This window comes from Apibacter sp. ESL0404, assembly GCF_019469245.1.
GTDB lineage: Bacteria > Bacteroidota > Bacteroidia > Flavobacteriales > Weeksellaceae > Apibacter.
Genome location: NZ_CP048267.1, coordinates 2,249,182 through 2,297,075, shown reverse-complemented (window position 1 = coordinate 2,297,075; position 47,894 = coordinate 2,249,182). Strand labels below are relative to the sequence as shown.

27 protein-coding genes (1 of these 27 running past the window's edge) are annotated in these 47,894 nt (G+C 32.9%); 24 read left to right on the top strand and 3 right to left on the bottom strand.

The genetic code is table 11. The features are described 5' to 3' along the window. Positions 1 to 44: 44 nt before the first annotated feature. From GYM72_RS09840 to GYM72_RS09780, 13 genes are all read left to right on the top strand, one after another. Positions 45 to 1,235 carry an endonuclease gene (locus GYM72_RS09840; protein ID WP_220264276.1) on the top strand — a complete coding sequence of 397 codons (1,191 nt, stop codon included), beginning with the start codon at positions 45 to 47 and terminating at the stop codon, positions 1,233 to 1,235. 262 nt (positions 1,236 to 1,497) lie between these two features. After that, positions 1,498 to 5,685 carry a type II CRISPR RNA-guided endonuclease Cas9 gene (gene cas9, locus GYM72_RS09835; protein WP_220264275.1) on the top strand — a complete coding sequence of 1,396 codons (4,188 nt, stop codon included), beginning with the start codon at positions 1,498 to 1,500 and terminating at the stop codon, positions 5,683 to 5,685. Between the two features lie 379 nt (positions 5,686 to 6,064). Continuing rightward, positions 6,065 to 10,258 carry a PAAR-like protein gene (locus GYM72_RS09830; RefSeq protein ID WP_220264274.1) on the top strand — a complete coding sequence of 1,398 codons (4,194 nt, stop codon included), beginning with the start codon at positions 6,065 to 6,067 and terminating at the stop codon, positions 10,256 to 10,258. A gap of 10 nt (positions 10,259 to 10,268) precedes the next feature. Then, positions 10,269 to 11,537 carry a hypothetical protein gene (locus tag GYM72_RS09825; RefSeq protein ID WP_220264273.1) on the top strand — a complete coding sequence of 423 codons (1,269 nt, stop codon included), beginning with the start codon at positions 10,269 to 10,271 and terminating at the stop codon, positions 11,535 to 11,537. A gap of 343 nt (positions 11,538 to 11,880) precedes the next feature. Continuing rightward, entirely contained in the window at positions 11,881 to 12,939 is a 1,059-nt protein-coding gene (locus tag GYM72_RS09820; protein WP_220264272.1) for a peptidoglycan amidohydrolase family protein, read from the top strand. 17 nt (positions 12,940 to 12,956) lie between these two features. Further along, entirely contained in the window at positions 12,957 to 14,222 is a 1,266-nt protein-coding gene (locus GYM72_RS09815; protein ID WP_220264271.1) for a hypothetical protein, read from the top strand. 66 nt (positions 14,223 to 14,288) lie between these two features. Next, positions 14,289 to 15,509 (top strand): hypothetical protein, encoded by a 1,221-nt coding sequence (locus GYM72_RS09810; RefSeq protein ID WP_220264270.1) that lies wholly within the window; start codon positions 14,289 to 14,291, stop codon positions 15,507 to 15,509. Between the two features lie 9 nt (positions 15,510 to 15,518). After that, positions 15,519 to 16,817: a hypothetical protein gene (locus tag GYM72_RS09805; RefSeq protein ID WP_220264269.1), complete on the top strand. Its 1,299-nt coding sequence runs from the start codon at positions 15,519 to 15,521 to the stop codon at positions 16,815 to 16,817. A 900-nt stretch (positions 16,818 to 17,717) separates the two neighbouring features. Continuing rightward, the gene (tgt, locus tag GYM72_RS09800) at positions 17,718 to 18,848 is read left to right on the top strand and encodes a tRNA guanosine(34) transglycosylase Tgt (RefSeq protein WP_220264268.1); all 1,131 of its coding nucleotides are present in this window, start codon (positions 17,718 to 17,720) and stop codon (positions 18,846 to 18,848) included. Beyond that, on the top strand, positions 18,845 to 19,945 hold the full coding sequence (locus GYM72_RS09795) for an LptF/LptG family permease (RefSeq protein ID WP_160557815.1): 1,101 nt from the start codon (positions 18,845 to 18,847) through the stop codon (positions 19,943 to 19,945). The genes tgt and GYM72_RS09795 overlap by 4 nt, the downstream gene beginning before the upstream one ends. Before the next feature lie 21 nt (positions 19,946 to 19,966). Next, positions 19,967 to 20,164 (top strand): hypothetical protein, encoded by a 198-nt coding sequence (locus tag GYM72_RS09790; protein WP_160557801.1) that lies wholly within the window; start codon positions 19,967 to 19,969, stop codon positions 20,162 to 20,164. A 5-nt stretch (positions 20,165 to 20,169) separates the two neighbouring features. After that, positions 20,170 to 20,832, top strand: coding sequence for a tRNA (adenosine(37)-N6)-threonylcarbamoyltransferase complex dimerization subunit type 1 TsaB (tsaB, locus tag GYM72_RS09785; protein WP_160557814.1), 663 nt, complete (start codon positions 20,170 to 20,172; stop codon positions 20,830 to 20,832). A gap of 506 nt (positions 20,833 to 21,338) precedes the next feature. Next, entirely contained in the window at positions 21,339 to 28,838 is a 7,500-nt protein-coding gene (locus tag GYM72_RS09780; RefSeq protein ID WP_220264267.1) for an MBG domain-containing protein, read from the top strand. A 38-nt stretch (positions 28,839 to 28,876) separates the two neighbouring features. Here GYM72_RS09780 and lpxB read toward each other — a convergent pair whose 3' ends face one another. Both lpxB and GYM72_RS09770 read right to left on the bottom strand, forming a co-directional pair. Further along, positions 28,877 to 29,995 (bottom strand): lipid-A-disaccharide synthase, encoded by a 1,119-nt coding sequence (lpxB, locus tag GYM72_RS09775; RefSeq protein WP_220264266.1) that lies wholly within the window; start codon positions 29,993 to 29,995, stop codon positions 28,877 to 28,879. Between the two features lie 201 nt (positions 29,996 to 30,196). Beyond that, entirely contained in the window at positions 30,197 to 30,976 is a 780-nt protein-coding gene (locus tag GYM72_RS09770) for an alpha/beta fold hydrolase (RefSeq protein ID WP_220264265.1), read from the bottom strand. Between the two features lie 172 nt (positions 30,977 to 31,148). Here GYM72_RS09770 and cycA point away from each other — a divergent pair, with 172 nt between their 5' ends. From cycA to glpC, 5 genes are all read left to right on the top strand, one after another. Continuing rightward, complete coding sequence (gene cycA, locus GYM72_RS09765) at positions 31,149 to 32,540, top strand: D-serine/D-alanine/glycine transporter (RefSeq protein ID WP_220264264.1); 1,392 nt, start codon at positions 31,149 to 31,151, stop codon at positions 32,538 to 32,540. A gap of 220 nt (positions 32,541 to 32,760) precedes the next feature. Continuing rightward, a complete protein-coding gene (menB, locus tag GYM72_RS09760; protein ID WP_220264263.1) occupies positions 32,761 to 33,579 on the top strand; it encodes a 1,4-dihydroxy-2-naphthoyl-CoA synthase in 819 nt (272 codons plus the stop codon). A gap of 592 nt (positions 33,580 to 34,171) precedes the next feature. Then, a complete protein-coding gene (gene glpA, locus GYM72_RS09755) occupies positions 34,172 to 35,833 on the top strand; it encodes an anaerobic glycerol-3-phosphate dehydrogenase subunit A (RefSeq protein WP_220264262.1) in 1,662 nt (553 codons plus the stop codon). Beyond that, positions 35,823 to 37,103: a glycerol-3-phosphate dehydrogenase subunit GlpB gene (gene glpB, locus GYM72_RS09750; protein WP_220264261.1), complete on the top strand. Its 1,281-nt coding sequence runs from the start codon at positions 35,823 to 35,825 to the stop codon at positions 37,101 to 37,103. The genes glpA and glpB overlap by 11 nt, the downstream gene beginning before the upstream one ends. Beyond that, on the top strand, positions 37,084 to 38,298 hold the full coding sequence (glpC, locus tag GYM72_RS09745; RefSeq protein ID WP_160542974.1) for an anaerobic glycerol-3-phosphate dehydrogenase subunit GlpC: 1,215 nt from the start codon (positions 37,084 to 37,086) through the stop codon (positions 38,296 to 38,298). Before glpB ends, glpC begins: the two co-directional genes overlap by 20 nt. Positions 38,299 to 38,364: 66 nt before the next feature. Here glpC and GYM72_RS09740 read toward each other — a convergent pair whose 3' ends face one another. After that, positions 38,365 to 39,132: a DeoR/GlpR family DNA-binding transcription regulator gene (locus tag GYM72_RS09740; protein ID WP_105296437.1), complete on the bottom strand. Its 768-nt coding sequence runs from the start codon at positions 39,130 to 39,132 to the stop codon at positions 38,365 to 38,367. 289 nt (positions 39,133 to 39,421) lie between these two features. Here GYM72_RS09740 and GYM72_RS09735 point away from each other — a divergent pair, with 289 nt between their 5' ends. The 6 genes from GYM72_RS09735 to glpK all read left to right on the top strand — a co-directional run. After that, positions 39,422 to 40,996 carry a glycerol-3-phosphate dehydrogenase/oxidase gene (locus GYM72_RS09735; RefSeq protein WP_160557792.1) on the top strand — a complete coding sequence of 525 codons (1,575 nt, stop codon included), beginning with the start codon at positions 39,422 to 39,424 and terminating at the stop codon, positions 40,994 to 40,996. Positions 40,997 to 41,057: 61 nt separating this feature from the next. Beyond that, positions 41,058 to 42,416, top strand: coding sequence for a phosphoglycerate transporter protein PgtP (gene pgtP, locus GYM72_RS09730; RefSeq protein WP_160542972.1), 1,359 nt, complete (start codon positions 41,058 to 41,060; stop codon positions 42,414 to 42,416). Positions 42,417 to 42,746: 330 nt separating this feature from the next. Then, complete coding sequence (locus GYM72_RS09725; protein ID WP_220264260.1) at positions 42,747 to 43,973, top strand: glycerophosphodiester phosphodiesterase family protein; 1,227 nt, start codon at positions 42,747 to 42,749, stop codon at positions 43,971 to 43,973. A 313-nt stretch (positions 43,974 to 44,286) separates the two neighbouring features. Then, positions 44,287 to 45,150 (top strand): hypothetical protein, encoded by an 864-nt coding sequence (locus GYM72_RS09720; RefSeq protein WP_160542970.1) that lies wholly within the window; start codon positions 44,287 to 44,289, stop codon positions 45,148 to 45,150. 121 nt (positions 45,151 to 45,271) lie between these two features. Beyond that, on the top strand, positions 45,272 to 46,579 hold the full coding sequence (locus GYM72_RS09715) for a hypothetical protein (protein WP_220264259.1): 1,308 nt from the start codon (positions 45,272 to 45,274) through the stop codon (positions 46,577 to 46,579). A gap of 128 nt (positions 46,580 to 46,707) precedes the next feature. Continuing rightward, positions 46,708 to 47,894 carry the 5' portion of a glycerol kinase GlpK gene (glpK, locus tag GYM72_RS09710; protein WP_105296443.1) on the top strand. It continues 319 nt past the right edge of the window, so the window shows 1,187 of its 1,506 coding nt (coding positions 1–1,187); the start codon lies at positions 46,708 to 46,710; the stop codon falls past the right edge of the window.

Genomic DNA, 47,894 nt, shown 5'->3' with positions numbered 1-47,894 from the left:
ATAATTATTTATTTTTAGTTTTGTTAATATAAAAAAACGGATCTATGCGTATATTATTAAAAAATATATTTGTTTTTATTTTTTTATTAATGATTTATACCCCTTGTGAAGCACAAATACGATATAAATCAGCAACTGTCATGTTTTATAACGTAGAAAATCTCTATGACACCATTCCATCTGCTGATCTTATTAACGGCACCCTGGATCCTAATGATCCAAAGTATCAAATAAGCGTATCCGAAGATGAAGCTTTACAATCCGGATATGAGGTGTACCGAGGTGAACTATCCTTCAATAAACTAAAAGGAAAAAAGGTAGTCAGAAAGCATATTTTAACCGATGAATTCCATTACAAAGGTTCCAAACGCTGGGATACAAAAAAATATAAAGAAAAAATCAATAACATCAGCCGAGTTATATCCGAAACCGGAAAAACCGAAACTCAATCTATGCCGGTAATCATTGGTTTATGTGAAATTGAAAATGAGCATGTATTGAATGATCTATGCGAAGCCATCAATAAAAGAGGAGGAAATTATGAATTTATTCATCTCAATTCTTTCGATGAAAGAGGCATTGACGTTGGCTTATTATATAACAAAACAAGGTTTATCCCCCAAAATAAACAAAAGCTGTTAATAAATTTACCCAGACAAGAAGGTTATAAAAATTATACACGCGATATACTACTGGTAGAAGGTCTGTTAGAAGGTGAAAAAATGTATTTCTTCGTCAACCATTGGCCTTCCCGACGAGGAGGTGAACAAAGAAGTCTTCCCAAAAGGATGGCGGCTGCCAAAGTCTTAAAACAAGCAATGGACAGCCTCATAAGCATCAACTCAAAGGCAAAAATAGTAGCTATGGGTGATTTTAATGATGATTGTACCAGCCCCAGCATTAAAAAAGGGTTAAATACGGTATCTAAAAAAGAAAACGTGACAACCGGTTCTTATTATAATCCCGCAGAGAACTTATTTAAAAAAGGATTAGGAACTATTGCCTATCAAGATTCATTTAGCTTTTTCGATCAACAAATTATGTCTCCTGCCCTTGTTACAGATCAGGAAGGTTATCACTTTTATAGAATGAATGTGTTTGCGCCTTTTTATTTAATTACACAAGAAGGTCCTTACAAAGGCTATCCCTACCGTACTTTTTCTAATAATAATTATACGGGGGGATATAGTGACCATTTTCCGGTTTATACTATTCTTATTAAAGAAATTAAATGAGTGTAATTTAATATAAATTATCCTTATAAAATACCATCTACTATAACAGCTTAAACTTACCAACATACCAATAAAAAAAGCGAGATAATTCCCGCCTTTAATGTTTTCACAACGGAATAATCCTTATTGTGAATTGCTTTCAAATTTTATTTGCTTCAAAGATAATCAATAAATCAAACTAATTCATCATAAATATACATTTTTTTTATTTCTAATTAGTTTATACTTTTATTGAATAATTACTAAAACCAAATAGATCATTATGTCTTTTAAGAAAATTCTTGGCCTGAACGTAGGAGTATCTTCAATTGGCTGGGCTGTTGTCCGTGAAAATGAAGAAAATCCAAATTTAAATACTATTTCCAAATTAGGGGTGCGGGTAATTCCTATAACCAAAGATGAAAAGAATAATTTTGAGAAAGGATTGTCTGTTACACCCAATGCAGAAAGATCTTCAGTAAGAAGCGCTAGAAGAAACCTTCAACGTTTTAAGCTGAGAAGAAATAACTTAATCGCATTACTACTTCAAAACCAAATTATTTCATCCAACTCTTCCTTGACAGAAAAAGGTAAATTTACCTCTTTCGAAACCTTAAAAAATCGAGCAAAAGCAACAAAAGAAAGAATAGAACTGGAAGAATTAGCCAGGGTTTTACTTCATATAAACAAAAAGAGAGGATATAAAAGCAGTCGAAAAGTAAAAAACAATGAAGATGGGAAGACAATAGACGGAATGGAGATTGCTAAGCTTTTATATGAAAAAAAGTTAACTCCCGGGCAATATATTTACCAACTTATAAAAAAAGGGAAAAAGCAAATTCCTGACTTTTACCGTTCCGATTTAGAAAAGGAATGGTCCGCATTATGGGATTTTCAAAAAAAATATTATCCCGATATTTTGACCGAAGATTTTAAAAAAGAACTGGAAGGAAAAGGACAAAGAGCAACTGCCGCTTTATTTCTAAAAAAATATGGAATCAGAATCGCCATAAATAAAGGGAAAAGAGATGAAAAAAAGTTACAAGCCTTTAAATGGAGAGACCAAGCAGTCTCGGAAAAAATAACTCTTGAAGAAATAGCCTATGTTTTGGCTGAAATAAATAACCATATTGCTAATTCCAGCGGATATTTAGGCGCAATTAGTGATCGCAGTAAAGAGCTATATTTTAATCAACAGACAATAGGCGAAAATCTTTTTTCCCAAGTAGCAAAAAATATTCACACCAAATTAAAAAATCAAGTATTTTTGAGACAAGACTATCTTGATGAGTTTGAGCAAATATGGGAAACTCAAGCGCAATTCCACCCTCAACTTACTCCTGAGCTAAAAAAAAAGATTCGAGATTCCGTTATCTTTTACCAACGTAAACTTCGTTCCCAAAAAAGATTAATTAATCTTTGTGAATTTGAAAACAAAGAAATTGAAATAAAGAAAAACGGAAAAAAGAAAAAGAAAAAAATCGGTTTAAAGGTTGCCCCTAAGTCCTCCCCTCTTTTCCAACAGTTCAAAATATGGCAAAGCCTTGGTAATGTACTTATCAAAAGGGAAGGAAATGATCGTCCGTTGACGTTAAAAGAAAAAGAATTACTATTTACAGAACTGAATATTAAAGGAAACCTATCCGGACCAAAGGCTTTATCCCTATTAGAATTGCCCTCTAAAGAAACTAAAATCAATTTTACAATCCTGGAAGGAAATCGAACTCAAGAACAGCTTTACCGAATTTATCTTAAAATTTTAGATATAGAAGGATATAATGTTTTTGAACTTTTGGACATACCGGAAGACCAAGAAGAGTTAAAACCGGGAGACAGTAAAATCCCTGCCGCCGAAATCAAAGAAATAGTAAAATCTGTCTTTGAAACATGTTCTATTTCTACTTCTATATTAGATTTTGACCCGTTGCTTCCGAATCCTGAATTTGAAAATCAAAGCGCATATCAGCTCTGGCATTTAGTATATTCTTATGAAGGAGACAATTCTACTTCGGGAAATGATAAATTGTTGGAACTGTTAACTACTAAATTCGGATTTAAAAAGGAGTATGCACAACTCTTTGCTTCTATCTCATATGATTCAGAATATGGTAATTTAAGTAGTAAGGCAATGCGAAAAATTTACCCCTATTGTAAAGAAAATACTTTTAGTGAGGCATGCCTATTGGCGGGATATAAACATTCTAAACATTCCCTGCCCCGTGAAGAGAGTAATAATCGCAAATTAAGAGATCAACTCGAAATTTTACCTAAAAATTCTTTGAGAAGCCCTGTAGTGGAAAAAGTCATAAACCAATTAATTAATCTGGTAAATTCATTAATGGATGAGTATGGTGCATTTGATGAAGTACGCCTTGAACTAGCAAAAGAGCTCAAAAAAAATGCTAAAGAGCGAGAAAAAATTTCAAAAAATAGGGATGCTGCTAAAATTCGATATCAAAAATATTCAGAAATACTAAAAAAAGAATTTAATATTTCGAACCCCTCAAAGAACGATATAACTCGCTATCGATTATATTTAGAATTGGAAGCGAACGGTTTTAACGATTTATATACTGACACTCCTATAAATAAAGATTATCTTTTTACAAACAACTATGATGTTGATCATATCATCCCGCAATCCAAAGTATTTGATGACAGCTTTTCCAATAAAGTACTGGTACCCAGACAAGCAAACCTTGAAAAAAGTAATTTAACTGCTTTCGATTACCTATCTAATCAAGGAAAAGAGAAAGAAGAACACTTTCAATATGTAATTTCAGAATTATATAAGAAAGGAGCTATTTCCGAAACCAAATATAAAAACTTACGTAAAAAAGGCTCCGAAATAGGAGAAAGTTTTATCAACAGAGAGTTGCAAGATACACCATATATTGCCGGAAAAATTAAGGAACTCCTTTTTGAAATTGCTCCCGATGTGGTTACTACTTGCAGTGATATTACTTCTAAATTACGTAAAGATTGGAACTTAACTGATCTTATGAAAGAATTGAATATTGAAAAATTCCGTAACGCCGGACTTACAAAGTTGGTTGAAAATTCAAGAGGTGAAAAAAAAGAAATGATCATCGATTGGGACAAAGGAAATGACCATCGTCATCAAGCTCTCGATGCTTTACTTGTTGCTTTTACATCCCGAAATCATATTCAATATTTAAATCATATGAATGCTCGGGACGATGAAAAACATAAACGACATGCAGTTATTCTTGCTATTGAAAAGAAGATCAAATATGATAAAATCAATGAAAATGGAAGCAGCTCCTCTCGATTTACTTTTCCAACTCAAAATTTTCGACAAGAAGTCGAAAAGCAATTAAAAGAAATATTGGTTTCATACAAAACTAAAAATACGGTAACCACTGTAAACTTAAATAAACCTAAGAAAAAAGGGGGATATTCGCCCAAGCTTGAACTTACGCCAAGAGGCCCTTTACATAAAGAAACCATTTATGGGATGTCAAAAATTTCCCGGACTAAAGAAATAATGATTTCTTCAAAATGTAACTATGAGACGGTATCAATGGTTCAAAATCCTATATACAAAAATGCTTTATTAAAACGATTGAATGATCATTTCAATGATCCTAAAAAAGCTTTTTCCGGTAAAAATTCCGTAATTAAAAAACCAATTTTTTTGAATGCTTATTCAACCGATACCATTCCTGAAAAAGTTACCATCCAATGGTTTGAAAAAGTTTATACTATAAGAAAAGCTATTACCCCCGAAAATTTTAAAAATGAAAAAACTATTGAAAAAGTATTGGATCCCACTACCCAAAACATACTAAGAAATCGATTAAAAGAAGCCCATGGAAATGCTAAAGAAGCCTTTTCAGATTTGGAAAAAAAACCCATCTGGCTAAACCAAGAAAAAGGAATCTGCATTAAAACAGCAACTATAATCGGAGTTAGTAATGTGGAATCGCTACATACTAAAAAAGACCATTTCGGAAACGAACTTTTAGATTTAAACGGCAAACCTATTCCGGTAGACTTTGTGAGTACGGGAAATAACCATCATGTAGCTATTTATGAAGATGCAGAAGGAAACCTACAGGAAAAAATAGTCAGTTTTTTTGAAGCGGTCGAAAAAGTAAATCAAGGACTTCCCGTAATTGATAAATTCTATAATGAAAACCTGGGTTGGAAATTTCTTTTTACCATAAAACAAAACGAGATGTTTTTATTTCCTTCAGAAGATTTCAATCCGAATGATCTAGATATCAACGATGAAAAAAACTTAAATCTAATTTCCCAACATCTATTCAGAGTCCAAAAATTAGCTTCTAAAGACTATTATTTTAGACATCATTTGGAAACCGGCATTGAATTTAATGATGCAAATTTAAAAAGAATAATCTGGAGGAGGGAAAGACCTAGTGGGGTTAGAAATATCGTTAAAGTTCGTTTGAATCATATGGGGAAAATTGTTCATATCGGTGAATAAAAACAACACCCCAACACTGTAATTCCATAAACCACAAACAGATAGCCTGTAGTTATTTTCAAAGAAACCCTGAAACCAACCCATAACTTTGTTCAGACAACCCAACAGCATCTTTGTGATGATCAACAAGTTAAAGTAAAAATAACCGTAGAAGTTATAAATTCTGATAAAAAAATCTTTATCTTAGCCGAATAATTTTCACAAAGCCTAACTTATGAATATAACGTCTCGTTGTTTCGTGTATAGTTTATTTAGTGTAAATCGGAAACTCATTCCTATGGAATTTTTCCGCTTGTAAACCCGTAAAAATAAAAAAGTAAAGAGAATTTTTTTTAATTCCTTTACTCCCACTAACTCAACCTTAAAAAAAACTAACTCCATGCCCGATAAAAAACCCGATCATTTAGCCTTAGTAGTAGAAGGAGCTTGCGTAAGCTGCAACCGAGGAAGCCTTCCCGAATGTATTTTAAAAGTAAAGCATAAGGATGATGACAAATACCTGGCCAACCAAAAGAAAATAGCCACTTGGCTGGAAGATGACCAAGACCACATGAATTTTGGATTGTGTAACCGAAGCAGCCCCCAGCCGGCCTGCACCCCGCAAATTTCATGGAAAGATTATTATCAAAACGCCGAATTCGGCAAACAAAAACCACTGACGGAAGCTTCCTACGGGGAGTGTAAGTATAAGGGGAAAATCACCATTAAAAACCACGGCCAAAAGGTCAAACTCTCGGCTAAAATTTTTAAAAAACACCTCAGGGAATCGTATGATCTCTTTATGATAAGTCCGAAGGTTGCGGCTTCATTAGGAAATACCATTCCCTCGGTAAGCAAAATAGATTTGGTTTCTTCTAGCGTTCCCAAGCAAACGATTCCCCCCCACCGAGAAGTGTGCTTTGAAATAGGCGGAGCGGTTAAAACAATAACCCTTCAGGCCTCGGTAAGGGAAAAAGACGATGCAAGTCTGGTCAATTGGGCCTACTACAAAGGAGATACTCAAAAAGACCGAATAAAAACCTATCTGGAATACGGAAGCACACACCAAGTAAACCTGGAAGAGCTACCTGAAGGCAAGACCACCATCTTCGGATACGGAAAGGTTCCCATAGGAGATTCTACCAAAATAATCATCCATCGCAAAGCAAACAAACTCGAGGAAATTGTTGTCAACGCAAAGCAGGTTTCCAAAGAGAAAATCGTGGAACTTCCCAAAAATACCCCCGCCTATTTTACCCCTCGCTATACCTTTCCCGATTCGGAAAAAACCAAGTTTTTTATGTTGCAAGGCATGCGATGGCGCATCAAAGATTTGAACGGAACGATCTTATATACCAATGCTCCGGGATTTTCTGCCGCTCATAAAAACAGCCCTTTGGGAGCGCAAATTCTCTCGGGAAGCCTGATGGCTTCTTTTCGCAACAGCGGCTCTTATGTTATAGAGTTGGAAGACCATAATTATGTTCCGATGGGAATGTTGCCTAATCGGCGCATGTTGACCGTAAAAATAAAAAACCGATCGGCAGAAAATATAGTAAACCTGGGAAGCGACAAGATACGAAAAGACGGCATTTTTCATCTGAAAGTCTCGAAAATCAAGTATAATTACGAAGGAATGATCGGATTAGGGAATCGGGTTTTTTGGATTGTTCAAAAAGACGGGGGGAAAGTCATACGGTTAGGACTTAAAGAAGAGTTAAAGATCAGTGTTGCAGCGCTTATCGAAGAATTCAAAAAACAAGGGCAGCCTGTAACCGACCTTTACGGGATTTATAAATTTCGAGCCTTCGGGGAAGATAAAGACTCGGCAGCTGTTTTGGGAAAAGGTCCGGATACGGCATGGATTGAAGTGGGCAAGAACCGTTTGGAAAGCATCAGCGGTCCTGAAAAAATACCCGTGGGAGCAGAAGCTGTCTATAAGATCCAAGCCTTGATGCCTCTGCAAGCGGGAGAAACGCCGCAATGGACCTGTCCGCATTCTGTCGAGTTGAAATGGAGTCTGTCCTCCGACCGTCAACAAGCGGTTTTACGAATGGACAGGAAAGATAAAGTTACTTTTTCGGCCCAACTGCAGGGAGAGGAAGTAAGTCGCCGTTCGGCAGAAAAAACCGTACAAGCGGAAGAGGTTTTTCTGGAAAGAGCCTTGTGGTGTTACAAAAACGGAACCAGAAGGACCGAGACGGGCTGGGAGGAAGAAAATTATTTCTACCTTAGTTTAAAAGGATTGGACAGCGTTGGAATCAAAGTAACGATTTGGGCAGAACATCCCAACTTTGAACCGTTGGAAACCTTCCGCCGACAAGAATGTTTGATAAAAGAACTGGATGCCGCCTTGGATGAAAAAGGAAGTTGTCAACTTTCCTTTATTGTGGACCGGGAAAGTAAAGAAAAGATACAAACCATCAATCCCGACCCTAAAGTACAGACCCAACTTTTTTTTACGGTGGAATTTACCTCAAAAGAACCGTTGGATCTTTCTCGCATATCCTTGATTCATACGGCAGACGGTCAAGAGGTGGAAACGGTGCATATAGACGGGAAAACGTTATATTTGGTATTGGATCGCAGAGAATATTTGAAAGTCCCTGCTCCTGCGCGCATTACTTCTTTGTGTTTTTCTAATGAGGCAGCGGATGATGTTCAGATAAAGACTACTGAGTACGGCATAAAGCATACGGTTTGGGTACATACCGTGGGTATGGCTAAGGAAAAACTGACGGTGATTGTGTATAAAAAATTGGGGGCGGATGATTGGGCGGATTCTTATAACGAAAAGCAAAAGTCCTTTATGGTGGCAACACAGGCAAAGAGATATGAGGCAGAAGTGGTGGGGACCGACGGCTTACTGTCGCTGGATTTTACCCCGGAGAGGGACCCGAACGTTCCGAGCCCTCAGGTGTTCTATATCGCCGTTTTTAAGGAGGAAAAGGATGCGAACGATGCAACGGTTTGGGTGGAATTGGAATCTCAGCTGAAGACGGTAAACAGGGATTCGTATGAAAAGGTTTTTAATGAGGAGTATTCGCAGGTGGGCATTGCCATGCCCACTTTGGAGGAAGGGCAAACTCCTACCGCGGAACAATTAAAAAAGGTGGAATCTGGTTTTTTCCGTTTTTTTAATCCGCTCTATGTTTCTGATCTGGGAAATCTTGAAGATTTATCTTCTGTTTCTTTGGTTACTGTGGCCAGGGGGAAGAATTTGATGAAAAAACGTAATTGTTATTGTCATCGAGATTTTACCGAAGAAGAAATGGAACAATTGCTGATCCATATGAACGGGAATACGAAACTGTGGACCGACGGATTGATTAATGACAACAGCGTAAAAAGTTTAACTAGGGAATTAAACCAAATGTTTCGCAGATATGGTATTAATACTTGCATACAAAAAATTACTTTTTTGGCTCAAGTAAATGCAGAGACGGGATTTTTTAAATTATCGCAAGAAAAACCGAGTAAATATAAATCCAGTACTTCCTTTTATAAAGGGAGAGGATTGATTCAACTTACCGGTAATTTAAATAAGGATGGAACTGCTTACGATGATCCCGGACCTTATAAAAAGTATGGAAAATATTTAGCAGACAATGGTTATCTGAAAAAAGAAGAGGAAGGAATATTTATCAGCGATCCTGATTTGATATCCAAAGATTTACATTATGCCATAGACAGTGCCGGTTGGGAATGGGAGGTTTTTAAAAGGGTTTCAAAATGGGAAGATAAAGACTATGATTCGGCTAAAATAAAAGAAGTTAAGGCATGGAAAAGGGAGCGTTTTAGTAAGGGATTAGATCAAAGTTTAAATCGATTGGCTTTGGTTATGGAAGAAAGCGGAGAGGAGGAAAATTATTTTTGGTTACAATCTAAAATACTTAACGGTTACTCGCCAGGTCATAAAGATAAACCCGATCCGCATGGTTGGGAAAAGCGTAAAGAAGGACTTAGAAAGTTAAAAACATGGTTTAAGTACGACAAAGCTGTTTGTAGAGGGGGCAAAGAGTTGGAGCTGGAAGAAGAAGGAGTATTAGCTAAGATGAAAAGACTAGTTGACAATCATTATGAATATAAACAAGAAACAGACCAATACAGAACAGAAGTCAGTGAAGCCGGGTTGAAATTTATGGATTGTTCAGAGTTAGTAAGCAGATATCTGTATGAATTAGAAATAGGCATAAATAAAGCTAAAAATGAACCAATCTATATGACCACATCAGGAATGACCAGTGAAAAAGAATTTAGGAAGCTGTTAGGTAACAATAATATAGACTTAGTAGGCAAAGAAGAAAGTTTTAAGCCACAAAGGGGAGATATATTTGTATGGAGAAGTCCCTCCAAAGGAGGTCATACAGGAATAGTCTATAAATATGATCCACAAAAAGATTTAGTTACAATTTTAGAGGCTATAGGAAAGTTTGGAAGTGCAGATGAATCACAAAATACAGTTGCTAATGGAGGATTTCCCGGAAATAAGCAAACGCGTACATCCGTTTATAAGCGCACCAGTAAAGCCCTGGTAAATCATGAAGGATGGATTGGATATTTCAGACCTAAAAATTATACAAAAAAATTATAAAAACCTAAAAATGATCAAACAAATATTAATATTACAATTTTGTCTATTTACCTTTTTGGCAAGTTGTCAGGAAAAAAAACAAGTAAACCAAGAACAAAAACAAATAATAGACCAAGAAAACAAAGAAGAAAAAGAAGAAAAGCAAATGCAAATAATAGATACAATGCAAAACTTAGATATGACTTCGATGAAAAAGATGCTCAATGAAGCTTATTATTGTATAGACACAGAAACACCAATATATGATAGCCATGTTAATTGGATTAATTCAGAAATTTTAAAGTCTTTACTTAGCAACGGATATAAAATGCCGACCAGAGAAGAATTTCAGGCAAAGATTCAAAAAGTATTCGGAGTAAATATGAAGATAAATCAACCTTGCAGAATGAATAAAATAGGAGATGAATTTATCTTTTTATATGGCAGTCAATATATGAAAGATGAAAAAAGTGGAGAAAATAAAGGTATCTCAAGATCTGAATATTTTCCTTCAGATTATACAGGTAATATTGTTTTAATGTTGAAAAATAGTTATATGAGCTTTCTGATATCACCAGTTAGGGTTGTAGAATTTCCAATAGATAGTGCTTCATATAAAGTAAAAATACCTCAATATGTAATTTCTCGTAACAAATACATCCTTAATGACGATAAAAGCCAGTTTCCATGGCTGGTTACGCAAGATGAATTTTTTATGCGCAGTTTAGTAACAGACTTTGGTTATACGGAAGATAAAAAACTATTACAATGGGTGATTGAAAACACCCATCTTCCATTTTTTTATACTTATGCAAAAAAAAATGATTTACAAGAATTGGGAAAATTATTATGGACTAAAGATTGTAATGGAGAAATACGAGTTCATCAAAATACCTTAGATATTCTAAAAGAAATGTCCACCCCAAATGAAAATTTATATATCATGTATGTAGCAGAATATTTATCAAATTATTTGGTATCCTCAGCAATTAAAGAAGAAAAATTGACAATAGAACAAAAAGCCAAAATAGCTGCTCAATTGTTGTATTGGGGAGAGCAATATAAATACGATAAACATTACGATTATAATCAAATGTTTATGGGGCATTTCTGGCATATTATTGATAATGGCACTTATGAAAAGGAATTTAAAAAGAATAATTATTACGGTTTACCCAAATTTAAAGAGTGGTATGAAGCAGCGAAAAAAGAAGAAAATATATTTGAAGGTTATGAAGATTATTTAAATGATGAACCACAACCATTAGATTATGAATTTAAAGCGAGACCAATAAAATAATTATTTTTTAAATAAAATTTAAAATAAAGACAACTTTAACTAAGACACTTGTGCTCGAAAAGCACATTTTTTTGCACAATCTCGGGAAGAATCGGGCTTAGATTTAAAAGGAGCCCTAGAAGGAGAAAGTTTAAATTATGCTGCGCAAGATTTACCCAAACATTTCATTAACTTCAGCAGCACAGGAAAATTAGAGGGGCCTCCTAATGAATTAGCCTATCAATATGGAAGGACGGCTCAGCACCCGGCCAATCAAAGAAAAATAGCAGAAATAGCTTACGGCAATCGTAAGGAATTAGGAAATAAAGGAGGAGAAGACGGCTGGAGATTTAAAGGTCGGGGATTGCTTCAGATAACCGGAAGAGAAAATTACGGTAAAATTCAAAAGCAAATAGATCAACAAGCGCCCGATAGTGGTTTTAATGTATTTACCTCCGCAATTAATGAAAAAGGCTATACCCCGTATCAGGCAGCCCTAACGGGAATGGCCGACTGGTATAAAGATAAAATGTATTTGCAGGCAGATGAAACTGGGAATCTTTCCGATGATAAGGTAGTGGATCTGATAATAAATATATTAAATAATAATACAGACTCACGTCCTAAAAGAAAAGTATGGTACAGAGGAGGAAAAGAAGGGAAATTATCCGTAGCCGTTGAAAACTCAACTAAAGTCCTATTTAAGGTAGCAGAATGTGAAAGGGTAGACAAGCCGTTAGACTATATTGATGGCGATTTAAAGATACAACAGGGAATAGACTGGTTATTAACCAAAGCCATAAGCCAGGAAGAAGCAAAAGCAGGAAAACCGTATAAAGTAAGATATGCCAACGATCAAAACCGAGTAGAAGAATCGGGAGAAAATACGATGGATTGTTCGGAATTAGTGTGCCGATATTTACAAAAAATAGAATGGAGTAAAAAGGTAATGGCAGGAAATACAAGGATACTGCACGACTTTGGGGAAACCTATTCGGAATATTTACTGAAACATGATGATATAAATTACAAACCTCAAAAGGGAGATATATTTATATGGAAAAATAAAAGCGGAGGAATGGGTCATACCGGAGTAATTATCGATTACGAAGAAAAAAAGATAAAAAAGAAAAATGAAGAAGGAAAAGATGTTGAAGAAACCCTGGAAATAGTTACCACCATTGAGGCGATCAGTTCTTCTAAAACACCCTATGGGATGGATAAAACTTTAGATATGAAGGGAGTTATTAAACTCAAATGGTTAAGAAATTCTTACCATTTAATCGGTCATCCTCTAAAAAATGGTAAAGGGCATGAGGTCTCACCTTGCCGTTTTTATACTCCTAAAGTTCATTTTAGTAAGGCAGATAAAAAAATACGGTGGAAAGATCAAGGGTACACCTTTGAAATAAATAAAAAATAATAAAAAAATAAAGAATTATGAGAAAGATATTAATCTCATGTATACAAGTATTGGTTTTATTTTCTTGTCAAGGCCAAGAAAATAAAACGGCAATACAACTTAATAATGAAAATAAAGAAGCAACAACAAAACCTATTGAAAAATCGACAGAAAATAAGCCCGTTATGAATAATGATATAGATTTAAAAAAAATAGCCGAGCATATTGAACTACAAAAACGGGTTTTTGTCATGGATCATATTCCGGATAATGAGTATGTTGCCACCCGGGAAGATTTAGACTTGCAACAACCCTTAATTGAAAAAATGCTGTTAAACAGCGGATATAAATTTCCGGAGTATGCCGAATTCAAAGAACGTGTAAAATATCTTTTTGGAATCGATCTGGATAAAAGTAAAGAAACGATAGTTACCTTATATCCACTTCGTTTTGCCAATCATAGGGGGGTAGCTTATACGGATGAGGAGATAAAAGGTAATGTCAGTAAAACCATGACTTTTGATCAGTATAAATACACGTTTGCATACTATGAATGGAACTTATTTATTGATAAAGAAAGAAAAATAATAACCCCCATGGTTTTTTTGGAGGATTTAATAAAAATAAATAGTATCGATAAAAAAGAGTATGCGATTAAACAAAACTTGAAAGTAATAACCTTAAATAAATACTTAATGTATGGAGATAAAGCCGGTTTGATATATTTACTTTCAAGGGAAAAAGAATTGGCCCATGACTTATTATTAAATTTCAATTATGATAAGGAAGATAAAATTAATAAAAGTGTTTTAGATAGTTTGTATAATCGATGTAATCCAAGAAGTTATGAGTTTGGGCAAGAGGTTAGAAGTTTAATTTTTGTAGATAATTTTAAAACGGATGATAAATTATATATCAGAGAAGGAATATTAAAAACGATAGAACATATAACTAATGAGAATGAAGGCACCTATGCGATAGAATTAATTGACAGCACATTATATCTATTAAGAGAATTAGATAAAAGTGATTTAACAAAAGCGCAAAAAGGATATAGTTATAAAAAAATAGGGTATTTAGCCAATACCTGTGATCCGCTATTTAGGAAATATCATTTATCAAGAACTGTAAGGTGGGGAAACGGAAATATCTTAGGTGCATATCACGCCTCATTAATAGATGATTTGGAACCTTGGTATGATTTAAAAAACACCTTTATAGAAAACAACTACTATAATTTACCCCATTTAGAAGAAATGGTAGAATATGCAGAAGAATTTACTGATAAGGAGACTCCGGAATAATTTAAGCAAGGTACACGTAAAGGTTCAGATATAATATAAATATTGGTATTCAAAAAGATTACTTTTTTGGCTCAAGTAAATGCAGAGACGGGATTTTTTAAATTATCGCAAGAAAAACAGAGTAAATATAAATCCGGTACTTCCTTTTATAAAGGGAGAGGATTGATACAACTTACCGGTAATTTAAATAAGGATGGAACTGCTTACGATGATCCCGGACCTTATGAAGATTATGGAAAATATTTAGCAGACCATGGTTATCTGGAAAAAGGAAAGGAAGGAATATTTATCACCAATCCTGATTTGATATCCAAAGATCTACATTATGCCATAGACATTGCCGGTTGGGAATGGGAGGTTTTTAAAAGGGTTTCAAAATGGGAAGATAAAGACTATGATTCGGCTAAAATAAGAGAAGTTAAGGCATGGAAAAGGGAGCGTTTTAGTAAAGGATTAGATCAAAGTTTAAACCGATTGGCTTTGGTTATGGAAGAAAGCGGAGAAGAGGAAAATTATTTTTGGTTGCAATCTAAAATACTTAACGGATATTCGCCAGATCATAAAGATAAACCCGATCCGCATGGTTGGGAAAAGCGTAAAGAAGGGCTTATAAAGTTAAAAGCATGGTTTAAGTACGACAAAGCTGTTTGCAAAGGAGAGAAAGAGTTGAAACTAGATACAGGAAATAGGGCGCCATGGATGTTATTTGCTGAAGAAGAACTTAAAAAGTATGGAGGTATAAGACAAAATAGAACTCCTTTAAAAGAAAGAGTAATTGAATATTTTAGAACTTCTAAAGATACCTGGGATAATGAAAAAGGGTATTGGTGCGGAGCATTTGTTAGATGGTGTTTTGCACAAACAACAGATTATAATTATGTGTTTGATTCATATGATTCAGTAACGGCGTTTAATTGGCTTTCATCAGAGCATAAAACAAATAAAGGGATACATAGTAAAAGATCTAATGATGTTGAAGCAATCCTTAACATAAAAGATATATTTGTTGGTGCTATAATTATTTTTAGTTATAGCCACGTAGCTTTTGTATTAGGACAGTCAGAAGATGAAAAATTAATTTATTATTTGGGTGGAAATCAATCTGATAAAACTGCTGATGATGGTCCTGGAAAAAGAACAATTTGCATCGGCAAAATTTCCAAGTCTAAAATGAATAGTGAATTTTGGTTATCTAAGCCTAAAAACTATACTCCGACAAATGAAGATAAACAATTGCCAAAACTAAATGTTTCTGCTTATACATTAGATTATACAAGTACTCGTTAAATATTATATATGAAAAAAATAACAATTATTCTATCTCTAATCATATTGCCAAACTGTAAAGGTCAAGATAGTAAATTAAGCGAAAGAATATCCGAAAATTTAAAAACTCAAAAAAATATGTTAACTGTAGAAAATATTTTGAAAGATCAATTAGAGTCAGGCTCATCAGGCTTATATGAGGAAACAGCTGATGGAGAAACATATAATTATAAAAATAAAGATTTAGAAGTGACAATTCCTATATTAAAGGAAAAATTAGAAATTTCAGGATTTAGATTTCTTAATAATGAAGATTTTAATTCGAGAATTAAAGTATTATTTGGAAGAATAATAAATTCTAACTCAGATTCAAAATATTTATATTTATCTCCAATAGATAAATGTGAAAGAGTAATCAATTTTTATAGAAATAAAAATACTGCTAGTGCAAATCTACCATCATATTATATAATAAAGAATATAAATTTTATAACAGATTTGTATGCACTACCAGAATTAATAAATTATCAAAAAGAATATCCAAATTTAGCTAAAATTGAAGATTCAATTAAAATTCATATAGTTAAAGATGGTAACAATGTAAAATTGAATCTTTGGAAAAATGAAAAAGACTTAGCAAAAAGAAGGTTTATAAATCAACAATTATTAATTTCCCGAAACAAATACTTATTTAATGACGATAAAAGTCAGTTTCCATGGCTGGTTATGCATGATGAATTTTTTATGCGCAGTTTGGTAACTGAATTTGGTTATACTGAGGATAAAAAACTATTGAAATGGGTGATTGAAAATACGGATTTACCACTATTTTCAAAGTTTGCCGAAACAAAACATTTGAAAGAATTGGGAAAACTATTATGGACCAAGGATTGTAATGGAGAAATACGAGTACATCAAAATACCTTGGATTTACTCAAAGAATTATCTACCCCACATGACGATTTATATATTCTGTATGTAGCAGAGTATTTATCAAATTATATGGCATCCTTTGCAATTAAAGAAGAAAATTTGACAATAGAACAAAAAGCAAAAATTGCTGCTTATTTATTGTATTGGGGAGAGCAATATAAATACGATAAACATTATGATTATAATCAAATGTTTATGACCCGATTCTATTACTATCATTTTGAAAGAGAGGCTTACGAAAAAGAATTTAAAAAGAATAATTATTACGGTTTACCTAAATTTAAAGAATGGTATGAGGCAGCGAAGAAAGAAAAAGATTATTTTAATGGAGGAGAAGGAATGGAAGATGATCCAAACCCTTATGATTACAGGCGTATTGCAGAACCAATAAAATAATAATCCCTTTTTAAATAAAATTTAAAATAAAGACAACTTTAACTTAGACACTTGTGCTCGAAAAGCACATTTTTTTGCACAATCTCGCGAAGAATCGGGCTTAGATTTAAAAGGAGCCTTAGAAGGTGAAAGTTTAAATTATGCTGCGGAAATTGTCATTATACTTTAAATAGTTCATACTGGGCTTGCAAAGTTTTTAAATGAGTTCCAAAATGAAAAAAATAATTTTATTGATTTGAAACTACTAAAATAAGTTAAACAATAAAAAAAAACAGGATTGACTCCTTTAACATAAATGTAAACCGAATCTGATGGATGGATTAATAGCTTAATTGAAAGTTAAATTAGGGTACTATTCAATCAGTTTTGAAAACAATACAAAACAAAAAAATAAAATACCCATTTAAAAGTCAATACTATATTTCTATATCTAATAAAATTTGAAATCAATTCACAACATTACATATTTTCCAACCCTTATGGGCACTTGTGATTTGATTTATACCATTATGATTTAAATTACCTAAAAGCGATTCACAACATCCTTACATCAAGTTGTTCACTAGTTGTTATTATGAAAACTCGGTATATCTAATAAAATTTGAAGCAATTCACAACACTAAGTATACTTCATCGTAATAATTAAAGTTGTGAATGATCACTAAAACATCATATTAAAAAAGCATTATCAGCATGACATCATCACTCTTTTAAAGACAAAATGATTACAATTTTGCAAATATATAAAAATTACCATTCTTTATCCAAGAATACTCTATTTAATTAAATATCAAACCCAACATTTAAAAAGCAAAATAGTCGAAATTAATGGGTTACCTTAAATGTTAAAAAACATCCTTTTTTAGAATATTTTTTAAATCAGTTTATATATTTGCATTTATGTTTTTTAGTAGTAACGTTAAGGATAAAAATTCTAAAGCAAGAGCAGGTATTTTGCAAACCGATCACGGAAAAATAGAAACCCCTATTTTTATGCCGGTTGGAACGGTTGGAACAGTAAAATCAGTACATCAAAGAGAACTTAAAGAAGATATTAATGCCCAAATCATTTTAGGAAATACTTATCATCTATATTTAAGACCGGGCACCGATATATTATACAAGGCCGGTGGGTTACATAAATTTATCCATTGGGATCGTCCTATCCTTACAGATAGTGGCGGTTATCAAGTATTTTCTCTTTCTCAAACTCGGAAAATCCAAGAAGAGGGAGTAAAATTTAAATCGCACATTGATGGATCGTATCATTTTTTTACACCTGAAAAATCTATGGAAATCCAACGATATATCGGAGGGGATATCTTTATGGCGTTTGATGAATGTACCCCCTATCCTTGCGATTATTCCTATGCTAAAAATTCATTGGAAATTACACATAAATGGCTTAAACGTTGTGTGAAATGGTGTGATGAAAATCCGGAATTTTATAATTACAAACAACATTTATTCCCTATTGTACAAGGAAGTACCTTCGATGATTTACGCAAATTTTCTGCAGAATTTATTTCCTCTGTCAATGCGGATGGTAATGCTATTGGGGGGTTAAGCGTTGGAGAACCGGAAGAAGAAATGTATCGTATCACCGATTTGGTAACTGATATTTTGCCTCTTGAAAAACCGAGATATTTAATGGGTGTGGGTACTCCATGGAATATTTTGGAATCCATTTCTTTAGGTATTGATATGATGGACTGTGTAATGCCTACTCGAAATGCCCGAAACGGTATGCTATTTACCTGGGATGGCGTTATTAATATTAAAAACAAAAAATGGGCGGATGATTTTTCCGAACTGGACCCTAAAGGTACTGCTTTTGTTGACCATGATTACTCCAAAGCCTATCTAAGGCATTTGTTTTCTGCTAATGAATTTTTAGGAAAACAAATTGCTTCTGTACATAATCTTGCGTTTTATTTAGACTTGGTTAAAACCGCTCGTAAACATATTATAGAAGGTGATTTTACAAGTTGGAAAAAATCGGTCATTCCGCAGCTAAGAAACAGATTATGATTACTATTTTAGACCGGTATATTATTCGAAACTTTCTGGGAACCTTGTTTTTCATGCTGCTTCTTTTAATTGCTGTTTTTGTAATTATTGATATTCAAAGTCATTATCAGGAATTCAGCGAAAACGGATTTTCCGTATTGGATACCTTAAAATTATATTATCCGTTTTATGTTATTTGGGCAGTAAATGTTTTTGCATCCATACTGGTTTTTATTTCTGTAATTTATTTTACGTCTCGAATGGCAAATAATACGGAAATTGTTGCCATAACCAGCTCAGGGACCAGTTTTTTCAGATTTTCACGACCCTATTTTATCGTGGGAATCATGATAGCGTTAGGTTCTTTCATGACCAATCATTTTCTTCTTCCTTGGGCAAACATTAAAAAGAATGAGTTTAATGTAAAAATTCTTACCGGAAACAAAAAAGATGCTTATATGGCCAATCAAAATATATCTGCACAAATTTCTCCTACAGAATATATTTTCGTTAACAGCTATAATCGTCAAATGAAGAGAGGAACGGGATTTTTATATCAGAAATTTAATGAAAAAAGAATATTGCTGCATGAATTACGTTCTGCTGAAATTTATTGGTCTGAAGAAGACAATACCTATGTCTTAGGCAACTATTACGAAAAGGAGATGTCTTCTAATGGAAATATAGTATCTTTAAAAAACGGAAGTACGTTAAAAAAACATTTTAATTTTACTCCTGATGAATTACTGCCTGAAGCATTTGTAGCAGAAACTATGAATACTCCTGAATTAAGAGAGTTTATAAAAAAAGAAAAGATGAGAGGTGCTAATAATGTAAATATCTATCTTAATGAGCTTCATCAAAGAACCAGCTCATCTGTAGCTGTAGTTATTCTTACCTTCCTTGCCCTATCTCTTTCTTCAACCAAAAAAAGAGGCGGATTAGGAATAAATTTGGCGATTGGTATATCCTGTGCTTTTTTATATATATTTTCTTTCCAAGCCTTACAAGTATTCTCTTCCAAAGGAATTTTACCTTCTTGGTTTGCAGTATGGCTCCCTAATATTATTTTTGGTATAATTACTTTAGTCTTGTATGTAAAACGCGCATACGCATAAATAAGTTAAACTACTATTACGATGAAAAAAAAGATTGCAAATTTTATAGCATTTATAATTGGTATTTATTTTATTATCCGTTCGTTTTTCTGGTATAACCGCTCGCAAGGTGATCCCTCACAAAATAATTTTTTTGCGATCGTTTATTTTTGCATTGGAATAGTTGCCATTATCATTCAATTAGTTGTAAATTACCGTAACAAAAAGAAAAAACAGTAATGGCAATCAATATTCTTCATATAGAAACCTCTTCAAAAAACTGTTCGGTAGCGATTGGAACTGACGGTAAAATAAATTCATATTGTGAAGAAATATCCCAAGATTATAAACATAGCGAAAATCTTCATTTATTTATTCAATGGGCTCTTGAAGGCGCAGAATTAGCACTTTCTGATATCCACGCCGTCTCTGTAGGAAAAGGACCCGGATCTTATACGGGTTTACGTATAGGATTAGCATCAGCCAAAGGATTTTGTTTTGGAAATGATATCCCTCTAATCTCCATAAACTCTTTATATATTTTAGCCGTTCCCTATTTAAATTCCGAGTACGATTATATTATCCCTGTTATTGACGCGAGAAGAATGGAAATTTACACGTCTGTCTTAAATAAAAAAGGAGAATATCTAATTGAGACTCATGCTCATATTTTAAATGAAAAATCTTTTGAACAAATAAGTTCAAAGAAAGTACTCTTTGTTGGAGATGCTGTTGAAAAAACTGAAAATTTCTTGAAAGAAACTTCATTCCCTTTGGAAAACGCTACCTTTATTAATGCTTATCCTCAAGCAAAAAATATGGTTGATCTCTCCTATAAAAAATTCCAACAAACCACATTTGAAGATGTTGCCTATTTCGACCCTCTGTATTTAAAAGATTGGAAATAGTTTTCTCAAATTAACAGTCCAAACTAAATCTTTATACTTTTCAAGTCAAGTTGATAGCAATAACTTATCTAATTACATTTACTCTATACTAATGTAGCCCGATATTTATAAAATGTTTTTTTATTTATAAAATAATTTCTACAATAGCATTACAAATTATTTTTTTATAATATTTTTTTTAAAGTATAGTAATTATTATAATAATTACTATATACTTAATTTACTATCATTAACAATAATACACTTAATTTTAATTAAATTAATTATTTAAAACAAGTTTTTATATTAAATTTCTAATAAATTTCCTAATATTAATACATAATATTTGTATTTTTGTATAGTTGTGTGTGTGTAATTAGTTTTAGTTTATGTTATTTAAATAGTTCTTATTATCAATTTATTATATTTATTTTTAAATTCTATTTAAATATTCTTTATTAATCAGATTACTTCATTCACTTTGATAATTTAATTAATTATTTAATTTTTTGATCAAAAGTTGATATATGAAACATCTATATTTTGTTCTTATTTTATTGCAAACTATAGGCATTGGATTCCTTTATTCACAAGAAAAAAATCCAATACTTACAGAATCTTCTCAAACACTTAAAGACAGAACCTACCAACATTTAATTATGTATGGACAAAGTTTGTCGACAGGAGCTCAATCGTATCCCGCTCTATCTACCGAAAATATTGAGGGAAACTATATGATAGGAGATCAAGTCTGGATCGAGCAGGGAAATACCCATTTCACAGAATTTAATCCGTTGAAAGCTTCCACTGCCATAATGTACCAAAATTATCCTAAAAACAGAGCATCCATCACGTTGGCGGAAACTCCTTTAGTTGGCCTGGTAAACCATTTACAATTAAAACAGCCTAAATCAGGGATTAAATACCTGGCTTCTTCCGATGGAGAAAATGGAAAAAGCATTGAAGCTTTATCTAAAAAAGGGGTTTTACAAAAAAATTATTATAATGATTATTTTTTAAAATCAATTGAATCTGCTGCAAATATTGCCCGATCAAATGGTTACAAAATGGTCACTCCGGCAATTTTTTGGCTTCAGGGAGAATACAATTATTTTACTCTTCATGATGATAATACTAGAGGTGCTACTCTTGACAAAAATGTCTATAAAAAGCTTATGGTTGAACTAAAAAATGATATGCAGAAAGATATCATGAATGCTTATGGGCAAACTAAAAAACCGGTTTTTATTACCTATCAAGTAGGATCATTACGAAATGATGATAATCTCAATATTGGACTTGCTCAATTAGAATTATCAAATACATATGATGACATTATAAATGCCGGCCCAATTTATCATTTGCCGCATAGAGGAATTCATATGGATGCCAACGGATACAGATGGTATGGTGAAATGTTGGCAAAAGTGTATTATAAAACCCAAGTACTAGGCGAAGATTTTAAACCTTTACAGCCTAAACAAATCTATCGTATATCGTCGAATTCAGTGGGGATTATATTTCATGTACCTCAACCCCCTCTTGTTTTTGATACCAATCTTGTGCAAGCACTTCCCAATTATGGATTTAAAATAAAGAATAACGGGGTGGAACAAAATATATCTGAGGTAAAAATCGATTCGAATAATAATACGATAATTATTTCTTGTACAAATGCTATTACCGGAAATGTAGAGGTCATATACGGACAGCAAAATATATATCTTAATAAAAAATTATTGATTAAAGCCGGAAATCTAAGGGATAGTGATAACTATCCTGCTTTTTTTACTTATGTAGATTTGGATGCTAAAAAGGATGGTGAATATATCTATCCAAGAGAAAAATCAGAAAAAACCCTAAGACCGGACAATGAACCTAAAGACAAGGACGGAAGTTTTTTACATGGCAAACCTTATCCGTTATATAATTTTAGTGTAGCTTTCAGTTATACTCTGGATGCTAATAAAACTTCAATCCTTATGCCCGGTTTCAGACCCAAACATGACATTTTATATGTTAAAAAAGGTAGTAATGGAGACGGGAGTTCATGGGAAAACGCTTTGGGGGAATTAGCTGATGCTTTAAAAATTGCTGAAGAACAAAATATAGATAATGAGATACTAATTAAGCAAATACGGGTTGCTAATGGTTCTTATTCTCCTTTATATATTGCAGGTGATGGTGGTAATGCTAATGATCGTTCTTTTGTACTACCGAAAAATGTAGAAATTTATGGTGGATTTGCAGGAACAGAAACATCTGTTAATCAAAGAGATTGGAAAAATAATAGTACTATACTCCAAGGTGATAATGTATACCATGTTGTAATTTCATCAGGAGATGCCGGAAAAACAGTTCTTGATGGTTTTACTATTAAAGGAGGAAATGCAAGTGTACGTAGCAATAATTGTATAAGAAAATATAAAGTTCCTTGTCACATAACAGTTAATAATAGTTGGATTTATACTGGATATGGTGGAGGTATTTATCTTTCTAATTCATCGCCCAAATTAAAAAACTTGATAATATCGGATAATAATGCCGTAGATGCCGGAGCAGGTATAACAATTGACGTATCTAACTCTTTCTTAAACAATATAACTATTACAAATAATAAATTAATTGGTAATAATGCCATAGGGGGAAGCGGTGTCTATACTCTTAAGTCATCTCCTTTTTTACAGGATGTATCCATTACTAATAACAATATAGAAACTACAAATGTTAAAGCAAAAGGTGCCGGAGTATATAATTTAAATTCAGAAAAACCTAGATTAAATAATGTAATAATTTCCGATAATGCTATTATTAATTATAAATATAAAAATGCGATTGGTAAAGGAGGCGGTATTTATATTGAAAACTCAAACTTACTGTTAACAAATTCTCTAGTCGTTAGAAATAAATCCGGCGAAGGAGGAGGTATTTATATCGAACGTTCAAATGAATCTGAATTTACAAATGTTACCATTTCAGATAATGAAGTTTCGGCTAATAAAGGCAGTGGTTTATATTGTAATGATGCAAACCCTACAATTTACAATAGTATAATTTGGGGTAACAAACCCAATACAACCTCTAATGAAGAAGGTCTAAAACCTATTTTTAACTATAGCTTAATTCAGTATAATTTTTCCACTGATAATTTTAATTTAAGCGGTCAAACTGATCCTTTATTCGAAGACGGATATAAATTAAATCCAAACAGCCCGGTTATAAATAAGGGTAATAATGAATATATAATATCGACGAATAAAGACTTAGACAACAGCCCTCGAATTGTTAACAAAACCGTAGATATAGGTGCTTATGAATATCAAAATGAAGCTTCATGTAACAGCTTTAAAGATATTACCATTAATGACACAGAAGTAACTTATGATGGAAAAACTAAAGAATTTTTTTTAAATGAACTTCCAAGTCATATAAGTGCAGAAATCAAATATAAAGGTATCGGAAATACTTCTTATAATGAAAGTTCTGACGCACCTATTGATGCCGGAACTTATTTAGTGATCGTTCAATTAAAAAATAATTCTGAATCAACCGATTGCGAAATAACTCTTACAGCAAATTTGACAATTAAAAAAGCTATAACTGAAATTGTCTCGGATGATTTATATACCTACACTTACGATGGAAAAGAAAAGAAAGTATTCGCTTCCCATAATCATACTGATTCTTCAATTACCTATGAACCTCAACAAGAATATGTAAATGTCGGAGGGTATACCATAACAGCAAAATCTGCTGAAACAAAAAATTACCTTGCCGCAAAAAAAGATATTATATTAGTTATAGAAAAGGCAAACTTTACTAATATATCATTACCTGAAATGAGTGTTACTTATGATGGTTTAGAAAAATCTATGGAGGTTACCGGAACTGTACCGGCAGAAACCGATATAGTGTATGAATACGAAGGCATTAATGCAACATCCTACCCTAAACAAAAAAATAAACCTGTAAATAGTGGTACTTACCTTGTAACGGCAACAGTAAGTAACCCTAATTATAATACCCTGTTGATACAAGGTAAATTACTAATTAATAAGGCAAATTTTAACGGTATTAAACTTAATGAGAAAGTAACTACTTACAATGGTGATAAACATAATAATGTTATCACTGTTTCAGATAAACTTCCCAACAATACCGAAATAAAATATGAATACGAAGGAGTTAAACATACTTCATATCCTAAAAATACAGAAGAACCGATCAATTCCGGTACATACCAGGTGACAGCCACTATAACAAACAGTAATTATAATACACTGATTCTAAACAACAACCTTATAATAAACAAAGCTGAAGCAATTATTAAAGCTGAAGACGAACAAAGTTTTATTTATGATGGTAATGAAAAAAATATAAGTGCCACTCTTAATCATTCGGAAAGCCAACTTCAATATTTACCTAAAAATAAATACATTAATGCAGGAGACTATGAAATAAACATTGAAGCTCCGGAATCAGATAATTACCAAAAGGCCAGCAAGAAAGTAATATTAAAAATTAAAAGGGCAAAAACTGTAATTACAGCCCAAAGCATACAAATATATACATATGACGGCAAGGAAAAAACTGTTACCGGTTCTATTAATCATAAGGAAACCACCATTGATTCTCATCCCCAAAAAGGATATATTAATGCCGGAGAATATTCAATAACATTAAAAACAAAACAAACCAAAAATTATGAAGCAGCATCATTAGATGTAAAATTAATTATTGAAAAAGCACAATCCATAATTTCTGCCGAGGATATACAAACCTTTTTCTATAATGGTAAACAAAGAAACATTTCTGCAACTTTAAACCATAACGAGGTAGATTTAACCTTTAGCCCTCAAAAAGGCTTTACTGAATCAGGTTCTTATGATATTGTTATAAATGCACCCGCTTCAACAAATTATGAATCCGTTTCAAAGAAAGTTAAACTTATAATTAAAAAAGCGGAGGCTTTAATCACCGCTAACGAAATTCAAACATATACTTTTGATGGAACAGTAAAAAATGTAGTTGCTCAATTAAACCATGACGAAGCCATACTAACCTATTCTCCACAAAGAGGATATACAGATGTAGGTTCCTATAAAATTATTGTTAGTGCTCCTTCTACCTCTAATTATGAAGCTGTTACAAAATCCATTACTTTAAATATTAATAAAGCTGTTTCTTATCCGTCAACGATTAAATTAGAAAGTAAAACATTTACTTATGATGGTAATCCACATAGTTTATTTGTTGAAGGTTATCCAGAAGGCACACAAATTAATTATGAAAATAATGATAAAATTAAAAGTGGAACATATACAGTTACCGCCACTTTAATACATAAAAATTATAAAGACACTCAATTATTATCTCAATTAATTATTAATAAAGCTCCTTCAATTATATCCGCTGAAGATTTACAAAATTTCACTTATGATGGTAATGAAAAAGTGGTAACGGCTTCTCTAAATCATAATGAGACATCCTTATCTTATTTTCCACAACAAGGATACAGTCAGGCGGGTAAATATACAATTACCGCTAAAGCTGCAGAGTCTAATAATTATAAACATTCTTCAAAACAAATCGTTTTAAACATTGAAAAAGCTAATGCTGAAATTTCGGCCGATGAAGTACAAACATTTACTTATGATGGAAATTTAAAAAAGATATCAGCTACACTTAATCATAATGAAACCGAATTAACCTTTTCACCGGTAAACGGATTTACAAATGCCGGAGAATATACAATTACCATTTCCGCTAAAGCAACTAATAATTATAAATCTGTTACTAAAACTGTAATTTTAAGAATTGAAAAAGCAGAGGCTTCCATTATTGCTGATGATACGCAAATATTTACATATGATGGTTCTGTTAAAAATGTAAAGGCTATTTTAAATCATAAAGAAGCTCATGTAACATATAGTCCTAAACAAGGATATACTGAGGTAGGATCCTATGCTATTACAGCTAATGCTCCTGAAACATCTAATTATAAAAAAGTTTCTAAGGAAATTACACTGAAAATTAATTATCCTAATAAATTCCCGGCTTCTGTGAAGTTTGAAAATAAATCTTTCACATACAACGGAGAACCTCATAGATTAGTAATTTCCGGAATACCGGAATCTACCCAAGTTACTTATAAAAATAATGAACATGTAAAGGCGGGCTCATACTTAATTACAGCGATATTAACTCATCCTAATTATGGTAAAGCAGAGTATACCGCTACCTTAACCATTGATAAGGCTAAGGCAAGTATCTCCGCTGATGATGTACAATCATTTATCTATGATGGTTTAGTTAAGAATGTGACAGCTACCCTTAATCATACGGAAACTGATTTAATTTATTCACAAGGTTATATTAATGCCGGGGAATATACTATAACAGTGAGTGCGCCTGAATCTGATAATTATAAGGAAGTTTCTAGAATAATTACTTTAAAAATTGAAAAAGCTACTACAATAATTTCAGCCGAAGAGATACAAATTTCCACCTATGATGGAACTGTTAAAAAAGTTAATGCTTACCTAAATCACAACAAAACAGCAATCAATTTTGTCCCAAATGAAGGCGGCTATATCAATGCAGGAACTTATAAAATAACCATTGAAGCTCCAGCCACCCAAAATTATAAGGCAGCATCCAAAACTGTAACATTAAAAATTAATAAGGCTGATGCTGAAATTATGGCTCCTGAATTCCAAACATATGATTATGATGGATCCGTGAAAAAAATCACTGCAAGACTTAATCATGACGAAGCGGTAATTTCCTATGCACCTCAACAAGGATATACAGATATAGGAATTTATTTAATTACGGCCAGTGCTCCTGAAACAACTAATTACAATAAAGTTTCAAAAGATATTAAATTAAAAATTGTCGCAACTAATTCATTCCCGGCTTCTGTCTTATTGAAAAGTAAATCGTTTATATATGATGGCAAACCACATAGTTTATCGGTTACAGGTATACCGGAATCAACTCAAGTTTCTTATGAAAACAATGGTCATACAAATGCCGGTTCTTACTTAGTTAAAGCTAAATTAAATCACCCTAATTATGGTTCTGCGGAATATACGGCTACTCTCACCATCGATAAAGCTCCGTCCATTATTTCCGGTTCTGATACGCAAACATTAACTTATGATGGTTCTGTAAAAAATGTGACAGCTACCCTAAACCATACAGAATCAAATTTAATTTATAGTCCACAAGAAATTAGAAATGCAGGAGAATATGTTATTACCGTTTTTGCTCCGGGGTCCAAAAATTACAAAGAGGCATCTAAACAAATAACTCTAATAATTAAAAAGGCAGTGGCAAACATTTCTGCTGATGAAACTCAAAAATTTACTTATGACGGTTCTGCTAAAAATGTAACAGCGACCTTGAATCATACGGAAACTAATTTAATTTATACGCCACAGAGCTTTATTAATGCAGGTATACATAAAGTAATTGTAAGCGCTCCTGAAACTCAAAATTATTTGGAAGTATCTAAGCAAATATTTTTAATAATTGAAAAGGCTAAGTCTGTTATTTCTGCTGATGACATACAAACTTTCATTTATGATGGTTCGGTGAAAAATGTCCAAGCCAATTTAAATCATAAAGAAACTAATTTAATTTATTCCCCTCAACAAGGATATATTGAAGAAGGTTCTTATGATATTACCATTACCGCTAATGAAAGTTCAAATTATTTATCTTCTTCTAAAAATGTAAAACTAGTTATAAATAAGAATTCCCTGAGAGTAGATGATATTACAATTGAAGATGAAGAAATCAAAATAGCACCGAATCCGGTTTCAACTACTTTAAAAATAGTTTTCTCAAAACCACTGACTAAAAAAGAAGTAATAAGCATTTATGATCTAATGGGTAGATTAATTATGGAAACCACCATTGCTCCGGGAGAAAAAATTAAAGAAGTCGATTTTAACGGTTATTATTCCGGTGTTTATATTATAAAATATAAAAACAAAGTATTTAAAATCGTTAAAGAGTAAAATAATTTTCAAATAACTACAAAAAAAGGATTCCTAAATTAGGAATCCTTTTTTAATTCTTCAACTATCAGTTTTGCCGTTCGAGAGGAAGCTCCGGAGTCTCCCAGCTTATGCCTAAGCTCTAAATAATTCTTTTTAATGTTTACTGCATTTTCCGACTCCAATATTTTAGTTAATTCACTCTTTAAATTATTGTAATTTAAATCATCTTGGATAAGCTCGGTTACTACTTTTCGATCCATGATTAAATTAACTAAAGAAATATACTGTATATGCTTTATTAATCTTTTGGCTATTTCATAAGAAATTCTACTGCCTTTATAACAAACCACTTCAGGCACGTTCAGTAAAGCAGTTTCCAGGGTAGCTGTTCCGGAGGTAACTAAAGCAGCTTGAGATATCCTTAATAAATTATATGTTTGATTGAAAACAATCTTTACATGTGAATTCAAAAATTGTTGATAAAACTCTATTTCAATAGAGGGTGCACCTGCAATGACAAACTCATAAGATAAAAAATCTTTTTCCACCGATAACATTTGAGATAACATTTTTTTAATCTCTTGTTTTCTACTACCCGGTAGTAATGCTATTATGGGCTTATCCGAGAGACCTTGCTCTTTTCTGAACTTATTTTGATCTAGTTCCGGTAATGAATTTAAAGCATCTAATAAAGGATGCCCCACAAAATCCACCGGATAATTATATTTAGCATAAAAATCTTTCTCAAAAGGAAGAATTACAAACATTCGATCAATATATTTTTTAATAATCTTTACCCTCCCGGATTTCCAGGCCCATAATTGAGGAGATATATAATAAAATGTTTTTATCCCTAATTTTTTCACACTTTTACAAATGCGAAGATTGAATCCGGGATAATCAATAAAGATCACACAATCCGGTTTATATGCTGTTATATCTTTTTTACACAAGTTAATATTACCCAGTATAGTACCTAAATTAGCCACTACTTCAAGAAAGCCCATAAAAGATAAATCCTTATAATGTTTAACCATTATTCCCCCTTGGGCTTGCATTAAGTCTCCTCCCCAGAAACGAAATTCTGCGTTTTGATCCTCTTTTTTAATTTCTTTCATGAGGTTAGAACCATGTAAATCTCCTGAGGCCTCTCCCGCAATTATGTAGTATTTCATATTTTATTTAAAATTTAAGGTAGAAAATGTTCGAACCTTCCTGCTTACTCTTGTAAAGATACGTTCTTCCCCTTTACAATAATCAATCTGTCTCCAACGTATTTTAAATTTCTCTTATACTAATTTTTAAAATCCTTTGATTAGAATGTACGTGTAAAAAATTTCTTCTTATAACTTAAACGCGGATAAAATCTTTATAAATTAAGACTGAAGAAAAGTGCTTACAGTTTCATAAAAAACTGTAGGATTATCTACTTGAACCCAATGCCCTGCATGGGGGATAACTACTGTTTTTTCATTTGGAAATTGTTGACGTATCGAAAACTCATCTTCCTTCAAAATATAATTAGACTTTTCTCCGGCAATAAATAAAGTAGGACCTTCATATTTTCCAAAAGAAATTGTATTATTAATTAACTGATTGTATTTTTCTTTTAAGGTTTTTAAATTAAAACGAAAGTCGAAACGGTTATCTTCCGTTCTGTAAACATTTTTCATTAAAAACATCAGTATTCCGGCATCACTTATATGCTGAGATAACATGTTTTCAACATCTTTTTTTTCATTTACCTTTGAAAAATCAACGCTTTCCAATGCCTTGAAAATTTGTTGATGATGTGGAGGATACGCTTTAGGAGCCATATCAACAACTATTAATTTTTCAACAAGATCAGGGTGTTTAACAGCGCATTCCATGACAGCCTTTCCCCCTAAAGAATGCCCTAGTAAAATGGCTTTATCTAATGAATAATGTTTCATATAATTAACAATATCATCAGACATGGTTGTGTAGCTCATCTCATCCGAATGAAAACTCCTTCCGTGATTTCGTAAATCGATAAGATGTACTTCATTGGTTTCAGAAAATTTTTTTCCTAAAGTCCCCCAATTGTCCAACATTCCAAATAAACCGTGAAAAATCAATAAGGGCATTTTTCCGGGATTATAAAATATTTTTGAATTTAAGACACGATTTTCCATTGAATTATCTTTTTTACAAAAATATGGATATTCTTAAATATACTTATTTTTTAAATAGAAACACAAATAGGATTTAATTTATATGTGAAACTTCATAAAAAAATGTAATTTTATACTATATTTTATCAACAAAACAATCAATTATTACATAACCAAGAAAAAAATTGAATACATGAATAATTCCAACAATCAGTTAAAAAGGAGTTTAACTAACAGACACATACAGCTCATTGCAATTGGAGGAGCTATCGGAACGGGATTATTTATGGGATCGGGAAAAACCATAAACTTGGCCGGTCCATCAATTTTATTGGTGTATACCATTATAGGTTTTATTTTGTTCTTTGTCATGAGAGCCATGGGCGAATTGCTCCTTTCCAATCTTAACTATAAATCTTTTGTCGATTTTACTACCGATTTATTAGGCCCTATGGCAGGTTTTTTTATGGGATGGACTTATTGGTTTTGCTGGATAGTTACCGGAAGTGCTGATTTAATCGCTATTTCCGGATACGTAGAATATCTTTTTCCGAATATGGTTGCGCCCTGGATTCCGGCCTTAGCTTGTATAATATTATTCTTATGTTTAAATCTATTAACTGTTAAGCTTTTTGGAGAAGCAGAATTTTGGTTTGCCATAATTAAAATTATTGCCATAATTTCCCTTATTGCAATCGGTATACTATTCATAATTAATCATTTCAAATCTCCATCCGGAGTAACTACCTCGCTTTCCAATATATGGAACGATGGCGGATTTTTCCCTACCGGTTTTACCGGATTTGTTGCGGGATTTCAAATCGCCGCTTTTGCATTTGTTGGAGTAGAATTGGTAGGAACGACAGCTGCTGAGACTAAAGATCCGGAAAAAACTCTTCCCAGAGCCATTAATGCCATTCCTGTTCGAGTTATTCTATTTTATGTACTTTCTTTAGCCGTAATCATGTCGGTAATGCCTTGGAGAACTATAGACCCCGACAAAAGTCCTTTTGTTGTTTTATTTTCTTTTGCCGGAATAACTGCTGCATTCAGTATAACTTATTTTGTAGTACTTACTTCCGCTGCTTCTTCTGCTAACAGCGGAATATTTTCAACCAGTAGAATGTTATACGGTCTTTCGTTAAGTAAAAAAGCACCTGTTTATTTCCGAAAACTTTCCAAAGCTTCTGTTCCTTCCTATGGGTTAACGTTCTCCTGCATCTGTTTGCTCCCTGCCGTACTAATCCTTTGCTATGGAAACGAAAATATAATGTATGCCTTTACATTGGTAACTACAGTAGCTACCGTACTTTTTATTTTTATTTGGTCTATGATCCTCATATCCTATATTTCATTCCGAAAGAGAAAACCCGAACTTCACCGAAAATCAAATTATAAAGTTCCCGGAGGTCTTTTATCCATTTATTTATCCTTATTGTTTTTCTTATTTCTCATTGTAGCTTTTTGGTTTAAAGAAGACACAAGACAGGCTCTCATTTTTACTCCTTTATGGTTTGTATTATTGGGAATTTGCTACTCAATAATTCCAAAACAAATAAAAAACCAGTGGAAAGCACATTTTTAGAATTTTATACCTTTTATCAAGTAAAAAGATTTTCTAAAAACAAAAAGTGATCTTTACTAATCATTTAAGATTTTAAATTGTTTACAGAGTTAATTTAAAAAGCTTTGTCCGTTATCCCTAAAATTCGGTAAAACACAAGAAGGCATACTACTCTTACTTTTATAATAGGTATTAAATACCTAAATTTGAAAATTATCAATGAAAATAAATCTAATACAATATGGCTAGAAATTGGGAAACTATAAAAGAATACTCTGATATTTTATTTGAATACTGGAATGGAATTGCAAAAATAACTATTAATCGACCGGAAGTCTATAATGCTTTCCGACCGGAAACCAATTTTCAAATGATTGAAGCAATGGAATATTGTCGAGAGCATCCCGAAATTGATGTAATTATTCTAACCGGAGCGGGAGATAAAGCCTTTTGCAGCGGAGGTGATCAAAATGTGAAAGGTGTTGGCGGCTACGTAGGAGAAGATGGAGTACCTAGATTAAATGTATTGGAATTACATAAAAAAATAAGGGAAATTCCTAAACCGGTAATTGCTATGGTAAACGGATATGCTATCGGAGGAGGACATGTGCTTCATGTCGTCTGTGATTTAACAATAGCTTCCGAAAATGCTAAATTTGGACAAACCGGTCCGAAAGTTGGAAGCTTTGACGGTGGTTTTGGTTCATCGTACCTTGCCAGAAGTATTGGTCAAAAAAAGACAAGAGAAATTTGGTTCCTATGTCAACAATATACCGCTGAAGAAGCTAGAGAAATGGGAATGGTAAATAAAGTTGTTCCAAAGGAACAACTTGAAGATGCCACCATAGAATGGTGTGAAATTATGCAGCAACGAAGTCCAATGGCATTACGTATGATAAAACGTTGTTTAAATGCTGAACTCGATGGGCAGCATGGTCTAATGCAATTAGCCGGAGATGCTACCCTTATGTATTATTTAATGGATGAAGCCCAAGAAGGTAAAAAAGCTTTCTTGGAAAAACGTAAACCCGATTTTAAAAAATTCCCTAAATTTCCTTAATAATATTAAAAAAGTTCCTTGATTAAGGAACTTTTTTTATTTGAATATGAAAATACTTCGTTTTATATCGTTCATACAAAACAATATCATTTTAAAACTACAACAATAATTTTTAACTATTAGCAACCTTATTATAAATGATGAAATAATTTCATTGATTATCAAGTCTCTTAGTTCTATATACTCTTATCTTTCATTTTATAATTTATAATTGGTAAAGATAGTATACAAAAAAATACAGGTCATTAAATCTATATTTATTTTCCATCGTTAAATATCACTATTTCTCCCTTATAATATTTTATCATTACTTACGTTTTAAAACCGCTTTTTCAGATAAAAACAAAAGTAATAGTAGGCCCTATTAGAAAATTTTTCTAAAAATTTTCATCATAATAATTTGTAAATAAATTTTAATTAATTAAAACTTTTACAATTAATTAAGTAATAATTAATCTAATTCATCAATCATATATTGATAAGAAAAAATTATCTTATCTGTTTTTTAAAAAAATGATTAATATCAGAATAGTAACTCCATATTGTTTCGTTTTCTTTCGTAATTTTGCTACTAAAATAAAACCAAACATTTGTGAAAACAGAATTATCTAATTCTAGTAAAACTAACACTTGGGATGTAATTGTTATCGGAGGAGGTGCGACCGGTGCCGGAACTGCCCGAGATTGTGCAAGGAGAGGATTGCGTACGCTTATGTTAGAGCGTCACGATATAGCTACAGGAGCTACGGGAAGAAATCACGGATTACTACATAGCGGCAGCCGTTATGCGGTTACTGATAGAGAATCCGCTGAAGAATGTATCAAAGAAAATATGATCTTAAAACGTATCGCCAGCCATTGTGTTGAAAAAACAGACGGTCTTTTTTTAACCTTACCAGAAGACGATATTGCTTTTCAATCTAAATTTATAGAGGCTTGTCATACTGCAGGAATTGATGCTAAGGCCATCGACCCTAAAGAGGCATTACATTTAGAGCCCTCTGCGAATCCTTCCATAATCGGTGCAGTAGTTGTACCGGATGGAACTGTAGATCCGTTCCGTTTAACTCTTTCTAATATAGTAGATGCTAAACAACATGGAGCAACTATTGAAACCTACCATGAAGTTTTAGGATTAATTAAAGAACAAAACAGAGTCATCGGAGTAAAAGTTTATGATCATATAACCAAACAAGAAAAAAATTTATATGCTTCTGTGGTAGTAAATGCCGGAGGGATATGGGGGCAAAAAATTGCGGAATATGCTGATTTAAAAATAAAAATGTTTCCTGCGAAGGGATCGCTTCTTATTTTTGGACACAGAGTTAACAATATGGTATTAAACCGTTGTCGTAAACCTGCAGATTCTGATATCCTCGTACCCGGAGACACCATTTGTTTAATAGGTACAACTTCCACCCATGTCCCTTACGAAGAAATTGACAATATGTATGTTACTCCTGAAGAAGTAGACATCTTAATCCGTGAAGGTGGAAAACTATCCCCTACCCTGCTTCAAACCCGAATATTACGTGGGTATGCAGGGGTGCGACCATTAGTAGCTTCCGATGATGATCCTTCAGGACGTAATGTTAGCCGAGGTATCGTTTTATTAGACCATGCTACAAGAGATGGTCTGGAAGGTTTTATCACCATTACCGGTGGTAAATTAATGACGTACCGATTAATGGCTGAATGGGCTACAGATTTAGTATGTAAAAAATTAAATAATACAACTCCTTGTACAACCGCTGAATCCAATCTTCCGGGATCTCAACAAAGTACTGAAGAAATAAATCAAAAAATGACTTCAGTACCAACTACCATACGTAAATCTGCCATTTACAGATTGGGAGATATGGCAGAGAATTTAAAAGCAAACAAGGTTACGGAAAATAGTTTAGTTTGTGAATGTGAGGAAGTATCAGTCGGAGAAGTCGAATATGCTATTAATGAATTACATGTCAACAATCTAATTGATCTTCGTAGAAGAACTCGTGTTGGCATGGGAACCTGTCAAGGAGAACTTTGTGCCTGTAGAGCAGCCGGATTAATGAACCATTATCAAGTTTTAAGCCCGGATAAATCTAAAGAAGATTTAACCATTTTCCTTAATGAAAGATGGAAAGGAATACGTCCTATTGCCTGGGGCGATACTTTAAGAGAAAGTGAATTTACCAGTTGGGTTTATGAAGGAGTATGCGGATTAGATATGACACAAGAACAAATTAAAAAAGCAAAAGATGAAATTTGATACAGTAATAGTAGGAGGTGGTTTATCCGGATTGGTTTGTGGAATTAGATTAATGCAGAAAGGGCAAAAATGTGCTATTATCTCTTCCGGACAAAGTGCTTTACATTTTTTTTCAGGTTCTTTCGATTTGTTAAATAATCTTCCGGACGGAACGCCTGTTAATAACCCGGAAGCTTCCCTATCAGAACTTTCTAAACAAGCGCCGAATCATCCATATACCAAAATGGGCGAATCTAAATTTAAAGAATTAGCCCAAGAAGCTAAAAATTTTCTAAATGGAATTGGAATAAAAATCCAAGGGTCTTCAACTAAAAATCATTATCGAATTACCCCTATGGGTATGATAAAACCCACTTGGTTAACCATGCCAAATTTTGCTTTTTTTGAAGATGGAAAATTTCCGATTAAAAAAGCAGCAATTATAAATGTTGAGGGATTTTTAGATTTTAATCCTGATTTTATTTCCGAAGCATTTGAAAAAATAGGTGTGGAAACTACCATCAACTATTTCAACTTACCGGAATTAAATACAATCAGAAAAAATCCGAGCGAATTTAGATCTACTAACCTGTCCTTTGTATTTGACAAAGAAGCTAACCAAGATCTTTTGGCTAAAATTCTCACTGAAAAAAGTCAAGGATGCGATGCTATTATTTTTCCTGATTGTATTGGCTTTAGAAATGCGGATGTATTACCTAAACTCATTCAAAAGGTAGGAAAACCTATATATTTAATACCGACCTTCCCTCCTTCCCTAGTAGGTGTTAGTACTCAATTATATCTAAAAGATTATTTCACAAAATTGGGCGGTATTTTTATGCTGGGAGACAGCGTAACCCATACCAACATTGAAGGAAATCAAGTTACCGAATTATATACACTCAACCACGGAAATATTCCAATTTCTGCCAAAAACGTAATACTTTCTTCCGGAAGCTTTTTTAGTCAAGGATTATTAGCTGATAGTAAACAAGTTTATGAACCTGTATTTGACCTTGATACGGATTATTTACAAGATCGAGCAGATTGGTATAATAGTAATTTATTTGAAAAGCAAAATTATCAACAGTTTGGTGTTAAAACTGACGAAAATTTTCACGGTATAAAAAACGATATACCTATCGATAATTTATATGTGGCAGGTGCCATTCTTAGTGGATTCAATCCATTAAAAGAAGGATGCGGTGCAGGTGTTTCCTTTTTATCCGCATTATATGTAGCTGAAGAAATTTTAATCAAAGAAAAGACCTATGAACCTATTGCTCAATAAAAGTGAAAATAATTTCGAACAATGCATTAAATGTACGATCTGTACGGTGTATTGTCCCGTATCCAAAGTAAATCCCGATTATCCGGGACCAAAACATTCCGGCCCTGATGGAGAAAGATTACGTTTAAAAGACCCTGAATTTTATGACGAATCTTTAAAATATTGTATTAACTGCAAAAGATGTGAAGTTGCTTGTCCATCTAACGTTAAGATTGGTGATATAATCCAGATGGCTCGCATTAAATACAGCAAGAAAAAACCTATTTTAAGAGATGTAATTCTTGCTCACACGGACTTTATGGGTACACTGGCTACTCCATTTGCTCCTATTGTGAATGCAATGACTTCTTTTAAACCGGTTAAAAGCTTAATTGAACCTATCTTAAAAATAGATAAGAGAAGAAGCCTTCCCAAATATTCATTCGGTACGTTCAGAAGTTGGTACAAGAATGTAGCTGAAGAACAAAAAAAATATCCAACACAAGTATCTTATTTTCACGGTTGTTATGTAAATTATAATAATCCGCAGCTTGGAAAGGATATGATCAAAGTTCTTAACTCATTGAACATAGGGATTCAACTTCTTGAAAAAGAAAGATGTTGCGGTATTGCTTTAATATCAAACGGTTTTATAGATAAAGCTAAGAAAAACGCGACTATCGATGAAGCTGAAATTCGCAAATCCGTAATAGACAAAAAACTTCCGGTAATCACTACTTCTTCTTCCTGTACGTTTACTGTACGTGATGAACATTCTCATCTTTTGGGAGTAGATAATAGTTCCGTTAAAGATCAAGTAGAATTAGCTACTCGATACATTTACCGATTACTGAGTTCTTCTGACACTAAACTTAAGTTTAAAAATAAACCTTTAAAAATTGCGTATCATACCCCTTGTCACATGGCAAAATTAGGATGGACGTATTATTCCGTTGAATTGTTAAAACTTATACCAAATGTAGAAGTAACCGTTTTAGAATCTAATTGTTGCGGAATTGCCGGAACTTTTGGATTTAAAAAAGAAAATCACGAAGTTTCTAAAAAAATTGGTGATCCATTATTTAATCAAATTGAAACGGGAGGTTTCGATCTTGTTGCAACCGATTGCGAAACTTGTAAATGGCAAATTGAAATGTTTACCACTAAAAAATGTGAACATCCCCTTAGTATAATTGCCAATGCATTAGAGGATTGATATTATATTTTCAGTAAAAAACCCTTATGAAAAATCATAAGGGTTTTTTTATAAACAAATCAAAATTTATTTGGCTACAATTACTTCTATTCCGTTATCTTCTAAAGTGGTAAGATCTTTTTCCGTAATATCATTATCTGTAATTAAAACATCTACTTTATCCAGAGAACAAATCTGACCAAACCCTCTTTTATTTATTTTAGTTGAATCTGCCAAAACAATGACTTTCTCCGATTGCTCTATCATTACTTTATTAAGATGGGCTTCTGTTGAATTGGAGGTTGAAAGACCAAAGTCCAGGTCTATGCCATCTATTCCCAAAAACAATTTATTACATGAAAATTTTTTTAATTCGGATTCTGCTAAAGATCCTATTACGGAAATGGAGCTTTTCCTAAGATTTCCTCCCAGCTGAATTACATCAATAAAAGAATCCTTACTCAACTCCATAGATACACTTAACGAAGAGGTAATGATCGTTAATTTTTCATATCCTGAAATGATTTTTGCTAAATAATATACAGTAGTTCCTGAAGCTAAAATAATAAAATCCTGATCGTTAACGAACTTAAGTGCAGCTTTCGCTATTTTTTGTTTTTGCATTACTTGCACAAATTCTTTTTCGTTAATATTTTTTTCGAAAGCATAGAGAGGTTGCTTACTTGCTCCACCATGTGTTCTATATAAAAGACCGGTATTTTCCAAATATTGAAGATCCTTTCTGATAGTAACCGCCGAAACATTTAATTTTTCACAAAGCTCATTTACTTTAGTGAAATTATGCTCATCTAATTCATCGATAATAAGTTGCTGCCTTCTATTAAGCTTAATCATGATCAGGAATTTTTGAAAGTTTAAAGTTAAGAATAAAATCTAAATCTTTATTGCATTTTATCAATATGTCAATTAAATTATCATTAACAACTATACAGTCAATAAATTATTTTATTTTTATTCCATTAATTAACAGCCTGTACCTTTATTTTATCAAATTTTTAACTAAAATTTATAGGAATTTCAACAGAAAATTGTATATTAAAAAATTTCATACTGTTTCGTATTGTTTTTTTTGTAATTTTACCGACAACAGAAAAGAAGCAAAAAACAATTAAATTAAAACAAAATGAAACGAAGTGATCAATTATCAAAACTAAATACAAATTCTGAATGGGATGTAATTATAATTGGTGGCGGTTCAAGTGGTTTGGGAGCAGCTGTAGATGCAGCTACAAGAGGATATAAAACCGTTTTATTTGAAGCTCATGATTTTGCAAAAGCAACATCAAGTCGTTCTACAAAATTACTTCATGGAGGTGTTCGATATTTAGCACAAGGAGATATTGCCTTAGTAAAAGAGGCACTAAGAGAAAGAGGTCTTTTGGAAAGAAATGCCAGTCACCTTGCAAAAAAACAAGTTTTTGTTATACCTAACTATAAATGGATTGATGGTCCTTTTTACACCATTGGGCTAAAAATATATGATATGCTTTCGAAAAAACTTAGCTTAGGAAAATCCGAGCATATCAGTAAAAGCAAAGCACTGGAAATGCTACCTACTGTAGAACCTAACGGTCTACATGGAGGAGTAATATATTACGATGGACAGTTTGACGATTCTCGTATGGCTGTAAATCTTGCCCAAACTGCAGTAGAAAATGGAGGAGCCATCTTAAACTATATGAAAGTAACCGGTTTAATCAAAGATGATAAAAACCAAATTACAGGTGTAAAAGTTAAAGACGAAATTAACGGTACCGAATACGAAGTAAAAGGAAAGGTAGTATTAAATGCCACCGGTGTATTTACTAATGATATTCTTAATATGAATGATCCTAATCATAAAAAAACAGTTGTTCCAAGCCAGGGGATCCACTTAGTATTAGACAAATCATTCTTACCGGGAGATAATGCTTTGATGATTCCTAAAACCAGCGACGGAAGGGTATTATTTGCCGTTCCATGGCATAACAGACTAGTGGTAGGTACCACAGATGTATTAGTTGATCACCCAAGCTTAGAGCCTAGAGCTTTGGAACAAGAAATTGAATTTGTACTTAATACAGCATCTCAATATCTTGTTAAAAAACCTACTCGAAAAGACGTATTATCCATTTTTGCGGGACAAAGACCATTAGCGGCTCCTGACAAAGAAGGAGGAAGCACTAAAGAAGTATCTAGAAATCATAAAATTTTAGTGTCAGAAACCGGATTATTAAGTATTATCGGTGGAAAATGGACAACCTTCCGACAAATGGCAGAAGACTTTATAGATAAAGCCATAGAGACCGGAAAAATTGACCGTAAACCTTGTAAAACAGTTAATCTTTCCATTCACGGGAATATGCCGGCAAATCAAGTAGACAGAACCAATCATTTATATGTTTATGGTTCCGATATACCGGCTATCAAAAAACTTCAGCAAGAAAATCCTGAATATGCAGAAAAAATCCATCCAAACCATGACTATACAAAAGCTGAAATTGTATGGGCTGTTAGACAAGAGATGGCGCAAAAAGTTGAAGATATATTAGCCCGAAGAGTTCGACTATTATTTGTTGATGCGCGCGCTGCTATAGATGCAGCTGAATCGGTAGCAAAAATTATAGCTAACGAATTAGGATATGATGACAATTGGGTTGCTAAAGAAACTAAAGAGTTCCAAGATTTAGCCAAAGGATATTTATTAGTTAATTACTAAAATAAGTTGTCTATCATTTTTTCATTAAAAAAATAATTAACTCTATTATAAAATTAAAAAAATGTCAAATTTTTTAGCTCCACCTAAGCCTATTGAACGTAAGCCTGAATCGGAAGTTAAATCTTCCTATACGCAATTGAGGCTTCAGGTCTTCATAGGAATATTTATAGGATATGCCGCCTATTATCTTGTTAGAAAAAACTTTTCATTGGCTATGCCTTATTTAGTTGAAATGGGATTTTCTAAATCAGACCTCGGAATTGCCTTTTCATTCAATGCTACTGCGTATGGTTTATCTAAGTTCATCATGGGTGGTATTTCAGATAGAAGTAATGCAAGAAAATTCCTTCCTTTAGGATTAATTTTAGCTGCGGTTTCAACCATTATAGCAGGAACTTCCATAGGAATGTATAATATTACCGTAATGGCCGTTTTCCAATTTTTAGTGGGTTGGTTCGGGGGTATGGGTTGGCCTCCCTGTGGACGAGTGATGACTCATTGGTTTTCTGTTAAAGAAAGGGGAACAAAAATGGCTATATGGAATTTAGCTCACAATGTTGGTGGTGGATTATTAGGTCAGGTAACCAAATGGGGAATTCTTTTCGCTTCATCTCTTAGTATGAGTGTTCTAAGCTGGAAAGTAGGAATGTTTTGGTTTCCTGCAGGAATTGCCATCCTAATCGCCATAATTTCTTATATTCTTATTCGTGACAATCCTCAAGCATGCGGCTTGCCGAGCATTGAAGAATATAAAAATGATTTCCCTCCTAATTATTCTAAAGATTCCGAAAAAGTATTATCAACTAAAGAAATATTTTTCAAATACGTTTTAAATAACAAAATGCTATGGTTCGTTGCATTCGCTAACGCCTTTGTTTACTTTATCCGATACGGAGTACAAGACTGGGCTCCAACTTATCTTTCAGAAGTAAAAGGATATTCCCAAAGTGATATCAGCAATGCCTATACCTATTATGAATTGGCTGCTATACCGGGAACCTTATTATGTGGTTGGGTTAGTGATAAGATATTTAAAGGGAAAAGAGCCATGACTACCATTATATTTATGTTATTGGTAATTGTATCAATAGTTGTGTATTGGCAAAATCCGGACAGTAAATTAGTTGATTTAATAGCATTAACTTCAATTGGATTCTTTATCTATGGTCCGGTGATGTTAATAGGTGTTCAAGCATTAGATTTAGCTCCTAAAAATGCTGCAGGAACTGCTGCAGGTCTTACCGGTTTCTTCGGTTATTTTATCGGTACTTCATTACTTGCAAATATAGTTATGGGAAAAGTTGTTGAATCCCTTGGATGGTCGGCAAGCTTCCAATTGTTAATTGGCAGCGGCATTTTATCCATTATATTTATGGCTTTCACTTACAAAAAAGAACAAGAATTGGATAAAAATAAATAACAATATAAAAATACATTCTTTTTCTGTTTTTAATAAGTTTTGATTGTGATAAAATTTTTTGGAATGAATTACAAATGGATGTATAAATCCATTACTGAATAAAAGCTCTGATTTAATTGAAAATTATTTGAAAAAATAATGATTGATAAAAGATAAAACATGAGTTATAAAATAAGAGTTAAAAATCCTGTTTTTAAATATGATGTAAATAGAGCCACCAATAAAATTTTTCACAATCAAAACCTATTAGCATTGAAAAGAAATACCATCAAGTAGCAAGATATCTCAAAAATTAAATTCAAACTAAATTCACTTTTTTATAATAGTTATATGAGAAATAATAAGCTGGTTACATTAGCATGTTTAAGTATGATAGCATTATCATGTAGTAGCGATGATAACGCATCCACAAACAGTAAAGAAGAAGTTCTTCATTTATCTCCTGAAATGCAAAAAGTAAGGGATTATGTTCCCGAAAATTCCGTAATAGGTCACAGAGGAACTTCTTATTGGGCACCGGAGTCTACAGAGTCCGCATATAGATGGGCGCGAAATATGGGAGCCGATTATTTGGAAGCTGATCTTCAAATTACCAAAGACAGCGTAATTTTAGTAGTGCATGACAATGTACTGACCCGAACGTCCAACATAAAAGATATCTATCCGGACAGAGCAACTCAACCTGCCTCTACCTTTACTTATGAAGAATTATTAAAGTTGGATGCCGGTACTTGGTTTAACCATGATAAAAATACATCACCCGACAGAGCCAGACCTAGCTTCTCCTCTCAAAAACAATATATCAGCACCTTGGAAGACTTACTAATGTTTGCACAAGGAAAACGTTTAAAAAGAGATTCTAACGGAGAAAGAATTTGGAAAAAAATAAACGGAAAATATACTTTTGAATATGAAGATGACCCGGCAGATAATGGAAACAGACCCGGAATTTATATTGAAACTAAAGAGCCAAGCTTAAATCCCGGAATAGAGCATGCTTTAGTAAAGGAATTGAATCGACATGGATGGAACATTATTGAAAAACCGGCTACAGAAACCGCCCATTTCAAAAACGGTAAAGTAAATGTCGGAAATACCAATGGAAAAGTTGTATTACAGACTTTTTCTCATAATAGCTTACTGATTTTAAAAGATTTATTTAAAGGAAAAATTCCAACCGCTTTATTATTTTGGAAAGGTACCGGGCCGGATGATATACATGATGACCAACAAGCCACTTATATAAAACATATTAATTTCGGAATTGAAAATTTAGCACAGTTTATTGGTCCTTCTATTGCCGGAGGAACTCCACCCGACAATTGGCCGGAATTATTAAATCCTTGGCAAGCAGAATTAATACACCAATCAGGCATGAAAATACATCCTTATTCTTTCGATAATGAGGGACAAATGATTAAATATTTTTCTTTTTATGATGGAATGTTTACCAATCAATCGGATCTAACAATTCGTTTCTATCATGAAAAGCAACTCAGAGAAGGAGGACCGGCTTATCAAGATGCTAAAACCATATTGGCAGATTTAGGCTACTAAACAAAAAAATTATAGGTTATTTTCAATTTTATTACTTCGATATAGTTTAAATGTTGTTTTCTTAAGAAGTTTAACAAAATTGAAAATAACCCTTTCATCAAACAGTAAAAAACTACTTATCAAAATTTCGCCTAATTAAAATTTAAAAATTAGATACGCGTCAATTGTTTATTATCACATTTCATTTTTTAATCAGATCCTACTAATAAAAAATAATCTTATAAAAAATACGAAATAAAAAATCTAGTCATTAAATAAATAAATGAATCAAAATAAAAAATAAAATAAATATTAACATTACAAAAAAAAGATCATGAAAAAACTAATACTTGCACTATTAGTAGTTGGATTCACTTCCATGAATGCTCAAAAATTAGCAAAATCAGGGAGTAGCTACAAACTAAAAAAAGTTATTCCTGTTGAAGGAAGACAAGGTATTGCTATAGACAAAGATTACTACTATGTATCAAGCAGCACCGCTTTATTCAAATACGATAAAAATGGGAATCTAATTACAAAAAACGATAAACCATTTACCAAATTTGAAAAACAAGTAAATCATTTCGGAGATATCGATATTTATAATGGAGAAGTATATACCGGAGTAGAATTTTTTGATTCAGGAGTTGTACGCAACATTCAAATTGCCGTTTACGATGCTGAAACTTTAGATTATAAATATTCTATAGATTTTGGAGAAATTGAACAACCGGAAGTTAGTGGTATTACTATTGACAGAAAGAACAACATTGCTTGGATGTCTGATTGGACTTCCGGATGGTATGTATACAAATATGATTTAAAAACCAGAAAATATATTGGTAAAGTTCATTTACAACCCTCTCCGCAATGGCAACAAGGGGTTTATCATATTGATGGAAAACTTTTAATAACTTCTGATGACGGAGATTCCGATATTCCGGAAGCAGATAATGTTTATATTGCTGACGTAAGCGATCCGAACCAAACTCGTGCGGAAGTTTCATTATTTAGATCAATTCCTGAATTTAAAAGAGCCGGAGAAATTGAAGGTCTTTCAATTGATCCTGTAACCAATGACCTTGTTATCCTTAATAATAGAGGAGCAATCATTAAAATGGGTATGCCGTCCGGATTCTACCCAGGCTATGACAGAGAAATTCACGAACTGTATATTTTTGAAAAAACTAAAAAATAATTCTCTTTCGTTCCACTTATTAACAGAAAAAGATAAGGCAAAGCATTAAATACCAAATCTTTGCCTTATTTCAACAACTACATTACGAAACCAATTAATTACTAAACAAAAAACAACTAACATGAAATTTAAACGCAGTTTATCTCTTTTCTTTACGGCAGCATTTATTTTAGGCTATGGCCAAAAAGCCTCCCTGGATAAATTCCAACAAGACAGCGATTCTATTAAAAAAAGACCTTCACTTGTGGAACGTATGAACAGCGATAGCTCCCAACTTTCTCAAGGTATTAAGCTAAATTTTATTAAAGAATTAATGGGAGGAGATGAAAATAGCTTTACTCCTACTCTGAAATACGGAATCGGTATGGTTCTGGAAACTATTTACCAACAAGTTCCTAGTGAAAAAGGACCTCATAAAGAAGCAAATTCAAGCTATAATTTTCAACCGGCTGCATTCAAAATAGGATTCTTACATACAGATATGGCTATATCTCCTAAATTGAGCGCTAGCATAACTTGGAACCTACACGCAAGCAAAATTTCTGATGCTTTTATTAAATATAATTTCCATCCGTTGCTTAATTTACAGTTAGGACGTTTTAAAGGAGCCGGAAACAGAGCTGCTAATGAAACATCTGCTTATGACTTAGATCTAGCCGACTTTACTTATACATCTGAAAATCAAAGTGCTGCTCAAGGAGCTCCTGATTTAAGACATTATGGTATTAACGTTTCAGGTAACGTTAATAATTTTGTACGATATGCCTTCTTTTTGCATAATAGCGACAGCAATCGAGACAGATATTGGTCTTCATTCAACGATGGTCCATCGGAAGGACAAGGAAACCACGGTTTAGAATTTAAAAGCTGGGATGCATCCCTACGTTTTTTCCCTGTAAAAAATGTTGAATTCGGTGGTCATATGGGTGCTGTTAATCTTCCGGGAATGGGCTTTAAACAAGCTTGGGCTTATTCAGGGTTTTTATATTATATAAATCCTAACAAATACAAATTTAAATTTGATTACGGTACTTATAAAAATGTACGATTTACAAGCGTTGATGAAAATGGAAATACTATATTTGTAACCCCTAACAATATGGATTATACTAAACATGATTTTGTTAAGGTTAATAAGTTAGGTTACTCTTTATTAGCAGGATTTAATGTTACTCCAAAAATTGAACCTGTTGCAAGATTTGAATATTTCAATCAAGGAAATAAAGATATTTCCGGATTTGACTATGAAAAGCTTTACTTATATACTGCCGGGGTGAATTTTTATTTATACCCTAACAGTCCAAGAATGGCAAAAATAACAGCGTTCTATCAGCATAGAGCGGAAACCGGTGGACCAAGCATTGCTAATGATTGGTTCGGATTGAGTTACCAAATCGTATTATACAATAATACGAAAGGAGTTTTTTAACATAATAAAAAACATATAAAATTTAAAATACATTTAAAAAAAGATCATTAAATTACTAATCATCCTATTTTAAATGTATTTTTTGTTTTATTTTATACGGACAAATTAAATAACTAAAATCAATAAAGATGAAAGAAAAATTCATTTTAGCTTTAGATCAGGGAACTACATCTTCCAGAGCTATTTTATTTAATCATGGAGGAGAAATAGTATCGGTTGCACAAAAAGATTATACCCAATACTTTCCAAAACCGGGATTAGTGGAACATCACCCTGAAGAAATTTGGTCTTCGCAAATGTCTGTTGCTGCCGAAGCAATAGCTAAAAAAGGTATATCCGGATTGGATATAGCTGCGATTGGTATTACCAACCAAAGGGAAACCACAATTGTATGGGACAGAGAAACCAGTGAAACCATTTACAATGCTATCGTTTGGCAAGACAGAAGAACTTCCAAATATTGTGATGAACTTAAAGAACAAGGTTTAACTGATATGATCCGAGAAAAAACCGGTTTAATACTGGATGCTTATTTCTCAGGAACTAAATTAAAATGGATATTGGACAACGTTCCGGGTGCAAGAGAAAAGGCTGAGCAAGGAAAACTTTGTTTTGGTACAGTTGATACTTGGTTGGTCTGGAAACTTACCAGAGGAAAAATGCATGTTACCGACGTTTCTAATGCTTCTCGTACCTTATTGTTTAATATTCATACTTTGGAATGGGATGAAGATTTATTAAAATTATTCAACATTCCTAAATCTATGCTTCCTGAAGTAAAACAAAGCAGTGAAGTGTATGGTGAAACCTCCACTACTCTATTCTCAACAAAAATTCCTATTTCAGGTATTGCCGGAGATCAACAAGCTGCTTTATTCGGCCAGTTATGTACAAATAAAGGAATGGCCAAGAATACATACGGTACAGGGTGTTTCTTATTAATGAATACAGGTGAAAAACCGGTTTTATCTAAAAATAATTTATTAACTACCATTGCGTGGAAAATTAATGGTAAAACTTATTATGCGCTTGAAGGTAGTGTTTTCGTTGGTGGAGCGGTAGTTCAGTGGTTAAGAGACGGAGCTAAAATTGTTAAAACCTCTGCTGACACTGAAAATTTAGCTAAAACTGTTCCTGATAATGGAGGGGTATATTTTGTTCCTGCATTAACCGGTTTAGGTGCTCCGTACTGGGATCCTTATGCTCGCGGAGGAATTTTAGGAATTACCAGAGGTACTACTGATGGACACATTGCCAGAGCAACCTTAGAAGGAATTGCTTACCAAGTGTATGATTTAATAAAAGCTATGGAAGC

Excerpts from the sequence above, each read along its gene's own strand:
- cycA (WP_220264264.1), top strand. The coding sequence starts at position 31,149 with ATGAATAATTCCAACAATCAGTTAAAAAGGAGTTTAACTAACAGACAC.
- cas9 (WP_220264275.1), top strand. The coding sequence starts at position 1,498 with ATGTCTTTTAAGAAAATTCTTGGCCTGAACGTAGGAGTATCTTCAATT.
- glpB (WP_220264261.1), top strand. The coding sequence starts at position 35,823 with ATGAAATTTGATACAGTAATAGTAGGAGGTGGTTTATCCGGATTGGTT.
- GYM72_RS09825 (WP_220264273.1), top strand. The coding sequence starts at position 10,269 with ATGATCAAACAAATATTAATATTACAATTTTGTCTATTTACCTTTTTG.
- glpC (WP_160542974.1), top strand. The coding sequence starts at position 37,084 with ATGAACCTATTGCTCAATAAAAGTGAAAATAATTTCGAACAATGCATT.
- GYM72_RS09790 (WP_160557801.1), top strand. The coding sequence starts at position 19,967 with ATGAAAAAAAAGATTGCAAATTTTATAGCATTTATAATTGGTATTTAT.
- GYM72_RS09795 (WP_160557815.1), top strand. The coding sequence starts at position 18,845 with ATGATTACTATTTTAGACCGGTATATTATTCGAAACTTTCTGGGAACC.
- GYM72_RS09780 (WP_220264267.1), top strand. The coding sequence starts at position 21,339 with ATGAAACATCTATATTTTGTTCTTATTTTATTGCAAACTATAGGCATT.
- pgtP (WP_160542972.1), top strand. The coding sequence starts at position 41,058 with ATGTCAAATTTTTTAGCTCCACCTAAGCCTATTGAACGTAAGCCTGAA.
- GYM72_RS09805 (WP_220264269.1), top strand. The coding sequence starts at position 15,519 with ATGAAAAAAATAACAATTATTCTATCTCTAATCATATTGCCAAACTGT.
- GYM72_RS09720 (WP_160542970.1), top strand. The coding sequence starts at position 44,287 with ATGAAAAAACTAATACTTGCACTATTAGTAGTTGGATTCACTTCCATG.
- GYM72_RS09725 (WP_220264260.1), top strand. The coding sequence starts at position 42,747 with ATGAGAAATAATAAGCTGGTTACATTAGCATGTTTAAGTATGATAGCA.
- GYM72_RS09740 (WP_105296437.1), bottom strand. The coding sequence starts at position 39,132 with ATGATTAAGCTTAATAGAAGGCAGCAACTTATTATCGATGAATTAGAT.
- GYM72_RS09715 (WP_220264259.1), top strand. The coding sequence starts at position 45,272 with ATGAAATTTAAACGCAGTTTATCTCTTTTCTTTACGGCAGCATTTATT.
- menB (WP_220264263.1), top strand. The coding sequence starts at position 32,761 with ATGGCTAGAAATTGGGAAACTATAAAAGAATACTCTGATATTTTATTT.
- GYM72_RS09840 (WP_220264276.1), top strand. The coding sequence starts at position 45 with ATGCGTATATTATTAAAAAATATATTTGTTTTTATTTTTTTATTAATG.
- GYM72_RS09735 (WP_160557792.1), top strand. The coding sequence starts at position 39,422 with ATGAAACGAAGTGATCAATTATCAAAACTAAATACAAATTCTGAATGG.
- GYM72_RS09830 (WP_220264274.1), top strand. The coding sequence starts at position 6,065 with ATGCCCGATAAAAAACCCGATCATTTAGCCTTAGTAGTAGAAGGAGCT.
- lpxB (WP_220264266.1), bottom strand. The coding sequence starts at position 29,995 with ATGAAATACTACATAATTGCGGGAGAGGCCTCAGGAGATTTACATGGT.
- GYM72_RS09770 (WP_220264265.1), bottom strand. The coding sequence starts at position 30,976 with ATGGAAAATCGTGTCTTAAATTCAAAAATATTTTATAATCCCGGAAAA.
- tgt (WP_220264268.1), top strand. The coding sequence starts at position 17,718 with ATGTTTTTTAGTAGTAACGTTAAGGATAAAAATTCTAAAGCAAGAGCA.
- GYM72_RS09815 (WP_220264271.1), top strand. The coding sequence starts at position 12,957 with ATGAGAAAGATATTAATCTCATGTATACAAGTATTGGTTTTATTTTCT.